Here is a 55,419-nt window from a genome sequence, read left to right on the forward strand (position 1 = left end):
GCGAAGTATTGCCGGTGATTCGGTCAACCTGCTGCTCTACCGCGAACTGGGGCGTTGCGATGACGCGGCGGAAGAAACCCTCTGGCGCTTGAACCCTGAACTGGCTGAATACGGCCCGGTACTGCCGGCAGGCGTATGGGTGGTCGTGCCTGAGATGCAAGCTCGGCCGGCTGCTGTACGGCCCGTTCTGGCCTGGGATTAAGGAGGCTGCATGGCACAGGGATTTACCCCGATCGTAGAGTTCTACGGCGCCAACGCGGCGCTGCTCAATCAACGCCTGATGCACTGGAGCCACACCGACGCCGCGGGTATCCAGACTGACCGCCTGGAACTGACCCTTAATATAGAAGGGTTGGAGGGCTTGCCCAGCCTCAGTGGCAAGATTGGCCTGCGCGTCGGTTACCAGGAAACCGGCTTGGTGGAAAAAGGCGAGTTTGTTGTCACCCAACGCACCCCAGTGTTGTTTCCGATGCGCCTGATGATCGTGGCGACCGCCGCGCCCTTCAGCGAGGCGGATAAAAGCGGCTATCGCCAGCGCCGCTCCGCCAGCCATGGGCCGACTACCTTGGGGGCATTGTTTCGCCAAGTGGTCAGCCGCCATGGTTTTTCACCGCGAGTGGCACCGACACTGGACGGCATTGCGATTGCGCACATCGACCAGTCCAACGAAAGCGACATGGCCTTCATCACCCGCCTGGCCAAGCGTTACAACGCGGTCACCAAGCCGTTTAACGAGCTTTACGTGCTGGCCGAAGCGGGGCAGGCCAAGTCCCTTACCGGCCAGTTGCTGCCCGAAGTGAAGCTGTCTGTGACACACGACAACCGCCCGGGAGACCAGGCCTTTATCACCGCCAAGCTCGACGAAAAATCGCGCTCCAAGTACATGGGCAGCTGCGTCAGCTGGTGGGATTCCGGGGCTGGCAAGCAGCGCATGGTCCAGGTCGGGATTGCCCCGTTCAAGACCTTGCGCCAGCGCTGCCAGAACGAAGCCGAAGCCCGCGCCGTGGCCGAAGGCGAACTGCGCCGGGTGGGCCGTGAAGGTTTGAAGCTGCAGATCGATTGCCCCGGTAACCCTTTGCTCGCTGCCGAAGGCTTGCTGGTGCTGGATGAAACCTGGCCTTCGTATATGCAGGGGCGCTGGTCGATTACTCAAGTGACCCACGTTGGCGACCCGGCGACGGGATATCGCAGCTCGATCATGGCCAGTGGACTGGCGTCTTGATCGTCACTACTGCGCGCCGTTGAAGCTCCCCATTACCGACCTGAAGCGATACAGGAACCAAGATGCCTATGAACGACGAAGAATTGGCCGCGATCAACCGCTTGATCGCCGCCCTGCAAACCCAGACCGATGGCCAGGTGGCGCTCAACGCGGCCATTCGACTGTTGGCCCAGAGCAACCAGGCGTTGGTCGACCTGATCAAGAGCCGAGAGCCGGACCCGAATGCGCCGCCTTATCTGGATGGCAAACCGGCCCCCTGATCCCGTCTCGACCTGCCTTGCACGCAGCAACACAGCCGTTGCACCCCACAGCCCGCCTTCGCGGGTTTTTTATTGTTCATGGAGAACATTCGATGTCGATTCTTACCCAAGGTACCCAGATTTTTGCCCTCGTCCCGCCGGTCTCCGGCACCGGGCCCTACACCGTGCTGGAAGTCGAGCACGCCACTTCGTTCGAACCGGGCGGTGCCCCGGCCGAGCAGATTGAAGACACCAGCCTCAATGCCGAAGAGCGCAGCTACAAGAAAGGTTTGCGTACCCCTGGCACGGCGAGCCTGGGCCTGAACGCCGACCCGACCAACGCCAGCCATATCCGCCTGCACCAGCTCTCCGAGGCCAAGGGCGATACCGGCGTGAAGTGGGCGGTGGGCTGGTCCGACGGCAAGGACGTGCTGCCAACCGTCAACGCCAAGGGCGATGGCTTTGAGCTGCCGGCAACCCGCACCTGGTTCACATTCGACGGCTACGTCTCGGACTTCCCGTTCAACTTCGCACTGAACGCAGTCGTGACCACCACCGTCACCATCCAACGCACCGGCGCCAGCGCCTGGATCAAGAAAGTCTGAGAGACGCCATGAACCTCAAACAACTGAAAGCCAAGGGCGGCATCGTCGATGCCCAGCCGGTGAAGAAAGACATCAGCTGGACGCACCTGGACAGCAAAACCGGCAAGCAAGTGACTGACACATTCACGGTGCACATCCGTCGCCAGTCGTTCGGTGTGATCGAACGTCTGTTCAGCCAGGGCGAGTCGGCACAGAGCCGCAACGCCAGCTACCTCGCGGCCTCAGTGTCGTTGGGGGCCGAGGGTGATGAAGCCCTGAGTTACGACGATGCGTTCGGTCTTGAGCCGTCATTGGGGTTTGTGATCCTCAATGCAGTCAATGAGGTCAATGGCACCCAGGGTGGTGGCGCAAAGAGCTGACGGCCGCCGATGAGTTCTGGCACGAACTGGTGCTGAACGGAGTGGGCGGCCGCACGATCGCCGAAGCCAAGGAACGCATGACCTACCACGAAGCCCTGGCCTGGGGACGCTATATCGACCGATATGGCTCCCTGCACGCCGGTAGGCGGCTGGAGGCGGGCAGCGCGTTGGTGGCGCTGCAGACCCACCGGCTGGGCGGCGGCACGGCCGAGATGATTGACTTCATGCCCCACGAGCTGCGCCGGGGTGTGTCGCTTGAACGTGCGATGAACGAGTGGCGTTAAGGACGACGCCACTTTCCTTGAAACCCGTTTCGACGGGTTTTATCCATGACCCGGAGAAACCTATGGCAACTGCTTCCCAGGGTAATCTGACGCTCAACCTCGGCAGCCTGGAGCAGGCCCTGGCGAAGGCGTCGCGGATTACCGAAAACAGCATGCGCGAGATGCAGCAGAAGATCGAGGACGCCAGTAAAAAGGTCAGCGCCTCTGCTGCAGCTGCGCTACAGGTCACGTCCGGTCAGTTCAAGGGCTTTCAAAGGGCCTATGACCCGGCCACGGATGCGGCGGAAAAATTTATCCAGAAAAATGCGCAACTGGTGCAAGTGCTCAAGCAGAGCCAGGGTGCGCAGAATGATTTTGTTGGCGCGCTGGATGCGCAGTCCAGTTACACCGAGCGGGCGGGGCTGAAGTTTCCAGTGGGTGGGCCGTACGCAGAGGCTGTACCGACGCCTTCGGGTGACGACGCGGCGATGGCATTTCTGGACGACGCAAAGACCCGGCAGGTAAAGAGCAACTTCGCCGAAATGACGCAGTTGCTTGATGACTGGCGCCAGGGGGCGAGCAGCGCATTCGAAGAGTATTCGACCAAGGCAGGCACGGCGGCCGAGCAGTCGAAGGCAGTGTTTAGCAGTGCTTTCGAAAAGATGGACCAGGCTGTTCTGACGTTCGCGACCACGGGGAAATTCAACTTCTCAGATTTTGCTACCTCGGTTCTCAAGGACATGGCCACGATGGCGGCGAAGACCGCGGCATCCAGTGCGCTGAGTTCGTTGTTCGGGCTGGCCAGTTCAGCGCTCAGTGCCTGGTGGAGTGGGGGCGCACCCACCACGACTCAGGTCGGGCCTTATACAAACACGTTCAATCCGCAAATGAGTACCAATGGGCTGACGCCCTATGGATCTTCTATGGGGTTTGCCAAAGGTGGCGCTTTCACTAACTCCGTCGCCTCAGGCCCAACCCTGGCCCCCATGGCCCTCTTCGGCGAAGCCGGCCCCGAAGCCATCATGCCTCTGAGCCGTGGCTCCGACGGCTCCCTCGGTGTGCGCGCACTGGGCGGCGGTCAGTCAGGCAGCACCAGCAGCAACCAGGTGGTGATCCAGCAAACAATCAACGTTGCCGACGGCCAGGGCTCAGGCACCGACACCAACGCCCAGAACGTTGCCCGCGCCTACGCCGGCTCTGCCCGTCAGGGCGCCGCCGAGCAGATCGCCCGCGACCTCAAGCCGGGCGGGCAAATCTGGTCGGCCATCAACGGCCGCTGATCATCAACGGCTTACGCCTGGAGAAAACATGAGCACAGAAACTTTCACATGGGTGCCCAAGGTGGAGCCCGTCGGCAGCGTCGAGTTTCGTCTTAAGACGGCCAAATTCGGCGATGGCTACCAGCAAACGGCAGCGGACGGGATCAACAACAAGACCCAGTCCTGGCCACTGACGTTCGTGGGTGACGAAGCGCGCATCAAAGCGATCGTTGCTTTCCTTGATCGCCATGCCGGCGCCAAGGCGTTCAACTGGACCGCACCACTGGCAGCGCCTGCGTTGTATCGCTGCAAGGGTTACCAGCCAACGCCCATGGGCGCCGGGCTCTACTCCCTGACGGCAACGTTCGAGCAAGCCTTCCACCCCTAGCGCCGCCTCCACCCCGCCGTAGTGCGGGGTTTTCTTTGCCCGGAGAATCATATGTCCATCACTGCAGATATCCAGACCCTGGAGCCCGGGGCCTGGGTGGAGCTTTTCGAGCTCGATGCCACCCACCTGGGTGCCGAGTTGTACCGATTTCACGGTTACCCCCAGGAGTCATCGATCTTCTGGCAGGGCCACGAATATTCACCCTGGCCGATCCAGGCCGAGGGCTTCGAAATGTCGGGGCAGGGCACCCAACCGACGCCGACACTGGCCGTAGGCAACGTCGGCGGTTTCATCACGGCGCTGGTGCTGTATTTCGAAGACCTGGTAGGCGCGCGCCTGATCCGCCATCGGACTTTGGCCAAGTACCTCGACGGCCAGCCCGAAGCTGACCCGGAAGAGGAACTGCCGCCAGACATCTGGTACGTCGAGCGCAAGGTTGCCGAAAGCAGTGAGACGGTGAAGTTCGAACTGGCCAGCGCGCTGGACTTCAACGGCGTGCAACTGCCACGTCGACAGATCGTCGCCAACGTATGTTGGTGGCTCAGCTGCGGCGGTTATCGCGGCCCCTATTGCGGCTACAACGGCGGCCCGGTGGCGGATGCCAATGACGTGATTGTCACTGACGCAGCCAAGGATAAATGTGGTGGGCGGCTGACCAGCTGCAAGCTGCGTTTCGGCGAAAACAACCCACTGCCCTACGGCTCATTCCCGGCAGCCGGACTGTTGCGGAGCTGAGCATGAATAAGACCAATCTGGCGGCGATTGCCCGGCACGCCGTGGCCGCGTATCCCCATGAGTGCTGCGGCCTGCTGATTCGTGAAGGGCGCAAGCGTGTGTATGTGCCGTGTCGAAATACGGCGAGCACGCCCAGCGAACATTTTCGTCTGGCGCCCGAGGACTACGCTGGCGCCGAAGAGCGGGGCGAGATTCTCGCGGTGGTGCACAGCCATCCGGATTGTCCGGCGACACCCAGTGAAGCAGACCGCGTGGCGTGCGAAGCCTCCGGGTTGCCCTGGCACATTGTTGAAGTACGCACCGACGACGACGGACAGGTGCGTACCGGTGAATGGGCCAGTTGCACGCCAAACGGCTACCAGGCGCCCCTGATCGGTCGTGCCTTCGCCCACGGCGTGCATGACTGCCTGAGCATCATCCTCGACTACTACCGGCGCGAGCTGGGCATCGAGCTTGGCGACTATCAGCGTGAAGACGGTTGGTGGGACAAGGGCGGCAACCTCTACCTGGACAACCTGCCGGCCGCCGGTTTCGTGCAGGTCAGCCAACTGCAACAGGGCGATATCGTGCTGATGCAGATCCGGTCGCCAGTGCCCAACCATGCCGCGATCTACCTGGCCGACGGCGTGCTGCAAAGCGAACCCGAGCATTACCCGGCCCCAGGTTCCATCCTGCACCACCTGTATGGTCGCGACAGCAAGCGCGATACCTACGGCGGCTATTGGGGCGAGGTGACGGTCAGCTATTGGCGACATGGCCTGCGGGCCAAACACTAACCACATCGGCGGATCATTCGCCTGGAGGATGCCATGCATCATGAAAAAGTCAGGACGGTGCGCCTCTACGGCAGCCTGGGCGCGAGCTTCGGGCGTGTGCATCGGCTGGCGGTGAGCAATGCTTCGGAAGCGATCCATGCGCTGTGCATTCTGGTGCCGGGGTTCGAGCGTTTCTTGATGGAGTCCAAGGACCGGGGCGTGACGTATTCGATTTTCCTGGGCCGCGACAACATTGGCCAGGATCGCCTCAAGGCACCTCCAGGCGCTGCGGATATCCGTATCGCACCGGTGCTGATGGGCAGCAAGCGCGCAGGGTCGATGCAAACCATTATTGGCGTGGCGCTGATTGTGGCTGCGTCGTACTTCTCTGGCGGTCTGGCCTCGGGCAGTTCCTCTGCCTTGATCGGTGCTTCATCCACCACCGGTTGGACCTTCGCCGCGAGCATGGGGATTTCCATGGCCATGGGTGGCGTCGCGCAGTTGATGTCACCCATGGCCAAAGGCCTGGGCACCATGGACCGTCCGGAAAACCGTGCGAGTTACAGCTTCAATGGGCCGGTCAATACCAGCATTCAAGGCAGCCCGGTGGGTCTGCTTTATGGTCAGTTGACGGTAGGCAGCGCGGTAATCAGCGCAGGCATTTATGCACAGGACCAACTATGAGGAAGATTGCGGTGACTCCCGATTCCCCAACGTGCGTGCCAGCGATACAACAAGCCGCCACTGAAAAGGTGCGCACGGTTCGCCTGTACGGCGTGCTGGGTGCGCGCTTTGGCAGAGTGCATCGATTGGCGGTCAGTAGCGTTTCAGAAGCCATCCGGGCCCTGAGCATTCTCCTGCCTGGCTTTGAACGTTTCCTGATGGAATCCAAAGACAACGGGCTGACCTATTCGGTGTTCATGGGCAAGCAAAACATTGCCCAGGAGCGCCTCAGTGCCCCTGTCGGCGATGATGACATCCGCCTGGCGCCGGTGCTGATCGGCAGCAAGCGCGCAGGTGCCCTGCAGACCATTGTCGGTGCGGTGCTGATCGTCGTTGGCGCGATTATCACGGGCGGCACCTTTGGTGCCGGCGCACCGTTTGGTTCGAGTCTGATCATGATGGGCGCCTCCATGGTAATGGGCGGGGTAATGCAAATGTTGTCACCCGTACCCAAGGGCCTGGCGGCGCAAGATGGCCCCAACAACCGCGCCAGCTACAGCTTCAACGGCCCGGTCAACACCAGTGCCCAGGGCAACCCGGTCGGCCTGCTTTACGGCCAACTGATCGTCGGCAGCTCCGTGATCAGCGCCGGGATCTACACCCAGGATCAACTCTAACGTTCCTGCTCTTCAACCAGCCCGCCGCGTGCGGGCTTTATTTCGCCTGAAGGAAAGCCATGACTGACCTCACTCTCGCTGGCAGCAAAGGCGGCGCGTCCAAGCCCCGTCCCTCCGTGGAGGCGCCAGACAGCCTGCAAAGTACGGCCTATGCCCGTATCCTCGATCTCGTCAGCGAAGGCGAGATTGTCGGTTTGAAAAACGATAAGCGCTCGGTGTTTCTCGACGAGACCCCGCTGGCCAACGCCGATGGCAGCCTCAACTTCAGTGGCGTGACCCTCGACACCCGCAATGGCAGCCAGGACCAGTCACACATCCCTGGCTTCCCGGCAGTGGAAAACGAAAGCCCGGTGTCCATCGAGCTGCGCAGCGATCAGCCCTGGACCAAGTCTTACTCCAACCTGCAATTGTCGGCAGTGCGGATACGCCTGGCGGTCACGCGGCTGTCGCAGACCAACACCAGCAACGGCGACACCAACGGTTATACCGTGCAGTACGCCATCGATCTGTCTACCGACGGCGGTGCGTTTACAGAGGTGCTGGCCGCCGCGTTCAGCGGTAAAACCACCACCAAGTACGAACGTTCCCACCGCGTTGACTTGCCCCCTGCCAAAGTGGGCTGGGCCCTGCGCGTGCGGCGGATCACACCGAACTCCACCAGTGGCGCGATTGCCGATACCACCACCGTGGAGTCGTCCACTGAGGTGATTGATGCCAAGCTGCGCTACCCGGGCTCGGCGTTGATCGGCCTGCAATTCGATGCCGCGCAATTCCAGTCGATCCCCTCGCGCTCTTTCGAACTGCGTGGGCGAATTATCAAGGTGCCGAGTAACTACGACCCGCAAACCCGTGTGTACAGCGGCGTGTGGGACGGCACGTTCAAATCCGCCTGGACCGACAATCCGGCATGGATTTACTACGATCTGCTGTTGCACCAACGCTATGGCCTGGGCCACCTGCTCAACGCCGGCCAAGTGGACAAGTGGGAGCTGTACCGCATCGGCCAGTACTGCGACCAGCCGGTGTCCGACGGCAAGGGCGGCACCGAACCGCGCTTCACCTGCAACCTGTACCTGTCGGTGCGCGCCGACGCCTTGAAGGTGTTGCAAGACCTGGCGACCACCTTCCGTGGCATGTCCTACTGGGGCGCGGGCTCGGTGATGGCAGTGGCGGACATGCCGGAAGACCCGGTCTACACCTACTCCAACGCCAACGTGATCGGCGGTCAGTTTATCTACGGCGGCTCGGCGAAAAAGACCCGCTACACCGTCGCCCTGGTCAGCTGGAATGACCCGACGGATTTTTATCGCCAGAAGGTGCAATACGTCGACGACGCCGAAGGCATCGCACGCTACGGCATCCAGCAAACCGAAATCAGTGCCACCGGTTGCACCTCCCAGGCGCAAGCCCAACGCATCGGCAAATGGGCGTTGCTGACCAACCGTCTGGAAACCGAAAGCGTAACCTTCGCAGTTGGCCTCGACGGCACCCTGGCCCGCCCCGGCCAGATCATCCGCGTGGCCGACAACGACCGCGCCGGCCGCCGCATTGGCGGGCGCCTGCGTGCTGCCACACTCGACAGCCTGACCCTGGATGCCGAAGTCACCGCCACTGCCGGCGACACCATCACCCTGGTAATGCCCAACGGCAAGGCGGTGTCCCGAGCGGTCAAGTCCGTCAGCGCAGCAGGTGCGGATGAGCAGTTGGTAGTGCTGCAAACCAGGCTCGACGAACTCCCGCCGGCCCAATCGATCTGGGCTATCGATTCGGCGACCCTGGCTTTGCAACAGTTCCGCGTACTGTCGATATCCGAAGACTTTTCGGATGACGAAATCAAATACAGCCTCAGCGCGGTCAAGCACGTACCGAGCAAATTTGCCGCCATCGACAACGGCGCAAAAATCGACAGCTCGCCGATCACCGTGATCCCGCCGAGCGTGCAAGCAGCACCTACCGGCGTGACGGTCAGCAATGACCATTTCGTCGAGCAAGGCAGTGCGGTCAATGTCATGACCATCGAGTGGCAGCGGGCGGCCAATGCCATCGCCTATGAGGCTTACTGGCGCAAGAACGACGGTGAGTGGGTCTACGCTGGCCGCACGGGCGGCAGTTCTATCGAGGTGTCCGGCATTTATGCCGGGCGTTATGTGGCCAAGGTGCGGGCGATCAACGCGCTGGATATCGGCTCCCTGTATAGCGAGTCCGTGGAGACCGTCCTTAACGGCAAGACCACACTGCCGCCGACCGTGGCAGCGCTGACGACGGAGTCGTTGGTGTTTGCGATCAAGGTCAAATGGCAGATTCCGCAGGGGGTGAGCACAGCGGATTTGCAGCGCACGGAGATCTGGTACGGGAAAACCGCTGATTTGGCGATGGCAACCAAGCTGGGGGATTACGCCTATCCGCAGACCGATTTGACCATGATGGGGCTGGCGGCGGGGACGTCGTTGTTTTTCTGGGCACGGTTGGTGGATCGCACGGGCAATATCGGGCCGTGGTTTCCAAGCGGGTCGGGCGTCAACGGGCAAGCGAGTTCGGATGCGTCGCCGATTCTGGATCTGATCGCAGGGCAAATCAGCGAGACGGAACTGGGCAAGCACTTGCTCGACCGTATCGAGTTGATTGATGGATCTGGCTCGGGTTCGGTCAACGACCGATTAGACAATACCCGTAAAGAACTGCAAGCACTGGTTGATCAAGTCACGGATGCGTTGCTGTACGACGCGGCCAGGGCATATGCCAGTGGCGAGTTTGTACGCCAGGAGAGTCATCTTTACCAGGCTATCCAGGCAGTACCGGCTAACAGCCCACCGCCTAACGCGGCTTATTGGCTGGACATTGGCTCCCTGGTGCAAACCAGCAATGCACTGGCGTTGCAGATCCAGCAGAACAAAACGGCGATTGAGACGGTGGACGGCAAGGTCACCAGTACTGCCCAGAAAACCGACGGGGTGTATGCCCAGGTCAACCCGAAGATGGCAGGTGACGAGCAAACCTCATTCGCGGGCGATGACGTTTCCATGGCTGGCACTTGGTCGGTGATGTCGGCGATTGCCGAGGGTGATATTGCCCAAGCGATGAAGACGGATGCGTTGGAGGTGAGGGTCAATCAGAACCGAGCCAGTATTACCACCGTAGACAGCGCTTCTGCTTCCCGGGATGAAGCCCTTGCCCAGCGGGTTACGCGGCTGGATGCAAGGGTCAGTCAGAACCAGGCCAGTATCACCAACGTAGACAGCGCTTCTGCCTCCCGAGATGAAGCCCTTGGCCAGCGGGTTACGCAGCTGGATGCAAAGGTCAATAACAACTCGGCATCGATCGATACGCGACTGACGACCTTGGCCACTGCGGATAAAACGCTGGCCCAAAGCATTGAAACGGTACAGACCAAAGTTAACCAACAGTCAGTGAGTATCCAGACCAATGCCTCGGCGATTGCGGATACCAATGGGAAGTTGGCGGCGAATTGGTCAGTGCGGATGCAAGTTGCTGCGGGTGGTGGTTATAAGTTCGCCGGTATTGGGTTGGGCATCGAGAATGGTCCAGGTGGGTTGCAAAGTCAGTTTCTGATTTCGGCGGATCAGTTTGCGATTTATAACGAAAATACCCCGGGTAAGCCGACAACGCCCTTCGCAGTCAGGGGGACTGAGACGTTTATCGATAGTGCATTCATTCAGAACGGCACGATCACTAACGCCAAAATTGGTCAGGTTATTCAGTCCAATGATTATCAGCCGGGTGTCCGTGGTTGGAAGCTTGACAAGGCGGGGGGGTTGGAACTTAACGGGGTAGGGGGCGGTGGCCGGATGACCATCAGCAATCAATTGGTTCAAGTGTTTGATGCTAACCAGGTATTGCGTGTTCGATTCGGGATCTGGGGTTAATCACCAACCCATCAACAGGAGAGAGGCTATGGCAGCAGGATTTCAAGCGTTCAATGCACAGGGCGGAGTGCTGGTCGATGTAAATACTCGGCTTGCCCGGGTCATTGGCAGAATAAGCAGCGGCACGGGAGCAGGTTCGTTGGTGGTCGATGCATTTGCCCAAGGTCGTCCTTGGTATATGGTCACACTTGAGGCCGGCATCAATGTTACTGATGGGCCCCAATGCCGTATTTCGCAGAACACCTTGATGTGGAGTGCCTCTGTCAATCCAGGGCTTATTACGTACGGTATTTCATGATGGCTATTGGCTTTCAAGTTTTAAACGATGACCGTAGTGTCCTCCTTGATCAAAACTTTAAAACCTACGGTTTTGTGAGTAAGACAACTCAGGTGAGTACTGCCACCAGCAGTAACCCGGCGTGGGGGCAGTACTTGGATGTCTGGATACCGGATGCCGAGGAAATTGTGGCTGTACGCGCCCAGAATGAAGCTCACTCAGTGTGCCTGGCGAATGTATCGCGCAGTGGCGGCGGTTACATCCAGCGTTACGTCACGGATGGTTCAACGATCGTCAACTTGGATGTATATCGTTTCCGGCCGGGCGTGTCTGCGGGAGGTGCCTTTGGCATGCAGATATTCAATGACCATGGCGAGTTGGTGTATGACGCGACGACGCCTCAGTTAATTGTAAGAGACGTATTGGTCGGAACGGATAATTTTGAGGCGGTGGTCGGCGATCATAATTATGAAGCAGGCAAGAAATATGCAGTTGTGTTTGGAGGCCGATGTGGGCGAAGTTGGCGCACCACGCAATTTACAGGTGGCGGTGGGAACTTTAGGATTAATGAGTATGCGAGCACCAACTTCTTCACTCACGGCCCAGGTAAAATAAATTTCAAGGTCAAATATTATTATTATTTTGGTTATACCAAGCAGCATCAGGTGAAAGAGTTTAATTATCGAGCTGAAGCCTACAGCTACCTCGTAGTAGACGTAAGCGGGATATGACTACGAGAGATAACAAGATAAGGATATTGCTGAGCTTGAAATGGATTTTCAATTTGGAGGTGAAGGATGTCACGACAAGAAATTGATCTCGGTACGCGCCCCAGCGGCGTAGGGGGTGATACTCCGCGTAGCGCTAACTTTAAAATCAACGCAATGACTCAAGAGCTATATAGCCGGATGGATGCACTTGGCTCGGCGGCTTCCGGCATATTGACGACAAGCGCCGATGACCATACTCCAGGCCGAGTCGTTCGCGTGGGCGACTTCGGCGTGGGTGCCTACAATCCCCTCCCGGAAGCAGACCTTGATGGTGTGCGCAAAGCGGGCACCTATTATTCAATATCCGGCTTGCATACCCCCACAGGCCAAAACGGTTGGTTGACCGTCAATGAGGCCGGCGCCGGCTATACCATGCAAGAGTACTTCGTCGTCAACGACGCTTCGAGGTGGGTTCGTGTGGAGGTTGTGGGTGTTTGGCAACCCTGGCAAAAAGTCCTCACCGACGGCCCGGGCCTGGCTTCCACCCAGCAACGGCTGGGTCTCAAGTCGCGTGCCTTCCAGGCCGATGGTGAGCGCCTGCTTGGGCAAAACACCACGGAGGCGGGGAGGGCCAGTGGTTCTCTGGTTTCCTCGCTGACCATCCACACCACCATGCCCTACACCGAGAGCGAGTCACCGTTGATTCGGTGTGTGGGCTGCATAAACGGCTACACGTCGCCATTTACGCTCGACCTGTCCTGGTACTACTACCAAGGCTCGTTCAATTCCGGCGTTGCGCTGTTGAATGCGGCATCCCCGGCCATCGGCAGCGTGCAAAGCGGTGCATCGTTGAAAGTCAGCGTATACCGCCGTCCAGAGACCGGCCTGATGTCCATTTACATCGGTTTTCCCGGAGTGGTCTACCTGCCCCGGTTTGCGATGTACTCAATTCAGACCGGCACCCTTGAAGTGCCTGCAGCCTTTGCATCGAACTGGATCACGGAGGCGGACATCGCACCGCCTACCGCCGGCATGAACATGGGCGCGCTGAATGTCATCACCACTCTGAACACGGCCAACTGCGCAAAGCAGGCCGATGGCTCGATAAAGGCGATTTGAAAATGAGAGCAGTCATTGAACTACGCGGGGCTGAGGGGACTTGTACGGTTGTTCCGTTCAGCAATCAGAAAGTCACCTCGAAGCGAAAGGCTCAAGGTGTCTATGAAGTGCGCGGTACGTTGGGCCTTATCCCGCTGGCGCCTGAAGGAAGTGGGTGGGGCTACAGCATGGGAGTGGGTGAGAAAGAGGTTTCGGCAGTTGTCACGTACTCCCGAAAAATCATGACCGTTAAATTGCAAAAAGATGGGCAACCCTACGAGTTGGTGGGGGCCGTCTCTTTGCATTGTGAAATCGCTGATTCGGCTCCGGTGGTCGTGCCAGTTTTTTGAATAGTTGACTGGCGTTTCCGGTGCCCGCCTTTGTGCGGGCTTTTTATTGAAATGACTATGGAGAGTCCACATGGCACGACAGGAAATCAATATTGGTGCGGCACCCACTGGCGTCGGCGGTGACACACCGCGCAGCGCCAGTATCAAGATCAACGCAATGACCCAGGAGCTGTTCGCCCGCCAGGCTCAGTTGGGCACTGCAGCCACTCAAAACGTGGTGAGCGGCAGCGACGACTTCACCCCAGGGCGGGTGTCAATGATGGGTCATGCGGGCTGGGGTGCCGAGCCCATTTCGAAACAGCCCACCGACGATGCCAACGAACTGCCGCGTGTCAGTGGGTTGTTTCAGTTTGGTAATGGGGGCGCCAACCTCCCCAATCCTTATGTGCAGATCCTGCAGATTGCCAACTCGGGTGGCTATATCTGGCAAACCGCGAAAGCCATGCTGGATGAGTCGGTTTTCACCCGTGGTCGACGGGCTGATGGCCAGTGGACGCCGTGGCGCGCCGAAATCAATACCTCGGTTTTCGCTCTGGGGACTGCGCCAGGCGCGACGCCGGGAGAATTGATGGGACTATCGGCGGCGCAAACCGCTTCGCCCAACAAAGCCAATACCGGCCTGTACAGCTACTACCTACACCCCGACGGTGTGCCGGGCTTTGGTGCGATCAGTGTGCTGTCCCAGGCGTGGGGCCATGACCCGCAATGGCGTGCGCAGTTGTCGATGGCGGTATCGGGGGACGGTATTCACTTCCGCCAGTTCAGTGTCAACCCAGGCGCGGCTGCGCCCAACTGGCGCAGCATTCTTCATAACGGCAACGCGATTTCCGGGGTACTCAACGCTGGCCCTTCGGGTGCCCTGCCGATTAATTCGGGGCTCATCGAGCGCGGTGGTTCGCTTGATAATTGGTACTTCCGCTTTGCCGGCGGTTTGCAAATCTGTCAGCAGCGCTTCACCGGCTACACCGCTGGTGTCACGCGCAACGTTGCATGGCTGGCGGCTTTCGCGGATACGCCTGTGGCGGTGTTCCCCAACATTTACCCGTCGATTGACTGGGACATGTCGGCCAGGTGCTACGGCAATAGTGGTTCCTACTTTTTTATGTCTGACCGGACGCTGAACAATATCGTGACAGTGACGGCAATCGGGAGATGGCACGCATGATTATTCACCATGTTCCTTTTCGGCCTCTTGGCACCGCGACTCCCACGACAGCCTTTGTCGAAGGTGAAATATTGATCCTGAATGACCAGAGGATTGACCTTTCGCTGATCCCTGACGGGATGACCCTGCCGATGTCCGCCATCGGGCATGAATTGTTCGCAGGGCCCGTCAGCCGTCGTAATGGCGAGATCGAATTGACCTTGAAGCTGGCCGTCAACGCGGATGCGCCAGCTTACATGTGGCAGAACGGCAGGCTCCAGGTATCGGCGGGGCCGGTTCCCTTTCCGGTCGAGCCGATTGATCTGCCCACTCACTTAGCCAAACCCGCGGAGGGCTTGAGCGATGTTTGATTTGTCGAAGCTTGAACAAAACCAGACGCCCCAAGACCTCCAGGCACAGGCGGACTCGCGTGAGGCCCTCGCTTATCTGGCGTCTACCGACTGGTACAGTTTGCGGTTCCTTGAAGAGAACACGCCCGTACCCGCAGAGATTCTGGCGGCCAGGGCGGTGGCTCGTGGCAAGGTCATCCCATGACGCTCACGCAACTTCAGCAAGTCTTCCCACGCGCCCGCTCTCTAGCGGGCGTTTTCATATCCTCACTCAACTTGGCAATGCTGAATCGGCAAATCAGCACTCCCCAACGCGCCGCAGCCTTCCTCGCTCAAATCGGTCACGAGTCCGGTGAACTGCACTACGTGCGCGAGCTGGGCAGTGATCAATACCTGAGCAAATACGACACCGGCGTCTTGGCGGCGCGCCTGGGTAACACTCCCGAAGCGGACGAAGATGGACAAAAGTATCGTGGCAGAGGGTTGATCCAGATAACCGGCCGCCGTAATTACCTTGCGTGCAGCCAAGCGCTGTTCGGTGACGATCGCCTGCTGCGACAACCGCAGTTGCTTGAGCAGCCGCAATGGGCCTGCGAATCCGCCGCCTGGTTCTGGCAAAGCAACGGCCTCAACGAGCTCGCCGACAAAGACCAGTTCACCACCATCACCCGGCGTATCAACGGCGGCCTCAACGGTCTGGACGACCGTTTGCAGTTGTGGGCCCGGGCGAAGGCGGTGCTATGCGTTTCCTAGGTGTGTTTCGCTTGATTGGTGTGTGTCTGCTCATGGCGTTGGTCTGGCAGGTACAGGCGTGGCGATACAGGGCGCAGTTGGAGCTGCAATCGGTGGTCCACGCGCAAGCGCTCAGCCAACAAAGCCAGGCAATCCTTCGCCAGCAACAGGCCGAACAGACCAAACGCCTGGCCCTTGAACAACAGCTCTCGACTAGCGACCACCAACACATTCAGGAATTGAACGATGCCCAACGCAACCAAGCGGCTCTGCGCGATCGCCTGGCCACTGCTGATGTGCGGCTGTCAGTCCTTCTCGACAGCGCCGCCACTGGCTGCACAGTGCCTGCCACCTCCGCCGCCGGCAGCATGGTTCATGCAGCCCCGCGAGCCCGACTTGACCCGGCGCATGCTCAGCGAATTATCCGCATCACCGACGACGGCGACAGCGCCCTGATCGCCTTGCGCGCTTGCCAGGCCTATGTGCAGGCCGTCGCGCGTTAGCCTCTTGATGCACTCTGTATCTTGCATGGCCGATAGGCTCCTGTAGGGTAGGCGAACCCCCGCCCACTCCTGGAGACGACCGTGAAGGAAATCACTCAACTGGCTGCTGAACTGGGTCGCCGTTTGCAGGTGCTCAGTGCCCACGTCACCACTGCCGAGTCCTGTACCGGCGGCGGCATTGCCGAGGCCATCACGCGGATCCCGGGCAGTTCTGCCTGGTTCGAGGCGGGCTATGTCACCTATTCCAACCGGCAGAAGACCCGGCAGTTGAACGTGCCGGAAAAACTCTTTTCCAAAGTAGGCGCCGTCAGCCAGGAAGTAGTGGAGGCGATGGCCCGCGGCGCGCAGGAAAAAAGCCTGGCGCGGTTTGCCGTGGCGGTCAGCGGTGTCGCCGGTCCGGATGGCGGCTCGCCAGACAAGCCGGTGGGCACCGTTTGGCTGGCCTTTGCAGTGGGCGACGAGGTGACGGCCGAGCTTGCGCACTTCCCCGGCAACCGCGACGAGGTGCGCCGACAAACGGTAAAAGCCGCACTGGAGGGCTTGTTGCGACGAGCTGCAGCAGAAATCGAGAATCAGGGGTAGGCGATCACCGATCTTTGTGGAACAATACTGTCTACTTATACAGGTGTTGGCCGTCAGGCCTTATTGATTACGTGAGGACTTTAATGGACGACAACAAGAAGAAAGCCTTGGCTGCGGCCCTGGGTCAGATCGAACGTCAATTCGGCAAGGGTGCCGTAATGCGTATGGGCGATCACGACCGTCAGGCGATCCCGGCTATTTCCACTGGCTCTCTGGGTCTGGACATCGCGCTCGGCATTGGCGGCCTGCCAAAAGGCCGTATCGTTGAAATCTACGGTCCTGAATCTTCCGGTAAGACCACCCTGACCCTGTCGGTGATTGCCCAGGCACAAAAGATGGGCGCCACCTGCGCGTTCGTCGACGCCGAGCACGCCCTGGATCCTGAATACGCCGGCAAGCTGGGCGTCAACGTCGATGACCTGCTGGTTTCCCAGCCGGACACCGGCGAGCAAGCCCTGGAAATCACCGACATGCTGGTGCGCTCCAACGCCATCGACGTGATCGTGGTCGACTCCGTGGCTGCCCTGGTACCCAAGGCTGAAATCGAAGGCGAAATGGGTGACATGCACGTGGGCCTGCAAGCCCGCCTGATGTCCCAGGCGCTGCGTAAAATCACCGGTAACATCAAGAACGCCAACTGCCTGGTGATCTTCATCAACCAGATCCGCATGAAGATCGGCGTGATGTTCGGCAGCCCGGAAACCACCACCGGTGGTAACGCGCTGAAGTTCTACGCTTCGGTCCGTCTGGATATCCGCCGTACTGGCGCGGTGAAGGAAGGTGACGAGGTTGTCGGTAGCGAAACTCGCGTCAAGGTTGTGAAGAACAAAGTGGCCCCGCCATTCCGTCAGGCCGAGTTCCAGATCCTCTACGGTAAGGGTATTTACCTGAACGGCGAGATGATCGACCTGGGTGTACTGCACGGTTTCGTCGAGAAGTCCGGTGCCTGGTATGCCTACAACGGCAGCAAGATCGGTCAGGGCAAGGCCAACTCGGCCAAGTTCCTGGCGGACAACCCGGATATCGCCGCCACGCTTGAGAAGCAGATTCGCGACAAGCTGCTGACCCCGGCGCCGGACGTGAAAGCTGCCGCTAACCGCGAGCCGGTTGACGAGATGGAAGAAGCCGACACTGATATCTGAAGCAAACGATGACTGTTGTACTGGATACACTCGTTGCCGTTCGGCGCACTGCAATGGACCTGCTCGCTCGCCGCGAGCATGGCCGAGTCGAGCTGACGCGTAAATTGCGTCAGCGCGGCGCAGAGCCTGAGATGATCGAAGCAGCCCTCGACCGTTTGACAGAAGAAGGGCTGTTGTCGGAAGCCCGTTACCTTGAAAGTTTTGTGTCCTATCGAGCGCGCTCCGGTTACGGCCCTGCGCGGATTCGTGAAGAGCTGAGCCAGCGTGGTCTGCAACGTGCCGATATCGACCTTGCCCTGCGTGAGTGCGGTATCAACTGGCAGTCGCAGTTGGAAGACACTTGGCGTCGCAAGTTTGCGGGGCACCTTCCGATTGACGCCAGGGAGCGTGCGAAGCAAGGGCGCTTTCTGAGCTATCGCGGGTTTTCGATGGACATGATCAGCCGCTTGTTGAGCGGCCGCGATATGGACGACTGAACGCCCCAAAACGAAAAGGCCCACTATGAAAATAGTGGGCCTTTTTTTTCGCCTGCAAAAAACTACGCCGGCAGTGATGTCACGCGTTGCTGCGTCTTGCCTTGGGCCTGTGCCCAGTTTTCCGGCAGGTTGATGTAATCCACCAATTCACGCAGTCGCCCCTGGTCGCGGCCATTGAAGTTGAACACCAGGCGGGTCAAGTGACTGAACCTTGGTTCGTCATGGTCTTCGCCTGTATAGGCGAGTTGTTGAAACTCGCCACTGAGCCGCAGGCTGGCAAACTCTTGCTGCAAATGGGCCAGAGCACGCTCACTGAGAGGATGGTTCATGCGCACCACAAACTCGCGTTTCAACCAACGGGTGGAGTGGAAGTTGGCATAGAACTGGTTGATTTCATCCACTGCTTCTTCGGCGCTGTAGACCAGGCGTATCAGCTTGAGGTCAGTGGGCAGGATATAGCGGTTGGCTTCCAACTGGCTGCGGATAAAGTCCAGGGCACCTTGCCAGAACCCACCGCCCGGCGCATCCAGCAACACCACTGGCACCAGCGGGCTCTTGCCAGTCTGGATCAGGGTCAGTACTTCCAAAGCCTCGTCCAGGGTGCCGAAACCGCCTGGGCACAACACCAGCGCGTCGGCTTCCTTGACGAAGAACAACTTGCGGGTAAAGAAGAAGTGGAATGACAGCAGGTTTTCGGTGCCATCGATGGTGGGGTTGGCGTGCTGTTCAAACGGCAGGGTGATATTGAACCCCAGGCTGTGCGCCAGGCCCGCGCCTTCGTGGGCTGCCGCCATGATGCCGCCGCCACCGCCGGTGATCACCATCAGGTCGGAGCGCGCCAATGCTGCACCCACCTCTCGGGCCAGCGCATACAGTGGGCTTTCCACTGGTGTACGTGCCGAGCCGAACACCGTCACCTTGCGCCGGTCCTTGAATTGTTCGAGTACGCGAAATGCATGGTCTAATTCACGAATGGCGCGCAGGGTGATCTTGGCATTCCAGCGATCCCGGTCGTCCTGGGCCATGCGCAGAACGGTAAGGATCATGTCGCGATAAAGGGGGATATTCGGGCTATTGGGGGCGATCAACTGGATTTGCGCGTCGACCTGCTGCGTGAGGTCGGTCCCGTTTTCTTCAAAATGACGAAGCAACTGATCATTGGATTCATAAGGCATTCAACTTCTCCTTCTTTACAGGGCCGGATAGTCGACGAGAGCGTCGTCGGGGCCACGACACTGCATGTGTCGTTGCATGCCACAGGAGGGCAGGCCGCTTATGCCCTGAAAGTGTTACTGAACAGCATTGAAATAGCTGTGGGCGGGCGTATGGGATGGCTTGATCATGGGCCGAAAAACCCTTGGCTGGCAACCGCTTATTGGTTACGCATCAGAGCGTTCAGTCGTTGGCAGAAAACGGATCGAAGGATTGCGCGCCGCTGGACAGCCGCGCGCGAGGGTTTGGCAGTGGTTACTTTTTCTTCTTTGTCGGAGCCGGGCAATCGGCTTCAACGAACTTGACCGAAGCCACGGGGCGGTTGGTCTTGTTCTCGGTGATTTCGTAGCGCATTACAGCACCCTTTGCCATCAGTTCGCGGTAGCCTGGGTTGGTGCAGACGCTGCGGCCGAGCTGGAAATACACAGCCTTGGGGTTGGCACGCATCTGTTCGGCACGATCAGGCTGAACGCTGAGGTGATCGATCAGCTGCATACCTTCAACGGTGTAGGCCACTTCCAGGGTCTTTTCATCAATTTCCCGGGGCAGGTCCTTGTTGCTTTCGGCCGCGACGCTTTGCAGCTTCCTGTTCATTTGAGCCTCCAGCAGCGAGGCCGCGTGGGCGCCCATAGGCAAGACCAACGCTATGGCGAGGGATGGGGCAACAAGGCGCAGCATGGAACGCAGCATGAAACTCTCCTGATTCGGTTACTGGTGCATAGACCAGCCACTGCGCTGTGCGTTCAGTGGCGCGCAATTATAGGTGAGCCCTTGCCACTACAGCCAGGCGTATCGCTGGTAAACTGCGGGACTTCTGTTTTTCACGAGTTTCTCCCGTGTCGATTCCCTTTTCTTCGCCGCGTGCCCGATGAGCCACGCCGTTTCCCGTTTGCGTGCTCAGCGTCTGGCGCGTGCCGTCAGGCCGTTTCTTAATCGTGGTTCCCGAGCTGAGCGTTGCCCCGGCTGTCGGGTAATTCCCGAGTACTGCTTATGTGCCTGGCGGCCCCAGGTACAAGCCAAGTCGGCCATGTGCCTGTTGATGCATGACGTTGAGCCGATGAAACCCAGCAACACGGGTTGGCTGATCGCTGATGTCATACACGACACCACTGCATTCGCTTGGTCGCGCACCGAAGTCGACCCCGATTTGCTCAGGTTGTTGGCCGATCCGCAGTGGCAGCCATATATTGTCTTCCCCGGTGAATTCGTGGCACCGGAACGGGTGGTCAGTGAAGTGCGCATGGAGGAGGGCAAGCGCCCGCTGTTCATCCTGCTGGACGGCACCTGGAGCGAAGCGCGCAAGATGTTTCGCAAAAGTCCCTACCTTGAGCATTTGCCGGTCCTGAGCCTGGCCCCTGAGCAGTTATCGCGCTACAAACTGCGGCGTTCCAAGCGTGATGACCATTTCTGCACCGCCGAGGTGGCGGCACTGTGTCTGGAGTTGGCCGAAGACGTGGCCGCCAGCGAAGTGCTGGATGCCTATCTCGATGTATTCAGCACCCATTACCTGGCTGCCAAGTTCCAAATGCCGCTGGACCCGACGGACGTTGTGCATACTCGCCTTGCACCCTACATCCCGGCGGTATAACCAGACGACGTTTGCATGATGGCACCGTAAACCTGCAACCCGCTAAAATGCCCGCGGGCGTAGTGCTTGACCCTCCAGGCTACGCTGGTCATGCTGGGCGCCGATTGGGGCGCAACCGTGAATGCTCGACGTCGTTTCATGTGCTTTTGACGTTGAGCAGGCCCTGTGGCGATAGCTGCCAGGCCGTCGCCTTGTGTATTGGTGAGCCCTGAACCATCAGGGCTGCCATAAAAAACAGGATCATTTAACCAATGGCCACATACGAAATCCTGATAGCCGATGACCATCCGCTGTTTCGCAGCGCTCTGCATCAGGCAGTCACCCTGGGGCTTGGCCCTGATGTTCGCCTGGTCGAAGTGGCCAGCATCGCCGAACTGGAAGCTCGTCTCACCGAAAAATCCGACTGGGACCTGGTGCTGCTCGACCTGAACATGCCCGGTGCCTACGGCTTTTCCGGGCTGGTGCTGCTGCGCGGGCAATACCCGCAGATCCCCGTGGTGATGGTCTCGGCCCAGGAGGAAGCCGACGTGGTGGTGCGCTCCAAGGAGTTTGGCGCCAGTGGCTTCATTCCCAAGTCCAGCGCGATGGAAGATATCCAGAAAGCCGTGCGCGCGGTATTGGACGGCGATGTGTCCTGGCCGCCCCAGGCGTTTGAACAAATCAACGTGTCCGACGAAGCCAAGGCCGCCCGTGATGGCCTGGCCAGTCTCACACCCCAGCAGTTCCGGGTGCTGACCATGGTCTGCGAAGGTTTGCTGAACAAGCAGATTGCCTACGAATTGAGCGTGTCGGAGGCGACCATCAAGGCCCATGTCACGGCGATTTTCCGTAAGCTGGGGGTGCGTACTCGGACCCAGGCGGCGTTGCTCTTGCAACAACTTGAGTCAATCTCGCAACATTAAGTTACAGCCGCTTCACGCTTTTTTGACTTTGCGTGATCTAGCTTCCCCACTTCTTTGGTTCAGTTGCCTACATCTATGTCGCCTTTCAAGGGTCAAACCGGTATCAAACGTATCTTCAATGCAGGGGGCTATTCCCTGGATGGTCTGCGCGCAGCTTTCACCGGCGAGGCGGCGTTCCGTCAGTTGGTGTTGTTGAACGTCATCCTGATCCCTTTGAGCTTTTTCCTGCAGGTCAGCCGGGTCGAGCGGGCACTGCTGATTGCGGTGTGCCTGCTGGCGTTGATTGTCGAGTTGCTCAACTCTGCGGTAGAAGCGGCCATTGACCGTATTTCCCTGGACCGCCATCCGCTGTCGAAGAACGCCAAGGACATGGGCAGCGCCGCGCAATTTGTGGCACTGACCATGATCACCCTGGTGTGGGCTGTGATTCTGATCTGACGATCAGGCGATACTCGGCAGTACGATCTCGTCGCTGCGCTGCACCCCAGCGGTGAAGGCGCGGCACAGTTCGAGAAACTCGCGCATCGCCGAGGTCTGGTATTTCTGCTTATGCCAGATGAAGTAGAACTGCCGGGCCAGGTCCAGGTCCGGGGTTTCCACCGGTACCAGGCTGCCGCGGCGGAACGCGTCGCGCAGCGCCAGCCGCGAAATGCAGCCGATCCCCAACCCCGACTCCACTGCCCTCTTGATCGCCTCGGTGTGTTCCAGTTCCAGACGGATATTCAGCGCGCTGCGATGATGGCGCATGGCCTGGTCAAACGTCAGGCGCGTGCCCGAGCCTTGTTCGCGCAGGATCCACGCTTCGTGGGTCAATTCGTCCATGGTGGCCACGCCACGCTTGGCCAAATGATGCTGCGGCGCACAGAACACCACCAGCTCATCTTCTACCCACGTCTGCACCTCGATATCCGGGTGGCTGCAGTCGCCCTCAATTAGACCCAGGTCAATTTCGTAGTGCGCTACCTGATGCACGATATGTGCAGTGTTCTGCACATGGAGTTTCACCTGGCTTTCGGGATGCTGCTGCATAAAGCTGCCAATCAGCAGCGTCGCCAGGTAATTGCCGATGGTCAGCGTGGCGCCGACCGCCAGGGAGCCGAAGCCGGACTTGCCGTTGAGCAGGTCCTCGATCTCTTTGGCCTGGTCCAGCAGTGCAACCGCCTGGGGCAATAGCTGGTGACCGAGGGCGTTGAGACTCAGGCGTTTGCCGGCGCGGTCGAACAATTGGCAGCTGGATTGACGCTCCAGCTCGGTGATCGACGTGCTGGCGGCGGATTGAGATAAGGCCAGAAGGCCAGCAGCGCGAGAGACGCTTTCCTGCTGGGCGACGGCGACGAAAACTTGCAGTTGACGGAGAGTAAATCGCATATCGATATAACCGATAACCCTTATCTTAATAATCCAGTTAACAGATATTGTCGCCGCCATTAGAATGCTGTGCAATTGCGCATCCTTACCTTTGGCGCAGACCCATTTCCAGGAGTCCCCCGTACATGAGCAACATGAACCACGAGCGTGTCCTCAGTGTTCATCACTGGAACGACACTCTGTTCAGCTTCAAGTGCACCCGCGATCCGGGCCTGCGCTTCGAGAACGGTCAGTTCGTGATGATCGGCCTGCAACAGCCCAACGGCCGCCCGCTCATGCGCGCTTACTCGATTGCCAGCCCGAACTGGGAAGAGCATCTGGAATTCTTCAGCATCAAGGTGCCGGATGGCCCGCTGACTTCCCAATTGCAGCACTTGAAGGAAGGCGACGAGATCATCATCAGCAAAAAACCGACGGGCACCCTGGTGCTTGACGATTTGAAGCCGGGCAAACACCTGTACCTGCTCAGCACCGGCACTGGCCTCGCCCCATTTATGAGCGTGATCCAGGATCCGGAGACCTATGAGCGTTTCGAAAAAGTGATCCTGTGCCACGGCGTACGTTACGTCAACGAAGTCGCCTATCGCGAATTCATCACCGAGCACCTGCCGCAGAACGAATTCTTCGGCGAGGCCCTGCGTGACAAGTTGATCTACTACCCGACCGTGACCCGCGAGCCGTTCGAAAACGAAGGCCGCCTGACCGACCTGATGCGCAGTGGCAAGCTGTTCAGCGACATCGGCCTGCCACCGATCAACCCCGAAGACGACCGCGCCATGCTGTGCGGCAGCCCAAGCATGTTGGATGAGACCAGCGAAGTGCTGAACAGCTTCGGCCTGAAGGTTTCGCCGCGGATGCGTGAGCCGGGTGATTACCTGATCGAGCGTGCGTTCGTCGAGAAGTAATACCGCGTCAGTAAGCAGATCAAAATGTGGGAGGGGGCTTGCCCCCGATGGCGGAGTGTCAGTCACTGCATCTGGTGACTGACCCACTGCTATCGGGAGCAAGCCCCCTCCCACATTCAGTCTCCGGTTTATCCGGCGGGAACCACTTCCAGCACACAAATCATCCCGGGTTCCGGGTAGTGCCAGCGCACATCCACATCCCAGAATTGCGCACCGTATTCCCGTTCCGACGTAGGAACCTGATACGCCGGCCGCGGATCCTGCGCCAAACACTGCTCAATCAGTTCCACCAACGGCTCGCCGAGGCGTTGAGCGTGGCCTTGCGCCTGTTGCAGCGCCGTCTTCAGCCACTGCACCGCAATCAGTTGCGGCGCGCTGCTGGCGATGCTGTTGGTAGCGCTGTCGACAATGTCGGCATAGGGCACATATGGCTTGATATCCAGCACCGGCGTGCCATCGAGCAAGTCGATCCCGGAAATCCACAGTCGCCCCGGTTCCACCTTGTCCAGCTTGACCACCGATTGGCCAATGCCGTTGGGTCGATGGGTTGCACGGGTGGCAAACACGCCCATGGACGTATTGCCGCCCAGGCGTGGCGGGCGCACTTTCAGGCGTGGCTTGTCTTCAAGGGCCTGATGAAACAGGAACAGCAACCACACATGGCTGACCTGTTCCAGCCCCTGCACCGCCTCGCCCTGGTCGAACGGCGCCACCAACTCCAGTACGCCACGGGCAGCCGGTGCCAGTTGCGGTTGGCGCGGGATGGCGAACTTCTCCTTGAAGCAGGAGCGTACGAAACCGACGGGCGAGACCTGGTAACTCATGGCTTAGGCACGGACCCGCAAGGTCAGGCCCTTGAGGAAGTTACGCAGCAACTGATCACCACAGGTGCGGTAGTTGGTATGGCCGAACTTGCGGAACAGCGCGCTCAGCTCTGGCTTGGACACCGGGAACTCCGCTGCCTTGAGGATGGCATGCATGTCGTCTTCCTTGAGTTCGAAGGCCACGCGCAGCTTTTTCAGGATGATGTTGTTGGTCACCGGCGTTTCGATCGGCTGCGGTGGACGGCTTTCGTCCTTGCCGCGCTTGAAGATGACCAAGCCATCGAGGAAGTGAGCCATGACTTCATCCGGGCAGAACACGAAGCCTTCTTCCTCATCTTTCTTGAGGTAGGTCAGCAGGTCTTCCTTGGTCACGTCCATGCCGCCGAGCTTGATGATCTCGACCATCTTGTTGTCGCTGATGTCGAGCATGTAGCGCACGCTGCGCAGTACGTCGTTGTGAATCATGGTGAGCAATCCTGCTATTGAACTGATGACGCCGCCCAATCAGGCGGTGTCGGGAAAAGGGGAACGGCTTAGAACTTCTCTTTGCCGGACAGGTAGCGCCATTGGCCCACTGGCACCTTGCCAATGGACACACCGCCGATGCGGATGCGGCGGATGGCGATGACTTTCAGGCCAACGGCTTCGCAGAACAGTGCGATCACGCCGGGTTGCGGGTTTTTCATCGCAAAGCGCAGGCGGTTTTCGTTCTGCCAGCTGGCTTTCACGGCGGGCAGTTCCTTACCTTTGTAGGTCAGGCCGTGGTTCAGGCGGTTGAGGCCGTGGGCAACCATGTCGCCTTCGACTTCTACTACGTATTCCTGCTCGATCTTGGCGGCATCGGCGGTCAACTTGCGCAGAATCTTCCAGTCCTGGGTGAACACCAGCAAGCCGCTGGCCTTGGCTTGCAAGTCGGCGCTGGCGGTCAGGCGCAGGAAATGCCCCTTGAGCGGGCGCTTGCTGAAGCGGTGTTCTTCAGACAAGGTTTCGGCGCTGATCGTGGCCATGGCGGTTTCAGCGTCCATACCTGCCGGCGCGTGCAACAGAATGGTCACCGGCTCTGGCGGGGTGGCTTTGGCCTCTGGGTCCAGCTCGACTTTTTCGGTTGTGACCTTGAACTGCGGCTCGTCGATCACTTCGCCGTCCACCGAGACCCAGCCGCCTTCGATAAACAGCTCAGCCTCCCGACGGGAGCAACCGACCAGTTCGATAAGGCGTTTGGAGAGGCGTATGGGGTCAGTCATGACAAGGGCCGTAACAAAAGGGGGCGGCTATTGTACCTGCCTGGCGCCGGTTAATCCCGAGCCCATTTCATTTAGCCCTGGCGCGCCTGTTGTTGCAGCTGGCGCAAACGCATATGCAGCAACGGGTAAGGCTGCCCAAGGCCATCATGCTCCGTGCGTCCGATCACCTCGAAGCCCTGCTTGAGGTAAAAGCCCAGCGCCTGGGGGTTCTGCTCGTTGACGTCCAGTTCCTCGGCGTTCAGGTGTTCGATGGCATAGCCCAGCAATTGCCGGCCCAGGCCCTGGCCACGGTGTTGCGGGTCGATAAACAGCATTTCCACCTTGCCGGCCACCACCCCGGCGAACCCGGTGATGCGCTGGCGCGAGTCCTTGGTGCAGATCAGCATCACCGCATCCAGGTAGCGGGTCAGCACCAGGTTTTTCAACAGGTCGATATAGCTGTCCGGCAGGAAGTCGTGGGTGGCGCGTACCGAGGCTTCCCAGATCTGCGCCAGGCGCGGGTAGTCGCTGGATTTAGGCGTATGGATGACCGAATGCTGTCGCATGACCGCTGCCTCTTGGCGTTATTGGCGCTGATGAGCAAAACGATAGACCTAAAAAAGCCCCGCATCTTGTCAGAGGCGGGGCTTTTTCAAAATATTACGCAAACACGCTTCAGTCGCGCTTTTCAGCCCACAAGTCGTACTCGTCGGCGTCGGTCACGGTGCACCAGACCTTGTCGCCCGGCTTCAAGCCGCTGGCATCGTCAATAAACACGTTGCCGTCGATTTCCGGTGCATCGAAAAAGCAGCGGCCAACGGCGCCTTGCTCGTCAACTTCGTCGATCAGCACTTCGATTTCCTTGCCGATGCGCAGTTGCAGGCGTGCAGAGCTGATCGCCTGTTGGTGCGCCATGAAGCGCTCCCAACGATCTTGCTTGACGTCGTCCGGCACCACGGCCAGGTCCAGCAGGTTGGCCGGAGCGCCTTCCACCGGCGAGTACTGGAAGCAGCCGACGCGGTCCAGCTGCGCTTCGGTCAGCCAGTCGAGCAGGTACTGGAAGTCTTCTTCGGTCTCGCCGGGGAAGCCGACGATGAAAGTGGAACGGATGATCAGCTCCGGGCAGATCTCGCGCCAGTTCTTGATACGCGCCAGGGTCTTGTCTTCGAACGCCGGGCGTTTCATTGCCTTGAGCACTTTGGGGCTGGCGTGCTGGAACGGGATGTCCAGGTACGGCAGGATCTTGCCGGCGGCCATCAACGGGATCAGCTCGTCCACGTGCGGGTACGGGTAAACGTAGTGCAGGCGCACCCACACGCCCAGGCTGCTGAGGGCTTCGCAGAGTTCGGTCATGCGGGTTTTCACCGGCGCGCCGTTCCAGAAACCGGTGCGGTATTTCACGTCGACGCCGTAGGCGCTGGTGTCCTGGGAGATTACCAGCAACTCCTTGACGCCGGATTTGACCAGGCGCTGGGCCTCGTCGAGCACGTCACCCACCGGGCGGCTTACCAGTTTGCCGCGCATCGACGGGATGATGCAGAAGCTGCAGCTATGGTTGCAGCCTTCGGAAATCTTCAGATACGCGTAGTGGCGTGGGGTCAGCTTGATACCTTGAGGCGGCACCAGATCGATCAGCGGATTGTGATCCTGGCGTGGCGGTACCACGTCATGCACGGCGTTGACCACCTGCTCGTACTGCTGCGGGCCGGTCACAGCCAGCACGCTTGGGTGCACGTTGCGAATATTGCCTTCTTCCACACCCATGCAGCCGGTGACGATGACCTTGCCGTTTTCCTTGATGGCTTCGCCGATCACTTCCAAAGACTCGGCCTTGGCCGAATCAATAAAGCCGCAGGTGTTGACCACCACCACATCGGCGTCCTGGTACGTGGACACGACGTCATAGCCTTCCATACGCAGTTGCGTGAGGATGCGCTCGGAGTCGACCAGAGCCTTCGGGCAACCCAGGGAAACAAAGCCAACCTTGGGGTTGGCTTTTGCGATGGTGGTGGACATGTCTAACCTCGGTATTGAATGACGCTGCCGGTCGTGCACGACAAGGCAACGGATGGACGCTTGTTGCGCCTCTGATCAAAAAGTGCGCAATTCTATCGGCGGGCAGCGCACTTGACCAGCTTTATGCAGGGAAATGCGACGAGTGCTGCGCTATGCTTCGCGCCGTTGCGCACGGGTAATGCCCTTGGGTCAATAAAACGTCTGTTTCGAGAAGTAAAACAGCGCATGCTAGGGTCAGCTTAGTCGTGCTGTTTATAAAAGACCTTGGGTCAAAGGGCAGGAGTGGTTGATGGGTCAGGCAAGTAGTCAGGCAGCAGGTGCCGAGCATTCAAACGCCAAACCGATTGGCATGCTGGTGGCGGCAGTCGGGGTGGTTTATGGCGATATCGGGACCAGCCCGCTCTACACCCTTAAAGAGGTGTTCAACGGCGGTTACGGAGTACAGGTCAACCATGACGGCGTGTTGGGGATCCTGGCGCTGATCTTCTGGTCGCTGATCTGGGTGGTGTCGATCAAGTACATGTTGTTCGTGCTACGTGCCGACAACCAGGGCGAGGGCGGCATCATGGCGCTCACGGCGTTGGCGCGGCGGGCAGCCGGGGAGCGCGCTAAATTGCGCAGTTTCCTGGTGGTGTGCGGCCTGTGTGGCGCGGCGCTCTTTTATGGCGACAGCATGATCACCCCGGCGATTTCGGTATTGTCGGCCATTGAAGGCCTGGAACTGGCGTTCGACGGCCTGGAAAAATGGGTGGTGCCCATTGCGTTGATCGTGCTGGTGGCGCTGTTTCTGATCCAGAAACACGGCACCGATCGTATCGGCAAGCTGTTCGGCCCGGTGATGGTCACCTGGTTCCTGGTGTTGGGCGGTCTCGGGGTGTACGGCATTCTGCAGCAGCCTGAAGTATTGAATGCGCTGAACCCTGCATGGGGCGTGCGCTTCTTTATGGTTCACCCCGGCATCGGCGTGGCAATTCTTGGCGCGGTGGTGCTGGCCTTGACCGGCGCCGAAGCGTTGTACGCCGACATGGGCCACTTCGGGCGCAAGCCTATCGCCCGTGCCTGGTTCATCCTGGTGCTGCCGGCGCTGGTGCTCAACTATTTCGGCCAGGGCGCGATGCTGCTGGGCGATCCGGAGGCCGCGCGCAACCCGTTTTACCTGCTGGCACCGAGCTGGGCGCTGATCCCGCTGGTGGGCTTGTCCACCCTGGCGACCGTGATCGCGTCCCAGGCAGTCATTTCCGGTGCGTTCTCGTTGACCCGCCAGGCGATCCAGTTGGGTTACATCCCGCGTATGCACATCCAGCACACTTCGAGTGCCGAGCAAGGCCAGATCTACATCGGCGCCGTGAACTGGTCGTTGATGGTGGGCGTGATCCTGCTGGTGCTGGGCTTCGAATCTTCCGGTGCCCTGGCGTCGGCCTACGGCGTAGCGGTGACCGGCACCATGCTGATGACCACCATCCTGGTGTCGGCGGTCATGCTGTTGCTGTGGAAGTGGCCACCAGTGCTGGCGGTGCCGGTGTTGCTCTGCTGCTTGCTGGTGGACGGTCTGTTTTTCGCCGCCAACGTGCCCAAGGTGATCCAGGGCGGCGCGTTCCCGGTACTGGCGGGGATCGTGTTGTTCGTGTTGATGACCACCTGGAAGCGCGGCAAGCAATTGCTGGTCGAGCGCCTCGACGAGGGTGGGCTGCCATTGCCGATTTTTATCAGCAGCATCCGCGTGCAGCCGCCTCATCGCGTGCAGGGCACGGCGGTGTTCCTGACCGCGCGCCCGGATGCGGTGCCCCACGCGCTGTTGCATAACCTGCTGCACAACCAGGTGCTGCATGAGCAGGTGGTACTGCTGACGGTGGTCTACGAAGACATTCCACGGGTGCCTGCCGCACGGCGTTTCGAGGTGGACTCCTACGGCGAAGGCTTCTTTCGCGTGATCCTGCATTTCGGGTTCACCGATGAGCCGGACGTGCCCGAAGCGCTGAAGCTGTGTCATCTGGATGATCTGGATTTCAGCCCGATGCGCACCACCTATTTCCTCAGCCGCGAGACCGTGATCGCCTCGCGCATCAAGGGCATGGCGCGCTGGCGCGAAACCTTGTTCGCCTTCATGTTGAAGAACGCCAACGGTAACCTGCGCTTCTTCAAGCTGCCGGTAAACCGTGTGATCGAGCTGGGCACCCAGGTCGAAATGTAAGGCGCTGCATAACGGGAGCCGGCAATCGGCTCCCGCTTTCCTTTCTGAACCCTGTGCAATCGATGGTTGTCGACTAGGCTCTAAACACTGTTGAACAGTGCCCATAGAACCCAGAAGAGGTGCGCCATGAGTCAGCTGCTCGAACCCTATACCCTGCGCCAATTGACCCTGCTCAACCGCATCGCGGTCTCGCCGATGTGCCAATACTCCAGCGACGACGGCCTGGCCAATGATTGGCACCTGGTGCATCTCGGCAGCCGAGCCGTGGGGGGCGCGGGGCTGATTTTCACCGAAGCCACCGCCGTGACGGCTGATGGGCGTATCACCGCCCAGGACCTGGGCCTGTGGAACGACGCCCAGATCGAGCCGCTGCGGCGTATCACGCGCTTTATCGCGGCCCAGGGCGCGGTGGCGGGTATTCAACTGGCCCATGCCGGGCGCAAGGCCAGCACCCATCGTCCCTGGATCGGCAAACATGGCAGTGTCAAGCCGGAGGAGGGCGGGTGGGTGCCGGTGGGCCCTTCGCCGATTGCCTTCGACCCCAATCACACCCAGCCCAAGCAATTGGACGAAGGGCAGATCCAGCAAGTAATCGCCGACTTTGTCGCTGCCGCCAAGCGTGCCTTGACCGCAGGTTTTGAAGTGGTGGAAATCCATGCTGCCCATGGCTACCTGCTGCACCAGTTTCTCTCGCCCATCAGCAACCAGCGTCAGGACCACTACGGTGGCTCGTTCGAAAACCGCATTCGCCTGGTGCTGGAGGTGACCAAGGCCGTACGTGCGGCCTGGCCTCAGGAGTTGCCACTGTTTGTGCGGGTATCGGCTACCGATTGGGTCGAAGACGGATGGAACCCGGATGAAACCGTGGAGTTGGCGCGCCGCCTCAAAGAACTGGGCGTCGACCTGATCGACGTGTCCTCTGGGGGCACCGCCGCCAATGCCGAGATCCCCACCGGCCCGGGCTACCAGACGCGCTTCGCCGAGCGCGTGCGCAAGGAATCAGGCATCGCCACTGGCACGGTTGGCATGATTACCGAACCGGCCCAGGCCGAGCATATCCTGCGCACCTGCCAGGCCGACATCATCTTCCTGGCCCGTGAACTGCTGCGCGACCCGTACTGGCCGCTGCATGCCGACGATGACCTGGGCGGGCGCAAGGCTATCTGGCCGGCGCAGTACCAGCGGGCAACCCATCGGGACCAGCCGATCCATGAATCGGATCTGCGCGATTGATCCCGCGCACAGTTAGGTCGAACCCACCCTGATACGGTGGGTTTTTTCTTGCGGTTGCCAGAACTTGCGTCCTGTATCGACCACGGCGTAAGCAAGCGCTGTAGGGTTTTATTACCGAGGCCATTTTTTTAAGTGAATACTCTAAAAAAATCCCACGTGCCACGAGATAGTTTCTAAGCTTAGGGTAAGCCTGGTTCCTAGCCCAGGGAGGTAGGCCGCTTGACCACGAAAGCGTTGTGCTTCGGGGGAGTTTGGAAATGGGCACCAGGAGTATTTGACTGATATCAGGAGTAGTGGTCCATGGCCAAATCCTATGGCGTAGCGGGTGCGATGGCGTCTTTTCTGAGCCGCCGGATGTCATTGCGGGGTCGAAGGTTGAGTTCGGATGAAATGGAGTTGCTGGCCCAGTACCGGGCGCTGACCGAGAGTGATCAGGTGGCGATGCGGTATCTGATTGGCGCGATGAAAAGCGTATCGCGGTTCTAAGCCACCTGCGATCATTCCCACGCTGCGACGTGGGAATGATCAGGCGGTTAATTTCAGGTGTACTTGCGCTGCTCCGGTGCGGGCGGGAAGTACTGATAGAGCCAGGTTTCGCTCAGGGTGCGGTCTTGGGTGCGAATAAACAGGCGCAGCTCCACCGGCTCCACACTGTCGCTGGTGGGGTACCAGTCGAACAGGATGCGATAGCCCTTGATGTTATCCAGCACCAGCACGCTGAAATCCTTCACCTCACCATGGGAGCAGGTCACCACCGGCTCGATGCCGGTGCCCGCTGGCAGGCGATCCAGCCCGCCGCCTTTGAAGTCTACGGCGAAACGCCGCGCCCACACCTTCGGGTAATGCTCGCCGGGTGCCCAGCCTTCGGTAAAACCACCCATGCCTGACCGGGTCGCGTCGACCTGCGCCAACGGCGTGCTCACCGGTGGCAGTGCGCTCCAGTACAACTTGTAGCCATAGTTGAGCGAATCACCCGCGGCCACGGGCTTTTTCGGGGTCCAGAAGGCGACGATATTGTCCAGGGTTTCGCCGGTGGTGGGGATCTCCAGCAGGTCGATCGAGCCTTCACCCCACGCGGTGGTAGGTTCAACCCACAGGCTTGGGCGTTTGCTGTACCAGTCGACGGTGTCCTGGTAGCTGGCGAACTCATGGTCGGTCTGCACCAGGCCGAAGCCTTTGGGGTCGGTGTCGGCGAACGCGTTGAATTGCAGCTTGGCCGGGTTGTTCAACGGGCGGCAGATCCACTCGCCATTGCCGCGCCACATGGCCAGGCGGTCCGAGTCGTGGATTTGCGGGTGGATGGTGTCGCACATGCGCCGTTCATGGGTGCCGCAACTGAACATGCTGGTCATGGGTGCGATGCCCAATTGTTCGATGGCGGTGCGTGCATTGATGTGCGCGTCGATTGCCATCACCACCTGATTGGCCTGGCAGTCGATATCGAAGCGGTAGGCGCCGGTGGCGCTTGGCGAGTCGAGCAGGGCATAGACCACAAAACGGGTGGCATTCTTGTCCGGAGTTTCGAACCAGAACTGCGTGAAATCGGGGAATTCCTCGCGTTTTTTCGCGTAGGTATCAATCGCCAGGCCACGGGCCGACAGGCCATATTGGCCGGTGGAATCCACCGCACGAAAGTAGCTGGCGCCGAGAAACGACAGCACGTCATGGCGGTCCAGCTCCGGCGCCTTGAACAGCTTGAAGCCGGAAAAACCCAGGTCGCCGGTCAGTTGCTGGGTGTCCACCGTGGTTTTTTCATAGTTGAACAGCGAAGGGCGGAAATGCACTTCGCGAGCCTCGCGGGTCTTGGGGTCGACACTGTGCATGCGCACCGGCGTCTTGAAACCCATGCCGACATGGAAGAACTGCACGTCCAGTTGGCCGTTCAACTCTTTCCACAACGAATGGTTACCGTCGTAGCCAATGGCGTTGAAATTCTGCGGGGTCATGGTGGCCAGGGTTGGCGGCAGCACCTGCTTAGTGTCTTGATAGCCACGGGTGGCCAGTTGCTTGGCTTGCGCCTTGAGCGTTTCGAAATCGAACGCCACGGCCTTGCCGTCGGCGGCACGGTTCCCGGCCCAAGCCTGCGCGGCCAGCAGGCCGCTGGCCGACAAACCGGTGTAAGCCGCAATGGCCATGGATGCTTTGAGCAAATTCCTGCGGTGCATAGAGACAACCTGTCGTGAGCAAATCCCGCGCCGTTCCTGGCACGTAGCGGATCAGAAATAACGGTTCGGACATGCCTTCGGCCAAACGCAACGGACAATAAACAGACGCCGGATAGCTTAAGCGGTTCGATGAACAAGGCAAATTGATTGATGGCGGGATGATGGCCTTGCATATGCAACAAGACGTTTCCTGGTTGGCATACCCGCGTTACATCTGGAAGCACTCTAGATCGCGGCTTTTTGGCACTTCGTCTTACGCTGGGGGCCTATTGATCCTATGAACCCAAGTGTCTGGAGGCTACGAATGAATACCCGCGGATTGCTCGATCAGTTGCTCAAGTCTGGCCAGGATATGTTGCAAAACAAGGCTGGCGGCCAACGCAAATCCAACGACAAAAGCGCCCTTGGCGGTTTACTCGGCGGTAGCGGGCTGGGCAGCATGCTCGGCGGTGCCGGCGGCGGCGCCCTGGCGGCCGGAGCCATGGGCTTGCTGCTGGGCAACAAAAAAGCGCGCAAATTCGGCGGCAAGGCCCTGACCTACGGCGGCCTGGCCGCATTGGGTGTGATTGCCTATAAAGCCTACGGCAACTGGCAAGCCCAGCAAGCCAGCGCCCCCCAAGGCGAACCACAAACCATCGACCGCCTGCCTCCGGCCCAGGTTGAACAACACAGCCAGGGCATTCTCAAGGCACTGGTGGCCGCCGCAAAGGCAGACGGCCATGTGGATGAGCGCGAGCGCGCGTTGATCGAAGGCGAATTCACCAAGCTGGACAACGACCAGGAACTGCAACACTGGCTGCACGCCGAACTCAACAAGCCCCTGGACCCCACCGACGTCGCCCGCGCCGCCAGCACCCCGGAAATGGCCGCCGAAATGTACATCGCCAGCGTCATGCTGGTGGATGAGGAAAATTTCATGGAAAAAGCCTACCTGGATGAACTGGCCCGCCAACTGAAACTTGAACCCGGCTTAAAGCTGGAGCTGGAAAAGCAAGTGCGGCTCAACGCAGCTCTGCCCCGCTAACCACGATGCGAAGCGAGCCGCTCTTGATCTTGCTCTTGATCTGCTTTTGATCTCAGGCGCCCCGTTAAACCACGCTGGCCGGAATTCGACAGGGATTTGGGGGGTAAACCGGCAGGGATGCCGGTTTAGCCGCCCCGCGCCATGGATGGCGCGTGGCGGCGGCCCCCCAAATCACTGGCGGATTACGGGCACACCGAGCCTAAGCGAGGTGCCGAGTGGTGGGGCAAGAGCCTTTTGGTTACTTTGGGGCTCTTTTCCAAAGTGACCCGCTGTAAAAGCGGAACCAATAGCGGCCGTCACCTGAATGACGGATATGTACTCGGTCTGATCCAACATCCCAACCAACCCTGAGGCCGCCATCGGGAGCAAGTCGAACCGTCGCACCGCCCCTCCCACATTTGCTCCGGGCCCCTTCAGTTAGATCCCTGTAGCCAAAGATGCTACCCATCCCGCTTACGCATTCTGTGGATCCCCCCTCAAAAGCGTTGATAAACCCGAGCATCCGCTCAGCTATACTCCCCTCCATTTGAATGCCCCTGCGAGGAATTACTGTGAAGAACTGGACCCTGCGCCAAAGGATTTTGGCGAGCTTTGCGGTAATTATCGCCATCATGCTGCTGATGGTGGTGCTCTCCTATTCGCGCCTGCTCAAGATCGAAGCCAGCGAAAATTCCGTGCGCGACGACGCCGTGCCCGGCGTGTTTTTCAGTTCGATGATCCGCAGCGCCTGGGTCGACAGCTACCTGCAAACCCAGGAACTGGTCGGGATCCACGAAAACCAGGGCATTTCCGAGGAAGACAAGCAGGACTACAAGTCATTCGAAGCGCGGCTTGAGCAGCACATGGCCAGTTACGCGGGCACGATCAATATCACCCAGGATCGCACCGAATTCGATGCCTTCGAAAAACTGCACCAGAACTACAACGCCATTCTCGCCCAGGTCCTGGCGGCTCATCAGAGCAACAACCCGGCCGAGGCGCTGAGGCTGTTCAACGAACAACTGACCCCCGCCTGGACCGCAGGCCGCATGAAGCTCAACGACATCATCAATGAGAACAAACAGGTCGCCGACAATGCCACCGCTGCCATCGATGATGCCGTAGCAGCGGCAAAGGTCAGCATGGGCGTCTCGCTGCTGCTGGCGATTCTCGCCGCGGCGCTGTGCGGCCTGTTGCTGATGCGCGCGATCATGGCGCCGATGCAGCGTATCGTGCAGATCCTCGAGGTCATGCGCACCGGCGACCTGAGCAAGCGCCTGAACCTGGAGCGCAAGGACGAATTCAACGCGGTCGAAACCGGCTTCAACGACATGATGACCGAGCTGACTGCCCTGGTGTCCCAGGCGCAGCGTTCGTCGGTGCAGGTCACCACCTCGGTCACCGAGATCGCCGCAACCTCCAAGCAGCAACAGGCCACCGCCACGGAAACCGCAGCCACCACCACGGAAATCGGCGCCACCTCCCGCGAGATTGCGGCCACGTCCAAGGATCTGGTGCGTACCATGACCGAAGTGTCCACCGCCGCCGACCAGGCCTCGGTGGCCGCCGGTTCCGGCCAGCAGGGCCTGGCACGCATGGAAGAGACCATGCACTCGGTGATGGGCGCCGCCGACCTGGTCAACGCCAAGCTGGCGATCCTCAATGAAAAGGCCGGCAACATCAACCAGGTGGTGGTGACCATCGTCAAGGTGGCTGACCAGACCAACCTGTTGTCTCTCAATGCCGCCATCGAAGCGGAGAAAGCCGGTGAATACGGTCGCGGCTTTGCCGTGGTGGCCACCGAAGTGCGCCGCCTGGCCGACCAGACTGCCGTGGCAACCTACGACATCGAGCAAATGGTGCGTGAGATCCAGTCAGCGGTGTCGGCGGGTGTGATGGGCATGGACAAGTTCTCCGAGGAAGTCCGCCGGGGTATGTTCGAAGTGCAGCAAGTGGGCGAGCAACTGTCGCAGATCATCCACCAGGTACAGGCCCTGGCGCCGCGGGTGTTGATGGTCAACGAAGGCATGCAGGCCCAGGCCACCGGCGCCGAACAGATCAACCACGCGCTGGTGCAATTGGGCGATGCCAGCAGCCAGACCGTCGAATCCCTGCGTCAGGCCAGCTTTGCCATTGATGAGCTGAGCCAGGTCGCGGTGGGTCTGCGCAGCGGCGTGTCGCGTTTCAAAGTCTGATGAGCGATCTCGCGGCTAAACGCGTCGCCGTCCCGGCAGCGAAAACGGCGTTGTTCCTGGTGTTTCGCATCGGCAACGAACGCTTTGCCCTCAAGGCCACCGAAGTGGCGGAGGTGCTGCCGCGCCTGCCGCTCAAACCGATCGCCCATGCGCCACGCTGGGTGGCGGGTATCTTTGCGCATCGCGGCGCGCTGGTGCCGGTGATCGATGTCAGTGCCCTGACGTTCGGCACCCCGGCTCAGGCTCGTACGAGCACGCGGCTGGTGCTGGTCAACTACCAGCCGCAACCCTGGAGTGAAGCGCGTGGGCTGGGGCTGATCCTGGAGCAGGCCACCGATACCCTGCGTTGCGACCCCGCCGAGTTCCAGCCTTATGGCGTGGACAACCAGCAGGCGCCCTACCTGGGGCCGGTACGCGAGGATGCACAGGGCTTGATGCAGTGGATTGGCATTGCCGAGCTGCTGAGCGCTGAAGTACGCGCCTTGCTGTTTTGCGCCGAGTTAAGCCTATGAGCAGTGACCCGCGTTTTTCGGCGTTCTTGAAAGAACGCATCGGCCTGGACGTTGCCTCGGTAGGCGAGGCGATCATCGAGCGTGCGGTGCGTCAGCGCTGCCAAGCCTCCCAGGCGCAGTCGACGGAGGCCTACTGGCAGCTCCTGCAACATTCCCACGACGAGCAGCAGGCACTGATCGAAGCGGTGATCGTTCCCGAGACCTGGTTTTTCCGCTACCCCGAGTCCTTTGCGACCTTGGCTCGCCTGGCCCAGCTGCGCCTGGCCGAGATCAAGCAGATGCGCGCGCTGCGCATCCTCAGCCTGCCGTGTTCGACTGGCGAAGAGCCCTATTCGATTGCCATGGCCTTGTTGGACGCGGGCCTGGCGCCCCATCAGTTCAAGGTTCAGGGGATGGACGTCAGCCCGCTGTCGGTGGAACGTGCCCGGCGCGGTGTGTACGGCAAGAACTCGTTTCGCGGGGCCGATCTCGAATTTCGCGACCGCCACTTCACTGAAGAAACCGGCGGTTACCGCATCGCCGACCGGGTGCGCGAGCAAGTGCGTCTGCAAGTGGGCAACTTGCTCGACCCGACACTGCTGGCCAACGAGCCGACCTACGATTTTGTGTTCTGCCGCAACCTGTTGATCTACTTCGACCAGCCGACCCAGAAGCAAGTATTTGATGTGCTCAAGGAACTGACTCACGTGGACGGCGTGCTGTTTATCGGCCCGGCCGAGGGCAGCCTGCTGGGGCGCCATGGCATGCGTTCGATTGGCGTGCCGCAATCCTTTGCCTTCAGTCGACACGTAGAGCAGACCCCGCCGCCGGTATTCGTGCCGATGCCCGCGCCAGCACCGCAGCGCAGTGCAGCACCGATACCACTCAAGCCGCGTCCGTTCAGCACGGTCAGCACTCAGGTGCCGCCGGTCAAGGTGCCCCACACCGACGCAGGGGATTTGCTCGGCCAGATCGCGACCCTGGCCAATGAAGGCAAAAGTGCGGAGGCCCGGGCCGCCTGTGAGCGTTATTTAAGCAGCCACCCGCCGGTTGCCCAGGTGTTCTATTGGTTGGGGTTGCTCAGCGATGTGGCCGGCAGCGCCTTGGAAGCCCAGGGGTATTACCGAAAAGCCTTGTACCTGGAACCGCAGCATTCGCAGGCCTTGATGCATCTGGCTGCGTTGCTCGAATCCCAGGGCGACAGTGCGGGAGCGCGCCGGCTACAAGCCCGCGCCGCCCGTAGCGAGCGAGCACACAGTGAGTCCGAACGATGAACAGCCCTGACGCGCTCGACACCGCAGGCCTGGACCTGACGCTGACCGATACCCAAGCCATCGATGACTGCTGGAACCGTATCGGCATTCATGGCGACAGGTCCTGCCCACTGCTGGACGAGCATATTCACTGCCGCAACTGCTCGGTGTATTCCGCCGCCGCCACGCGCCTGCTCGACCGCTATGCCCTGCAGCAGGATGATCAGCGCTCGCAGGCCGCTGCCGAAGCGGGTAGCGAGGTGGTCACCCGTTCGCTGTTGATGTTCCGCCTCGGTGAAGAATGGCTCGGTATCGCCACCCGCTGCCTGGTGGAAGTGGCGCCATTGCAACCGATCCACTCCTTGCCGCACCAGCGTTCCCGTGCGCTGCTGGGGGTGGCCAACGTGCGGGGTGCGCTGGTGGCGTGCCTATCGCTGGTGGAACTGCTGGGCCTGGACAGCACCAGCAGCGGGCCCAGTGGCGGGCGGATCATGCCGCGCATGTTGATCATTGCCGCCCAGGACGGTCCGATCGTCGTGCCGGTGGATGAAGTGGATGGCATTCATGCCATCGATGAGCGCACCTTGAACGCGGCCTCGGCCTCCGGTACCCAGGCCAGCGCACGCTATACCCAAGGTGTGTTGCAGTTCAAAGGCCGCAGCCTGCGCTGGCTGGACGAAGCGCAATTGTTGTCCGCCGTGACCCGGAGCCTCGCATGACCCCCGACCAGATGCGTGATGCCTCGCTGTTGGAGCTGTTCAGCCTGGAGGCCGATGCGCAAACCCAGGTATTGAGCGCCGGCCTGCTGGCCCTGGAGCGCAACCCGACCCAGGCGGATCAACTTGAAGCCTGTATGCGCGCCGCACATTCGCTCAAGGGCGCGGCGCGGATTGTTGGGGTGGATGCCGGGGTCGGCGTGGCCCACGTCATGGAGGATTGCCTGGTCAGCGCCCAGGAAGGTCGTCTGTACCTGCAACCGGAACATATCGATGCGTTGTTGCAAGGCACTGACCTGCTGATGCGTATCGCCACGCCAGGCAACAGCGTGGGGCCGTTGGATATCCAGGCGTACGTGGCGTTGATGGAGCGTCTGCTTGACCCGGCGCAGCCACCCGCTACGCCGGCGCCAAAAGCCGAGCCCGAGCCTGCTCCGGCGCCTATCGTTGAAGCATTGCCGCAAGAGCCAGAGGTTGCACCGCCCGTCAGCAGTGAGCCACCGCGTCAGAACAAGCGCATCACCGAGGGTGGCGAGCGTGTACTGCGGGTTACCGCCGAGCGCTTGAACAGCCTGTTGGACCTGTCGAGCAAGTCCTTGGTGGAAACCCAGCGGCTCAAGCCTCACCTGGCCAGTATGCAACGCCTCAAGCGCATTCAAAGCAACAGCCTGCGCGCCCTCGATACCCTGGACGGTCACCTCAAGCACCTGGATTTGAATCTTGAGACTCAGGAAGCCCTGGCCGATACCCGCCGCTTGTTGAGCGAAGCTCAGGCACTGCTGGCGGATAAAAACGCGGAACTTGACGAGTACGCCTGGCAGGCCGGCCAGCGCGCCCAGGTGCTTTACGACACCGCGCTGGCCTGCCGCATGCGACCGTTTGCCGACGTGCTGGCGGGGCAGGTGCGCATGGTGCGTGACCTCGGTCGCAGCCTGGGCAAGCAAGTGCGCCTGGAAATCGAAGGCGAAAAGACCCAGGTCGATCGAGACGTCCTGGAAAAACTTGAAGCACCGCTCACTCATTTACTGCGCAATGCGGTCGACCACGGCATCGAAACGCCCGAGCAGCGGCTGCTGGCGGGCAAACCGGCGGAAGGCCTGATCCGCCTGCGTGCGTCCCATCAAGCCGGGTTGCTGGTACTGGAATTGAGCGACGACGGCAACGGTGTCGATCTGGAGCGCCTGCGCGGCACCATTGTCGAACGTAATCTGTCGCCGGTGGAAACTGCCCTGCGCCTGAGCGAAGAGGAACTGCTGACGTTCCTGTTCCTGCCGGGGTTCAGCTTGCGCGACAAGGTCACCGAGGTGTCCGGTCGTGGCGTTGGCCTGGATGCAGTGCAGCATATGGTTCGCCAACTGCGTGGCGCGGTGGTACTGGAGCAGACGGCGGGGCAGGGCAGTCGCTTCCATCTGGAAGTGCCGTTGACCTTGTCGGTGGTGCGCAGCCTGGTGGTGGACGTGGGCGAAGAAGCCTATGCCTTCCCCCTGGCCCACATTGAACGCATGTGTGACCTGGCTCCCGACGACATTGTGCAACTGGAAGGCCGCCAGCATTTCTGGCACGAGGGCCGGCATGTGGGCCTGGTTGCCGCCAGCCAGTTGCTGCAGCGCCCACCGGGGCAGAGTCCTTCGCAGACCCTGAAAGTCGTGGTGATCCGCGAGCGCGATGCCGTGTACGGGATTGCCGTGGAGCGCTTTATCGGTGAACGCACCCTGGTGGTGTTGCCGCTCGATGATCGCCTGGGCAAGGTCCAGGATATTTCTGCAGGGGCGTTGCTCGATGACGGCTCGGTGGTACTGATCGTCGATGTCGAAGACATGCTGCGTTCGGTGGATAAATTGCTCAACACCGGCCGCCTGGAACGTATCGCCCGGCGCAGCCAGCAGGCCACCGAAGCACCGCGCAAGCGCGTGCTGGTGGTAGACGACTCGCTGACCGTACGCGAGCTGCAACGCAAATTATTACTCAATCGTGGTTATGAAGTCGCTGTTGCGGTCGATGGCATGGATGGCTGGAACGCATTGCGCTCCGAGGACTTCGACCTGCTTATCACTGATATTGATATGCCTCGCATGGACGGTATTGAATTGGTCACACTTTTGCGCCGTGACAGTCGCCTGCAATCGTTGCCGGTGATGGTGGTTTCCTACAAGGATCGTGAAGAAGACCGACGTCGTGGACTCGACGCGGGCGCCGACTATTATTTAGCCAAAGCCAGTTTCCATGACGACGCCTTGCTCGACGCCGTGGTTGAACTGATTGGAGGCGCCCGGGCATGAGGATTGCGATCGTCAATGACATGCCCCTGGCGATAGAGGCTTTGCGTCGCGCCTTGAGCTTTGAGCCCGCCCACGAGGTGGTGTGGGTGGCCAGCAATGGCCTGGAAGCGGTGCGGCGCTGTGCCGAGCTGACCCCGGACCTGATCCTGATGGACCTGATCATGCCGGTGATGGATGGGGTGGAGGCTACCCGGCAGATCATGGCCGACACGCCTTGCCCTATCGTGATCGTCACTGTCGACCGCCAGGCCAACGTCAGCCGCGTATTCGAAGCCATGGGCCACGGAGCGTTGGATGTGGTGGATACCCCGGCGCTGGGCGTAGGCAACCCCAAGGATGCGGCGGCACCGCTATTGCGCAAGATCCTCAATATCGGTTGGTTGATTGGCCAGCGCGGCACGCGTGTGCGTGCCGAAACCCCACCGCAACGGGGCACCGGCAAGCGTCAACGGCTGGTGGCCATTGGTTCTTCAGCGGGTGGGCCGGCGGCGCTGGAGGTTCTGCTCAAGGGCTTGCCGCGGGATTTTCCCGCCGCCATCGTGCTGGTGCAGCATGTGGACCAGGTCTTCGCCGCCGGCATGGCCGAGTGGCTGAGCAGCGCCTCCGGCCTGCCCGTGCGCCTGGCCTGTGAGGGCGAGCCGCCCCAGGCCGGCGTGGTCTTGCTGGCCGGCACCAACCATCATATTCGCTTGTTGAAAAATGGCACGCTAGCCTATACCGCAGAGCCGGTGAACGAGATTTACCGGCCCTCCATCGACGTGTTTTTCGAAAGCGTCGCCAGTTACTGGACCGGTGACGCCGTCGGCGTACTACTGACCGGCATGGGGCGCGACGGGGCCCAGGGCCTCAAGCTGATGCGCGAACAAGGATATTTGACCATCGCCCAGGATCAGCAGAGCTCGGCGGTGTACGGCATGCCCAAAGCGGCGGCGGCGATTGATGCTGCTGTTGAAATTCGCCCACTGGATAGAATTGCGCCCCGATTGCTGGAGGTCTTTGCAAAATGATCGAAAATCTCCCGCCGTGCTGGCTTGCAGGTAGTAATTCAGGTGACTGCACATGAATGATTTACAGCTCGACGACTTCAAGACCGATGAGAACGCCGCCATGGTGCTGCTGGTCGACGATCAGGCCATGATCGGCGAAGCCGTGCGGCGCGGCCTGGCCCATGAAGAAAACATCGACTTCCACTTTTGCGCCGACCCGCACCAGGCGATTGCCCAGGCGATCCGCATCAAGCCGACGGTGATCCTGCAGGACCTGGTGATGCCCGGCCTCGACGGCCTGACCTTGGTGCGTGAATACCGCAATCACCCGGCGACCGCAAATATCCCGATCATCGTGCTGTCCACCAAGGAAGACCCGCTGATCAAGAGTGCGGCCTTTGCGGCCGGCGCCAACGATTACCTGGTCAAGCTGCCCGACAACATCGAGCTGGTAGCGCGTATCCGCTACCACTCGCGCTCCTACATGACGCTGTTGCAGCGTGACGCGGCCTACCGTGCGCTGCGGGTCAGCCAGCAACAGTTGCTGGATACCAACCTGGTGCTGCAACGCCTGATGAACTCCGACGGCCTGACCGGGCTGTCCAACCGCCGCCACTTCGACGAATACCTGGAACTGGAGTGGCGCCGTGCCATGCGCGACCAGACCCAACTGTCGCTGCTGATGATCGACGTGGACTTCTTCAAGACCTACAACGACAGCTTCGGCCACGTCGAAGGCGATGAAGCCTTGCGCAAAGTCGCCGCCGCTATCCGCGACGCCAGCAGCCGCCCTTCGGACCTGCCGGCGCGTTACGGCGGCGAAGAGTTTGCGCTGGTCCTGCCCAACACCTCGCCGGGCGGTGCGCGCCTGGTGGCAGAAAAACTGCGCATGGCGGTGGCGGCCCTGAAAATCCCGCACATTGCCCCGGCAGAAGGGGCGAGCCTGACCATCAGCATTGGCTTGTCGACGTTGACGCCGGTGCAGGGCACGGACTGCCGGCAACTGATCATGGCGGCGGACAAGGGGCTGTATACGGCCAAGCATAATGGGCGTAATCAGGTTGGTATCGAGTGAGTTGAGGCTGTACCCCATTAAAATGTGGGAGGGGCTTCCCTCCCACATTGTGAGCGCGGTATTCGTCCAGATTAAGTGCACATGAACGTGGTTGAACGAAGAAACCCGCCATCTATGTAGCGTCGATGGAAGGGGGATTGCAGAGAGATTATTCTATTTTAAATCCAGGCCTGCCATTAGCCGCACGCCACTCTTTAACTTCTTTTACAATGCCCTCCGGGCTGTCTTCTCTGTCAGCTCTTGGATAGTAGACGAGATCTGATCCGTCAGGATGCTCCGTAAGTCGCTTGAATGCTAATAGCATTTCGTCATCTTCTTCCTCAGTGCGAGCACTCGCATCACAAAGAGAAGTTACAAAACTTAAAAATTCGCTTTCTGTGTACTCGGAAATTGAGGTTTTCATCTTAATTACCCAGTTGAATGGCCGTATTTATTATGGCTCAACCTTAAATCCATGCTTGTTATTGGTGGCTCGCCAGTTTTCAACTCTTTCAGTTATAGCTTCAATTGTACTTTCTGTATCCGATGCGGTGTAATAAATAAGGTCTGTTCCTTCTGGGTGTTCAGTAATTAATTCGAAGTGTTGTAAAAGTTTATCTAGTCGCTCATCGGTTGGAGCGGTATTTTCCTTGAGTATTTCTTTCATGAATAATAAAAATTCATCTTTTGTATACTCGGAAAAACTTTGTTTGAGTTTCATCATTCGGCTCCTTTCTTATGAGGCTCCATGTGGCGTTTAGGGGTTAGTATGCGTAAATTTCAGCATTATGATTCTGACCGCCCATCGGCAGCCGTCTTCGAACTCATTCGAACCGGCAGGTCGATTGTGCTGTTGACTGCCGAGGTTATTGTCGACTCGTTGAGTGAAATAAGAAGTCTGCCATCGTTGTAGAACCGATGGCAGGGGATAGGGCGGCGTTATTCTATTCTGAAACCAGGCTTGCCATTATTCGCACGCCACTCTTTGACTTCTTTTACAATTCCTTCTGGGCTGTCTTCTCTGTCATCTCTTGGGTAGTAGATTAGATCCGCTCCGTCCGGGTGCTCCGTCAGGCGTTCAAACTCGAAAACCATTTCAATGTCTTCTTCTTCGGTGCGAACGCTGCTGTCACAAAGAGAGATTACAAAGTTCAGAAATTCGGTCTCTGTGTATTCGGTGATTAATGTTTTCATCTTTTTAGATGCCTTTTCTATGAATTTCTTTATGGCGTTTTGGAGTGACTATATAGATGTTGTCAATGTCAAAAATCTCGCCGCCTTGAGAAATGAAAATTTTGTGGTGAATTTCGAATTTAACAGATTCCCCCACCCACTCTGATTTGCTTGAAAAGGGAGCTTTCCCATCCAGCATTATCGACAAATTTTGACGTTTGAACTGACTTGCCAGTTCCGAGTCGTTGGCAACCGTTTTCCAGAAGGCTTCGCGAAATGCTCTGAAGTTTTTAAACTCCTGACCTTTAAGCTTGTCGGCAATTTGCGAAGGTATAGGGGAGCCTTCCCCTTGTGAGGCCGCTCCTAGCCAGGAACCGGTTATAGATTGCCCGTTGCCTGTCACAACTCCTGGGTCTTCCCGTCGATCCCTGAAAAACACATAGATGGGAGGTAAGCCAGAGTTGACCGGGAAGACAGTGATGAAGTCGTCAAATCCCGCCTCAGCAGCGGCTGGAAAACTGTCAATCCTTCCTTCAACGGGAGTTACGGTAGCTCCCGTATAGACAGGCGGTTCAGATTGATCAACGGGCAGCGTTGTTGAGCTATCCCCAGGGGCAACGATAGGTGTCCAGATCAACGTTCTTGGTGGAGTGTCACTTGTCGTGACGGTGTATACCTTCTGCCCAGGATCATAGGTCGCAGCAACCACCTTGACCTTGGAAGGCACGCTTGTACCGTCGGCAGTGACCACGAATACTTCTGACCGCCCATCGGTAGCCGTCTTCGAACTCATTCGAACCGGCAGGTCTATTGTGCCGTTGACTGCCGAGGTTATCGTCGACTCGTTGAGGTCTGGTACCAAGGTTGAGATCGGTGTACCAAGCGCATAACGCTCTGGAAGTTCTCCATTTGCGAGTTTGGGGGAATAGACCAACGCTGAAACACCGACCATTAAGCCACTCGCGGTACTTGCGACCAACTCCGTCAATGCGGCCACTGCTGACCGAATAGCAGCTTGCAGCGTGATGGTAATCCCTTCTGCTGTTGCGATTGTCCCGACTGAGGTCATGACTATCGCTTGAGTCGCAGCAGCAGTGCCCGACAGTCGATAGGTATTGGCTACTCGTACCGCTTCAATACGCGCCTGGGCCGTGGCTACCTGCTGCGCACGTCCCGCGAGGTCGCTGATTGCATTGGAGGCGTTGGCAAGGAACCGCGCGGACTCTGAATTCAGCACAAAATCATGGTGGCTGAGCCATCTCACTCCAAGCGCGGTGTTCTGCTGCAGATAAATAAGTTGTTTCAGCCCCTCAAGCTCGGGTTTGCTCAGTGGCGGTGTAACCCGTGGGTTGGCTGCGGGATAGTAAATCATCAACCCGTTCCGGTTTATGGCTAACGGTGGGTCAATAGGTTTGATCGCAGCCATCGTTTCTTCGATCATTTTGTCCAGCGTGTTTTTGTAAAGCATGAGGGTCTGGTCGGGTGTCAATCCAACGACAGAACCTGCAAGAGAGGTGAGTTCCACCTGCAAATATTCCGGCAGCAACTGCACCTGAATTTCCAACTCATCGGCAATGGCCTTCAGATACTCATTGTGTAAATTTGCCCAGCCAGGATCATGTTCGGCTAAATTGGCCTCCAACGTTTGCCGGGCCTTTGCCAACCCTGAAAGTTTTTTAGCCAGAATGTCTATGGAGAGCGAGAGAGCCTTGAGTTCTTGCGCGGCTCTCCAAACGTTGTCGTAAAGTGTGTAAGTATCGCCCAAATTTTTTATCGGGTCAGAGGATGCAAGCGTTTCACGTAGTTTTGTATAGGTTAAGTTTTCCATCAGATAAAAAGGGCTTTGATCATAGAGCCCATAGATGAGTGGCGCAGTATTGGCGTATTTGGTTTTTTTCGCGTCGATGATTTCAAGTGCGATTTTTTGATCGAGAATGGCTGAGGCTGTCTCTGTGAGTGGCTGTGAAGCTTTCGCGGCTTGCTGTTTCTCTGCCAGTTCGCGTTCAGTTTCAGTCGTTAGCGTTGCGAACCGTGCGCTGTACTCTGCGTCAATCAAGGATTGGTTGTACTGTTGCTCTCCAATGAAATCAGCGGTGGTGCTGGGGAAGTCAAACTGCTTGAAGCGGCTACGGTCTCCTTCACCTCGACGAGGCCCTTCTTGAAGGCCCCAGCCATCTCCACTTCCTGCGTAGCCTCCGCCTTCGCCACCCCAATAAGTGTTTCGTCTCCCGGCGGTAATTATCGTGGGCTTGAGTTCTAAAGGTTGTCCTGGTTGCCACCCTTGCTGTGCCATAGGGTCTCTCCGTTTTTTGTGAGAGTGATCGAGTTTGAAAGTTTGTACGTCCTGAAGACAAAGCTCAGTCGCTTTGATCGAACTTATTTGAGCGGGAAGGAATAAAAAACTGATGGCGTTTTGATTTGATTTTATGTCTGTAGGAGTATTTGTAAGACGGGTCTGAAACTGATGTATTTATATTCTTGTATATTTGTGACTTGAGTCTTGGGGCGATTTGGCTAGAAACCTAATTGTTTGTTTTTGTTCGGGTGGGTTGGATTGTGCTCTTTTAGGCGGGCTCTGATTTTGATGTTCAGATCATTTGTATAAACAGATGAACGGTCATTTTTGAGCGAGTAGTAGGTGTGGTTTTTCTAACGCGGGGTATCGCCCTCCCGCAGGAAACGCTTTGGTGGTCGCGCATCTGTTAGCGAAGCTAGCATGAGGAGAGGAAGCGCCGCCTTGGCAGAATCGGCCAAGCGGGCTGCCGTTCCCAGCCGTTTGCCGTTATACTCGCCGGCTTTCAAAAGTTCGCCAACGAGTGCTGCCCGCCATGGAAATCAACCCGATCCTTAACACCATCAAGGACCTGTCCGAGCGCTCCGAAACTATTCGGGGGTATCTTTGACTACGATCAAAAGCATGAGCGTCTGACCGAGGTCAACCGCGAGCTTGAAGATCCGAGTGTCTGGAACAAACCTGAATACGCCCAGGAACTGGGGCGCGAGCGCGCTGCGCTGGCGCAGATCGTCGACACCCTCGACGAGCTGAACACCGGTCTGGCCGATTGTCGTGACCTGCTGGACATGGCTGTCGAAGAAAACGACGAAGGCGCAGTGGGCGATGTCGTCGCCGAGCTGGCCCGTCTCGAGGAAAACCTCGCCAAGCTTGAATTCCGCCGCATGTTCAGCCATGAAATGGACCCGAACAACGCCTACCTGGACATCCAGGCCGGTTCCGGCGGCACCGAGGCCCAGGACTGGGCCAACATCCTGCTGCGCATGTACCTGCGCTGGGCCGACAAGCGCGGTTTCGACGCGACCATCATGGAACTGTCCGCCGGTGAAGTCGCCGGTATCAAGGGCGCGACCGTGCATATCAAGGGTGAATACGCCTTTGGCTGGCTGCGTACCGAAATCGGTGTGCACCGCCTGGTGCGCAAGAGCCCCTTCGACTCCGGCAACCGTCGTCACACTTCGTTCTCCGCCGTTTTCGTCTCGCCAGAGATCGACGACAAGGTGGAAATCGAGATCAACCCGGCCGACCTGCGCATCGACACCTACCGTTCCTCCGGTGCCGGTGGTCAGCACGTAAACACCACTGACTCGGCCGTACGTATTACCCACGTACCGACCAACACCGTGGTCAGTTGCCAGAACGAACGTTCCCAGCACGCCAACAAGGATACCGCCATGAAAATGCTGCGGGCCAAGTTGTACGAGCAGGAAATGCAGAAGCGCAACGCCGCTTCCCAGGCGCTGGAAGACACCAAGTCGGATATCGGCTGGGGTCACCAGATCCGTTCGTATGTACTCGATGCGTCGCGGATCAAGGATCTGCGCACCAACATCGAACGCAGCGACTGCGACAAGGTACTCGACGGTGATATCGACGAATACCTGGAAGCCAGCCTGAAATCCGGCCTGTAACACCCCTGTAGGAGCGAGCTTGCTCGCGATCCCCAGCCGAAGGCTGGGGAAAACGTACCTGTGATGGAATTTCAAAAGACATGAGCGACCAACAACTCGACCCGCAAGCCCTGCAACAGGAAGAAAACTCCCTGATCGCCCTGCGCAAGGAAAAGCTTGCTGCCGAGCGCGCCAAGGGTAACGCCTTCCCCAACGACTTCCGCCGCGACAACTACTGCGATGCCTTGCAGAAACAGTACGCGGACAAGACCAAGGAAGAGCTGGCAGAAGCGGCGATCCCGGTCAAGGTGGCAGGTCGCATCATGCTCAACCGTGGCTCGTTCATGGTGATTCAGGACATGACCGGGCGTATCCAGGTCTACGTCAACCGTAAAACCCTCTCGGAAGAAACCCTGGCCTCGGTGAAAACCTGGGACATGGGTGACATCATCGCCGCAGAAGGCACCCTGGCCCGTTCCGGCAAGGGCGACCTGTACGTCGAAATGACCAGCGTGCGCCTGCTGACCAAGTCCTTGCGCCCGCTGCCGGACAAGCACCACGGCCTGACCGACACCGAGCAGCGCTATCGCCAGCGTTACGTTGACCTGATCGTCAACGAAGACGTGCGCCAGACCTTCCGTGTGCGTTCGCAAGTCATTGCCCACATCCGCAGCTTCCTGATGCAGCGTGACTTCCTGGAAGTGGAAACGCCGATGCTGCAAACCATCCCCGGTGGTGCCGCAGCCAAGCCATTTGAAACCCACCACAACGCGCTGGACATGGAAATGTTCCTGCGTATCGCGCCGGAGCTGTACCTCAAGCGCCTGGTGGTCGGCGGGTTTGAGAAGGTGTTCGAGATCAACCGCAACTTCCGTAACGAAGGCGTCTCGACCCGTCACAACCCTGAATTCACCATGTTGGAGTTCTACCAGGCCTACGCCGACTACGAAGACAACATGGACCTGACCGAAGAACTGTTCCGTGAACTGGCGCAGCTTGTTCTGGGGACTACCGACGTGCCGTACGGCGACAAGGTGTTCCACTTCGGCGAGCCGTTCGTGCGTCTTTCGGTGTTCGACTCGATCCTCAAGTACAACCCTGAGCTGACCGCTGACGATCTGAACGACATCGACAAGGCTCGCGCCATCGCCAAGAAAGCCGGTGCCAAGGTGTTGGGCTTTGAAGGCCTGGGCAAATTGCAGGTGATGATTTTCGAAGAGCTGGTCGAGCACAAGCTGGAGCAGCCACACTTCATTACCCAGTACCCGTTCGAAGTGTCGCCGCTGGCGCGTCGCAACGACGACAACCCGAACGTCACTGACCGTTTCGAACTGTTCATCGGCGGCCGCGAAATCGCCAACGCCTACTCCGAGCTTAACGACGCGGAAGATCAGGCCGAGCGCTTCATGGCTCAGGTGGCCGACAAGGACGCCGGCGATGACGAAGCCATGCACTACGACGCCGACTTCGTACGTGCCCTGGAGTACGGCATGCCGCCGACGGCTGGTGAAGGCATCGGCATCGACCGGCTGGTGATGTTGTTGACCAACTCGCCATCGATCCGCGATGTGATCCTGTTCCCGCACATGCGGCCACAAGCGTAACCGTTGCGAAATCCGAAGCCGCCTTTTACAAGGCGGCTTTTTTATGTGGCGTATTCCAGCGTCACTTTTAAAGGAAGAAGTGTGGTGAACCGCGTAATGGCTCAAGAAGGTGCCGCCGGCATTGCTGCTGCCGTGGCTGAAAGCGTTCAGTACCAGGGCCGCAAGGCCAGCCGCCGGGGCAGCGAACAACGCCGCCAGGACATTCTCGATGCGGCCATGCGCATCGTGGTGCGCGAAGGGGTGCGTGCCGTACGCCATCGAGCCGTAGCGGCGGAGGCGGGTGTGCCGTTGTCGGCCACCACCTACTATTTCAAGGATATCGATGACCTGCTCACCGACACCTTCGCCCAATACGTCGAACGCAGCGCGGCCTTCATGGGCAAACTGTGGATGCGTAACGAGGGCTTGTTGCGCGAGATGGTTGCCTATGGCGATGGCAGCCCGCAGTCGCGCGCGCAACTGGCCGATGACATTGCCCGGCTGACCGCCGATTACGTGCTGCGCCAACTGACCAACCGCCGCGAATACCTGATGGCCGAGCAGGCGTTTCGACAGGAGGCCCTGCTGAACCCGCGACTGGCTGAACTGGTGCGCTCCCATCAACAGATTCTGTTGCAGGGCACCGGGCAGTTTTTTCAAGTGTTGGGCTCCCGTGAGCCGCAGCAGGATGCCAAGGTGTTGACGGCTATCATCAGTCGGATGGAATATCAGGGCCTGTTGGGCGGCGCAGAGCCTCTGACCGGTGAAGAGATGCTTGAAATCCTCAAGCGTTACATGCATCTGGTATTGGCCTCGGTCTGACAGCATTCGAGCAAAGCCTGACAACGCTCAACGTTTAAAGAGGAAGACACCGGGTGGACGATTACCAGCAGACGATACGCAGCTTGTCCGATCGCATTGTGCTGGCGCAGACACCGATCCGGGTTCTCGACGCAGTGAAGTGGGACGAGAACATCCGCCAGGGATTCCTCAAGGCCAAGGGCAAGGCCATGCCTGCCGTGGACCGCGATTACTACCTGAACCGGCCCCTGTCTTTCGATTCCAGTGCGGTGAAGCTGGAGTTCCAGAACATCGAGCGCGACATCACCCGCCGCCTGGGGCAGTTCAGCCCGGTGGGGCAGATCATGCGGCGCATGTGCCGCGAATACCGCATGGTGGTGCGTATGCTTGAAGCGCGCGGCACCGAGGACTTTGGCCTGATATCCCAGGAACTGTACGGCGCTGCCTCCGATGCGTTCCACGCTGGCGACCCGACCCTGGCAGACCTGGGGCTGATGCTGTCGGACTACCTGAACAATATCGATGGCCGGGGCGATCTGAAGGACGAAGCCAAGACCCTCACCGCCAAGGATGCGGTGAGCCTGCTGCAAACGCGTCTGAACAAGGTGTTTGGCGAGGCAGAAGAGACTATCCGCGTGTTCGAGTCCGACGGTATCGTCGCGGATGCGGCGGCGGGCGCCGACTATATCAAGATCCGCGCCGACGCGATGTTCAACGACCGCGACGTGCGCGCCCTGGAAGTGCATGAAGGGCTGGTGCATGTGGGCACCACGCTCAATGGCCAGAACCAGCCAATCTGCACGTTCCTGTCCAAGGGCCCGCCGTCGTCCACCGTGACCCAGGAGGGCCTGGCGATCCTGATGGAAATCATCACGTTTGCCTCCTATCCCAGCCGCCTGCGTAAATTGACCAACCGTACCCGCGCCATCCATATGGTGGAGGAGGGCGCCGACTTCCTGCAGGTGTTCGAGTTCTTCCGTGAGCAAGGCTTTGAAATGGCCGAAAGCTATGGCAACGCCAGCCGGGTGTTCCGTGGTTCAGTGCCGACCGGTCTGCCGTTTACCAAGGATTTGTCCTACCTCAAGGGCTTTATCATGGTCTACAACTACATCCAGCTCGCCGTGCGCAAAGGCAAGCTGGAACAAGTGCCGCTGCTGTTCTGTGGCAAGACCACCCTGGAAGACATGCGTACCCTGCGCCAACTGGTCGACGAGGGGTTGGTGGTGCCGCCCAAGTACCTGCCGGAGCAGTTTCGCGATATGAACGCGCTGGCGGCGTGGATGTGTTTTTCCAACTTCCTCAACCACTTGAGCCTGGATCGGATCGAGGCGGATTACTCCAATATCCTTTAGGTATTTCATTGAAGCAACCGGGTCAGCGTGTGGGAGGGGCTTGCCCCCTCCCACCATTGGATCTTCACAAGACTTCAGGTTTCAACTCACCTACGAGGTTTCAACGGATGAGAATCCTCGGCATCTTATGCCTGCTACTCACATTGAACGGCTGCAGCTCCTTGCTGTTCTATCCCGAGCCCGGCCTGCCCTTCACGCCGGAAAAAGCCCGCCTGCAATACCGCGACGTCACTATCACCACTGCTGACGGCCTCAAGCTCCACGCCTGGTGGTTGCCGGCTAAACCCGGCGTACCTCTGAAGGGAACGGTGCTGCACCTGCACGGCAACGGCGGTAATCTCGCCTGGCACCTGGGCGGCAGTTGGTGGTTGCCGGAGCAAGGCTATCAAGTGCTGTTGCTCGATTATCGCGGCTATGGGCTTTCGCAAGGCAAACCGTCCTTGCCGGCGATCTATCAGGATATCGACGCAGCATTTAGCTGGCTCGACAAAGCTCCTGAAACCCAGGGGCAACCGTTGATTGTGCTCGGCCAAAGCCTGGGCGGCGCGCTGGCGGTGCATTACCTGGCGGCCCATCCGGCGCGTCAACCCCAGATCAAGGCGCTGATACTGGATGGCGTACCCGCCAGTTATCGTGACGTAGGACAATTCGCCCTGAGCACGTCCTGGTTAACCTGGCCGTTGCAGGTGCCCCTGTCGTGGCTGGTGCCCGACGCCGACAGTGCAATCAATGCCATGCCCCAACTGACCGGTGTGCCAAAACTGTTGTTCCACAGCCTGGATGATCCCATCGTGCCGGTAGCCAATGGCATCCGCCTGTATCAAGTGGCCCCTGCGCCAAGGGTGTTGCAACTGACCCGTGGCGGCCATGTACAGACGTTTGCCGACAAGACCTGGCAAACCGTCATGCTGCGTTACCTGGACGACCCGCAGCACTTCAACGGCCTGCGCCGGCTGGGCGAGATTGCGAATTATCCAATTCCTAAAGTTGATTCATCAGAGAGCCCACAATGAGTGAAGAACGCAACATGATCCCGCTGATCCTCACCGGCATCGGCACTATCATCGGTACCGTTGGGTGCTTGTGGTATTACGGCTACCTGCACTTCGCCAAGCCGGAAGATGCGTTGCTGCTCAGCGACTTCACCATGCTCAAAACCGTGCCCGGTGAGGATTACAAGATCTCCCTCACGCCGGCCGCACAAGTGGCGCAGTGTGTCGACGGTGTATTGGTGATGTTTGATACCGAACAGAAGGGCTTGAGCGGCGTGCTGGTGAACAACAAAAAGCAGGCCGTGCGTTGTATGGGGGAGCAAACCCCGCAATTGCAGCAGTGAGCCTGGGTCTCACCGCCTGTGATGAGCACGTTTCTACTACCTGGCGGCGAATCCGGATAAGCCGATTGATTTCGCTGAAAGTTGCGCTTGGCGAAATTACCGGGAACCGTTTTGTGTAAAAAAGCCACAGAGGGCGATGTAACTTACACAGAAGGGGGCGGGGAAGTAGTGATCGATATTAATGTGATACGCAACATGCTGGCCATGGCCAGGGCGCATCAGGCGTTGGAGCGGCATGATGCGCAAGAGCAAGCGCGTAACAAATTGACTGGCAACCCGTCAGACGGCCCCGCAAGCGCGAAGATGATAACGCCGCCGGATGAAGACACCGATCGTCCGATCACATTTTCTTAGCCAAAAAAAACCCACCGCGAGGTGGGTTTTTTATCCGGCAACAATCAATCAGTTAGCAACGGAAGACCGTGGCTTGACTGGCTGGTTGTCGTTGGAGATGGTCACTTCAACGCGACGGTTCATGGCACGGCCCGAAACGCTGCCGTTGTCGGCAACTGGATATTCCTTGCCGTAGCCCTGGGTCACGATGCGCGAGATATCCACGCCTTGTTGAGCCAGTGCACGTTGCACGGAAGCTGCACGACGCTCCGACAGGCTCTGGTTGTACGAGTCGGAACCCGTGCTGTCGGTGTAGCCTTCAACGATCACTTTACGATCCGGGTTATCGCGCAGGAACTGCGCCAGCTTGGTGATGTTCACCAGGCCGCTGGATTTCAGGTCGGACTTGTTGGTGGCGAACAGTACGTCACCGAAAGTCACCAGGGTGCCGCGATCGGTTTGCTTGGCGTTCAAGCTGTTTTGCAGTTGCTTGATTTGCGCGTCACGGGCGTCCAGCAGGGCGCGGGCACGTTCGTCGCCGGCATTTTTCAGCTTGGCTTCGGATTCGCGCAGGACGATGGTGTCCTTGGCAACTTCAACACGCTGGTTGGTCAGGTAAGCGAGTTGGTCGACTTTCTTCTCGTCTTCGTTATCGCGGTATGCCTTGTCAGCCTTGTCCAGCCATTCGCTGGCGTCTTTGGTTTCCAAGGCTGCCAGTTTGGTGGCTTGCGGGTTGGTTTGCAGGGCCGAGAAGTTAGTCCGTGCATTTTCCAGGTTCGCGTTCGGCGGGGTGGAGCAGGCCGCCAAGGCAACACTCATCGCCAGCAGGGCAGGGATCATCAATTGTTTACGCATAGTCGTGTCGTCCTTTCAATTCGATATCAGGTGCGATGCAATCAAGGGGCAGTGGCTTACTTCTGC

62 protein-coding genes (2 of these 62 only partly in view) are annotated in these 55,419 nt (G+C 59.1%); 47 read left to right on the forward strand and 15 right to left on the reverse strand.

The features are described from left to right. The 25 genes from IH404_RS07220 to recX form a co-directional block, all read left to right on the forward strand. On the forward strand, positions 1-202 hold the 3' portion of the coding sequence (locus IH404_RS07220; RefSeq protein ID WP_005785409.1) for a tail protein X. 11 nt of this gene lie to the left of the window's left edge; only the last 202 of its 213 coding nucleotides appear in the window; its start codon lies beyond the left edge, outside the window; the stop codon is at positions 200-202. Between the two features lie 9 nt (positions 203-211). Continuing rightward, on the forward strand, positions 212-1,222 hold the full coding sequence (locus IH404_RS07225; RefSeq protein WP_194440203.1) for a contractile injection system protein, VgrG/Pvc8 family: 1,011 nt from the start codon (positions 212-214) through the stop codon (positions 1,220-1,222). Between the two features lie 62 nt (positions 1,223-1,284). Continuing rightward, positions 1,285-1,482, forward strand: a complete 198-nt coding sequence (locus IH404_RS07230) for a hypothetical protein (RefSeq protein WP_228391189.1) — start codon at positions 1,285-1,287, stop codon at positions 1,480-1,482. A 92-nt stretch (positions 1,483-1,574) separates the two neighbouring features. Next, on the forward strand, positions 1,575-2,066 hold the full coding sequence (locus IH404_RS07235) for a phage tail tube protein (protein ID WP_005785416.1): 492 nt from the start codon (positions 1,575-1,577) through the stop codon (positions 2,064-2,066). Positions 2,067-2,074: 8 nt separating this feature from the next. Then, positions 2,075-2,425 carry a phage tail assembly chaperone family protein, TAC gene (locus IH404_RS07240; protein ID WP_005785418.1) on the forward strand — a complete coding sequence of 117 codons (351 nt, stop codon included), beginning with the start codon at positions 2,075-2,077 and terminating at the stop codon, positions 2,423-2,425. A gap of 29 nt (positions 2,426-2,454) precedes the next feature. Continuing rightward, positions 2,455-2,709, forward strand: a complete 255-nt coding sequence (locus IH404_RS07245; RefSeq protein ID WP_032803291.1) for a hypothetical protein — start codon at positions 2,455-2,457, stop codon at positions 2,707-2,709. A 62-nt stretch (positions 2,710-2,771) separates the two neighbouring features. Continuing rightward, complete coding sequence (locus IH404_RS07250; RefSeq protein ID WP_194440204.1) at positions 2,772-3,968, forward strand: phage tail tape measure protein; 1,197 nt, start codon at positions 2,772-2,774, stop codon at positions 3,966-3,968. Positions 3,969-3,996: 28 nt separating this feature from the next. After that, the gene (locus IH404_RS07255; protein ID WP_005785426.1) at positions 3,997-4,335 is read left to right on the forward strand and encodes a phage tail protein; all 339 of its coding nucleotides are present in this window, start codon (positions 3,997-3,999) and stop codon (positions 4,333-4,335) included. A 51-nt stretch (positions 4,336-4,386) separates the two neighbouring features. Further along, positions 4,387-5,070, forward strand: coding sequence for a phage minor tail protein L (locus IH404_RS07260; RefSeq protein ID WP_005785428.1), 684 nt, complete (start codon positions 4,387-4,389; stop codon positions 5,068-5,070). 2 nt (positions 5,071-5,072) lie between these two features. Continuing rightward, complete coding sequence (locus tag IH404_RS07265; RefSeq protein ID WP_005785430.1) at positions 5,073-5,846, forward strand: Mov34/MPN/PAD-1 family protein; 774 nt, start codon at positions 5,073-5,075, stop codon at positions 5,844-5,846. A 33-nt stretch (positions 5,847-5,879) separates the two neighbouring features. Further along, a complete protein-coding gene (locus IH404_RS07270) occupies positions 5,880-6,509 on the forward strand; it encodes a tail assembly protein (protein ID WP_005785432.1) in 630 nt (209 codons plus the stop codon). Next, positions 6,506-7,165, forward strand: a complete 660-nt coding sequence (locus IH404_RS07275; protein ID WP_242462648.1) for a tail assembly protein — start codon at positions 6,506-6,508, stop codon at positions 7,163-7,165. Before IH404_RS07270 ends, IH404_RS07275 begins: the two co-directional genes overlap by 4 nt. A 59-nt stretch (positions 7,166-7,224) precedes the next feature. Beyond that, on the forward strand, positions 7,225-11,049 hold the full coding sequence (locus tag IH404_RS07280) for a phage tail protein (RefSeq protein WP_194440205.1): 3,825 nt from the start codon (positions 7,225-7,227) through the stop codon (positions 11,047-11,049). 28 nt (positions 11,050-11,077) lie between these two features. Continuing rightward, positions 11,078-11,347 carry a hypothetical protein gene (locus IH404_RS07285; protein ID WP_146097855.1) on the forward strand — a complete coding sequence of 90 codons (270 nt, stop codon included), beginning with the start codon at positions 11,078-11,080 and terminating at the stop codon, positions 11,345-11,347. Next, a complete protein-coding gene (locus IH404_RS07290) occupies positions 11,347-12,057 on the forward strand; it encodes a hypothetical protein (protein WP_146097856.1) in 711 nt (236 codons plus the stop codon). Before IH404_RS07285 ends, IH404_RS07290 begins: the two co-directional genes overlap by 1 nt. A gap of 66 nt (positions 12,058-12,123) precedes the next feature. Next, positions 12,124-13,155 carry a pyocin knob domain-containing protein gene (locus IH404_RS07295; protein ID WP_157264119.1) on the forward strand — a complete coding sequence of 344 codons (1,032 nt, stop codon included), beginning with the start codon at positions 12,124-12,126 and terminating at the stop codon, positions 13,153-13,155. A gap of 2 nt (positions 13,156-13,157) precedes the next feature. Further along, positions 13,158-13,484: a hypothetical protein gene (locus IH404_RS07300; RefSeq protein ID WP_032803292.1), complete on the forward strand. Its 327-nt coding sequence runs from the start codon at positions 13,158-13,160 to the stop codon at positions 13,482-13,484. A gap of 70 nt (positions 13,485-13,554) precedes the next feature. After that, a complete protein-coding gene (locus IH404_RS07305; RefSeq protein ID WP_005785442.1) occupies positions 13,555-14,649 on the forward strand; it encodes a hypothetical protein in 1,095 nt (364 codons plus the stop codon). Then, on the forward strand, positions 14,646-14,999 hold the full coding sequence (locus IH404_RS07310) for a hypothetical protein (protein ID WP_194440206.1): 354 nt from the start codon (positions 14,646-14,648) through the stop codon (positions 14,997-14,999). The genes IH404_RS07305 and IH404_RS07310 overlap by 4 nt, the downstream gene beginning before the upstream one ends. Continuing rightward, positions 14,992-15,183, forward strand: coding sequence for a hypothetical protein (locus IH404_RS07315; RefSeq protein WP_005785446.1), 192 nt, complete (start codon positions 14,992-14,994; stop codon positions 15,181-15,183). Before IH404_RS07310 ends, IH404_RS07315 begins: the two co-directional genes overlap by 8 nt. Beyond that, complete coding sequence (locus IH404_RS07320; protein ID WP_194440207.1) at positions 15,180-15,731, forward strand: glycoside hydrolase family 19 protein; 552 nt, start codon at positions 15,180-15,182, stop codon at positions 15,729-15,731. The genes IH404_RS07315 and IH404_RS07320 overlap by 4 nt, the downstream gene beginning before the upstream one ends. Next, positions 15,719-16,213, forward strand: coding sequence for a lysis system i-spanin subunit Rz (locus IH404_RS07325; RefSeq protein ID WP_005785450.1), 495 nt, complete (start codon positions 15,719-15,721; stop codon positions 16,211-16,213). Before IH404_RS07320 ends, IH404_RS07325 begins: the two co-directional genes overlap by 13 nt. Before the next feature lie 81 nt (positions 16,214-16,294). Further along, a complete protein-coding gene (locus tag IH404_RS07330; protein ID WP_194440208.1) occupies positions 16,295-16,795 on the forward strand; it encodes a CinA family protein in 501 nt (166 codons plus the stop codon). A gap of 83 nt (positions 16,796-16,878) precedes the next feature. Continuing rightward, positions 16,879-17,937: a recombinase RecA gene (recA, locus tag IH404_RS07335; protein ID WP_005785454.1), complete on the forward strand. Its 1,059-nt coding sequence runs from the start codon at positions 16,879-16,881 to the stop codon at positions 17,935-17,937. Between the two features lie 8 nt (positions 17,938-17,945). Continuing rightward, complete coding sequence (recX, locus tag IH404_RS07340) at positions 17,946-18,413, forward strand: recombination regulator RecX (protein ID WP_194440209.1); 468 nt, start codon at positions 17,946-17,948, stop codon at positions 18,411-18,413. Positions 18,414-18,475: 62 nt separating this feature from the next. On the opposite strand, the gene IH404_RS07345 is transcribed toward recX, so the two are convergent. Then, entirely contained in the window at positions 18,476-19,588 is a 1,113-nt protein-coding gene (locus IH404_RS07345; protein WP_005785458.1) for a TIGR00730 family Rossman fold protein, read from the reverse strand. A 292-nt stretch (positions 19,589-19,880) separates the two neighbouring features. After that, on the reverse strand, positions 19,881-20,315 hold the full coding sequence (locus IH404_RS07350; RefSeq protein ID WP_005785460.1) for a PA3611 family quorum-sensing-regulated virulence factor: 435 nt from the start codon (positions 20,313-20,315) through the stop codon (positions 19,881-19,883). 178 nt (positions 20,316-20,493) lie between these two features. Here IH404_RS07350 and IH404_RS07355 point away from each other — a divergent pair, with 178 nt between their 5' ends. The 3 genes from IH404_RS07355 (at position 20,494) to IH404_RS07365 (ending at position 22,553) form a co-directional block, all read left to right on the forward strand. Next, positions 20,494-21,213, forward strand: a complete 720-nt coding sequence (locus tag IH404_RS07355; protein ID WP_122736060.1) for a tRNA-uridine aminocarboxypropyltransferase — start codon at positions 20,494-20,496, stop codon at positions 21,211-21,213. A gap of 251 nt (positions 21,214-21,464) precedes the next feature. Next, positions 21,465-22,115, forward strand: a complete 651-nt coding sequence (gene erdR, locus IH404_RS07360) for a response regulator transcription factor ErdR (protein WP_032877498.1) — start codon at positions 21,465-21,467, stop codon at positions 22,113-22,115. A gap of 75 nt (positions 22,116-22,190) precedes the next feature. Further along, entirely contained in the window at positions 22,191-22,553 is a 363-nt protein-coding gene (locus tag IH404_RS07365) for a diacylglycerol kinase (RefSeq protein ID WP_003189051.1), read from the forward strand. A 3-nt stretch (positions 22,554-22,556) separates the two neighbouring features. Here the strand turns inward: IH404_RS07365 and IH404_RS07370 are convergent, their stop codons facing one another. Beyond that, positions 22,557-23,483 carry a LysR family transcriptional regulator gene (locus IH404_RS07370; protein WP_003189054.1) on the reverse strand — a complete coding sequence of 309 codons (927 nt, stop codon included), beginning with the start codon at positions 23,481-23,483 and terminating at the stop codon, positions 22,557-22,559. Positions 23,484-23,608: 125 nt separating this feature from the next. Between IH404_RS07370 and fpr the strand changes: the two genes are divergently transcribed. Continuing rightward, positions 23,609-24,388: a ferredoxin-NADP reductase gene (gene fpr, locus IH404_RS07375; protein WP_003189055.1), complete on the forward strand. Its 780-nt coding sequence runs from the start codon at positions 23,609-23,611 to the stop codon at positions 24,386-24,388. A 128-nt stretch (positions 24,389-24,516) separates the two neighbouring features. Here fpr and tsaA read toward each other — a convergent pair whose 3' ends face one another. The 5 genes from tsaA to rimO all read right to left on the reverse strand — a co-directional run bounded on the left by tsaA (position 24,517) and on the right by rimO (position 28,439). Further along, entirely contained in the window at positions 24,517-25,212 is a 696-nt protein-coding gene (gene tsaA / locus IH404_RS07380; protein ID WP_005785467.1) for a tRNA (N6-threonylcarbamoyladenosine(37)-N6)-methyltransferase TrmO, read from the reverse strand. Between the two features lie 3 nt (positions 25,213-25,215). Continuing rightward, on the reverse strand, positions 25,216-25,677 hold the full coding sequence (locus tag IH404_RS07385; RefSeq protein WP_005785469.1) for a DUF1456 family protein: 462 nt from the start codon (positions 25,675-25,677) through the stop codon (positions 25,216-25,218). Positions 25,678-25,745: 68 nt separating this feature from the next. Continuing rightward, the gene (locus IH404_RS07390) at positions 25,746-26,456 is read right to left on the reverse strand and encodes an rRNA pseudouridine synthase (RefSeq protein WP_005785471.1); all 711 of its coding nucleotides are present in this window, start codon (positions 26,454-26,456) and stop codon (positions 25,746-25,748) included. Between the two features lie 71 nt (positions 26,457-26,527). Next, positions 26,528-27,001, reverse strand: coding sequence for a GNAT family N-acetyltransferase (locus tag IH404_RS07395; protein WP_005785473.1), 474 nt, complete (start codon positions 26,999-27,001; stop codon positions 26,528-26,530). Between the two features lie 109 nt (positions 27,002-27,110). Further along, complete coding sequence (gene rimO, locus IH404_RS07400; RefSeq protein WP_169899532.1) at positions 27,111-28,439, reverse strand: 30S ribosomal protein S12 methylthiotransferase RimO; 1,329 nt, start codon at positions 28,437-28,439, stop codon at positions 27,111-27,113. A gap of 301 nt (positions 28,440-28,740) precedes the next feature. On the opposite strand from rimO, the gene IH404_RS07405 reads away from it, so the two are divergent. From IH404_RS07405 to IH404_RS07415, 3 genes are all read left to right on the forward strand, one after another. Further along, a complete protein-coding gene (locus tag IH404_RS07405) occupies positions 28,741-30,642 on the forward strand; it encodes a potassium transporter Kup (RefSeq protein ID WP_005785476.1) in 1,902 nt (633 codons plus the stop codon). A gap of 126 nt (positions 30,643-30,768) precedes the next feature. Then, complete coding sequence (locus IH404_RS07410) at positions 30,769-31,875, forward strand: NADH:flavin oxidoreductase/NADH oxidase (protein WP_194440210.1); 1,107 nt, start codon at positions 30,769-30,771, stop codon at positions 31,873-31,875. A 300-nt stretch (positions 31,876-32,175) separates the two neighbouring features. Further along, positions 32,176-32,361 (forward strand): hypothetical protein, encoded by a 186-nt coding sequence (locus tag IH404_RS07415; RefSeq protein ID WP_005785481.1) that lies wholly within the window; start codon positions 32,176-32,178, stop codon positions 32,359-32,361. 53 nt (positions 32,362-32,414) lie between these two features. On the opposite strand, the gene IH404_RS07420 is transcribed toward IH404_RS07415, so the two are convergent. Next, positions 32,415-34,040 carry a glucan biosynthesis protein D gene (locus IH404_RS07420; RefSeq protein ID WP_194440211.1) on the reverse strand — a complete coding sequence of 542 codons (1,626 nt, stop codon included), beginning with the start codon at positions 34,038-34,040 and terminating at the stop codon, positions 32,415-32,417. Positions 34,041-34,344: 304 nt separating this feature from the next. Here IH404_RS07420 and IH404_RS07425 point away from each other — a divergent pair, with 304 nt between their 5' ends. The 8 genes from IH404_RS07425 (at position 34,345) to IH404_RS07460 (ending at position 44,038) form a co-directional block, all read left to right on the forward strand. Beyond that, positions 34,345-35,064 (forward strand): tellurite resistance TerB family protein, encoded by a 720-nt coding sequence (locus tag IH404_RS07425; RefSeq protein WP_005785485.1) that lies wholly within the window; start codon positions 34,345-34,347, stop codon positions 35,062-35,064. 551 nt (positions 35,065-35,615) lie between these two features. Then, positions 35,616-37,238, forward strand: coding sequence for a methyl-accepting chemotaxis protein (locus IH404_RS07430; RefSeq protein WP_005785487.1), 1,623 nt, complete (start codon positions 35,616-35,618; stop codon positions 37,236-37,238). Beyond that, complete coding sequence (locus IH404_RS07435) at positions 37,238-37,750, forward strand: chemotaxis protein CheW (protein WP_122736050.1); 513 nt, start codon at positions 37,238-37,240, stop codon at positions 37,748-37,750. Before IH404_RS07430 ends, IH404_RS07435 begins: the two co-directional genes overlap by 1 nt. Beyond that, positions 37,747-39,003: a protein-glutamate O-methyltransferase CheR gene (locus tag IH404_RS07440; RefSeq protein ID WP_122736049.1), complete on the forward strand. Its 1,257-nt coding sequence runs from the start codon at positions 37,747-37,749 to the stop codon at positions 39,001-39,003. Before IH404_RS07435 ends, IH404_RS07440 begins: the two co-directional genes overlap by 4 nt. Continuing rightward, the gene (locus IH404_RS07445) at positions 39,000-39,701 is read left to right on the forward strand and encodes a chemotaxis protein CheW (RefSeq protein ID WP_005785492.1); all 702 of its coding nucleotides are present in this window, start codon (positions 39,000-39,002) and stop codon (positions 39,699-39,701) included. Before IH404_RS07440 ends, IH404_RS07445 begins: the two co-directional genes overlap by 4 nt. Beyond that, entirely contained in the window at positions 39,698-41,977 is a 2,280-nt protein-coding gene (locus IH404_RS07450; RefSeq protein WP_194440212.1) for a hybrid sensor histidine kinase/response regulator, read from the forward strand. Before IH404_RS07445 ends, IH404_RS07450 begins: the two co-directional genes overlap by 4 nt. Next, positions 41,974-42,984: a chemotaxis response regulator protein-glutamate methylesterase gene (locus IH404_RS07455; RefSeq protein WP_005785497.1), complete on the forward strand. Its 1,011-nt coding sequence runs from the start codon at positions 41,974-41,976 to the stop codon at positions 42,982-42,984. Before IH404_RS07450 ends, IH404_RS07455 begins: the two co-directional genes overlap by 4 nt. Positions 42,985-43,036: 52 nt before the next feature. Then, complete coding sequence (locus IH404_RS07460) at positions 43,037-44,038, forward strand: PleD family two-component system response regulator (protein WP_032877485.1); 1,002 nt, start codon at positions 43,037-43,039, stop codon at positions 44,036-44,038. Positions 44,039-44,186: 148 nt separating this feature from the next. Here the strand turns inward: IH404_RS07460 and IH404_RS07465 are convergent, their stop codons facing one another. From IH404_RS07465 to IH404_RS07480, 4 genes are all read right to left on the reverse strand, one after another. Further along, entirely contained in the window at positions 44,187-44,441 is a 255-nt protein-coding gene (locus IH404_RS07465) for a bacteriocin immunity protein (RefSeq protein WP_087945225.1), read from the reverse strand. Between the two features lie 30 nt (positions 44,442-44,471). Further along, complete coding sequence (locus tag IH404_RS07470) at positions 44,472-44,738, reverse strand: bacteriocin immunity protein (RefSeq protein ID WP_032803299.1); 267 nt, start codon at positions 44,736-44,738, stop codon at positions 44,472-44,474. 218 nt (positions 44,739-44,956) lie between these two features. Then, positions 44,957-45,211, reverse strand: a complete 255-nt coding sequence (locus IH404_RS07475) for a bacteriocin immunity protein (RefSeq protein ID WP_032803300.1) — start codon at positions 45,209-45,211, stop codon at positions 44,957-44,959. Positions 45,212-45,215: 4 nt separating this feature from the next. Continuing rightward, the gene (locus IH404_RS07480) at positions 45,216-47,483 is read right to left on the reverse strand and encodes an S-type pyocin domain-containing protein (protein ID WP_194440213.1); all 2,268 of its coding nucleotides are present in this window, start codon (positions 47,481-47,483) and stop codon (positions 45,216-45,218) included. A gap of 535 nt (positions 47,484-48,018) precedes the next feature. Here IH404_RS07480 and prfB point away from each other — a divergent pair. The 7 genes from prfB to IH404_RS07515 all read left to right on the forward strand — a co-directional run bounded on the left by prfB (position 48,019) and on the right by IH404_RS07515 (position 54,519). Continuing rightward, a protein-coding gene (gene prfB / locus IH404_RS07485; RefSeq protein ID WP_098465888.1) for a peptide chain release factor 2 occupies positions 48,019-49,114 on the forward strand; the annotation gives its coding sequence in 2 pieces (ribosomal slippage) (positions 48,019-48,090 and positions 48,092-49,114; 1,095 coding nt in all). An 80-nt stretch (positions 49,115-49,194) separates the two neighbouring features. Further along, positions 49,195-50,697, forward strand: a complete 1,503-nt coding sequence (gene lysS / locus IH404_RS07490) for a lysine--tRNA ligase (protein WP_005785507.1) — start codon at positions 49,195-49,197, stop codon at positions 50,695-50,697. 84 nt (positions 50,698-50,781) lie between these two features. Continuing rightward, positions 50,782-51,498, forward strand: coding sequence for a TetR family transcriptional regulator (locus tag IH404_RS07495; RefSeq protein WP_005785508.1), 717 nt, complete (start codon positions 50,782-50,784; stop codon positions 51,496-51,498). A 53-nt stretch (positions 51,499-51,551) separates the two neighbouring features. Further along, positions 51,552-52,829 carry a flavohemoglobin expression-modulating QEGLA motif protein gene (locus tag IH404_RS07500; RefSeq protein WP_005785511.1) on the forward strand — a complete coding sequence of 426 codons (1,278 nt, stop codon included), beginning with the start codon at positions 51,552-51,554 and terminating at the stop codon, positions 52,827-52,829. 107 nt (positions 52,830-52,936) lie between these two features. Next, positions 52,937-53,842, forward strand: a complete 906-nt coding sequence (locus IH404_RS07505; RefSeq protein ID WP_005785512.1) for an alpha/beta hydrolase — start codon at positions 52,937-52,939, stop codon at positions 53,840-53,842. Further along, positions 53,839-54,165, forward strand: coding sequence for a hypothetical protein (locus IH404_RS07510; protein ID WP_005785514.1), 327 nt, complete (start codon positions 53,839-53,841; stop codon positions 54,163-54,165). The genes IH404_RS07505 and IH404_RS07510 overlap by 4 nt, the downstream gene beginning before the upstream one ends. Before the next feature lie 87 nt (positions 54,166-54,252). After that, positions 54,253-54,519: a hypothetical protein gene (locus tag IH404_RS07515; RefSeq protein WP_194440214.1), complete on the forward strand. Its 267-nt coding sequence runs from the start codon at positions 54,253-54,255 to the stop codon at positions 54,517-54,519. A 48-nt stretch (positions 54,520-54,567) separates the two neighbouring features. Here IH404_RS07515 and IH404_RS07520 read toward each other — a convergent pair whose 3' ends face one another. Next, a complete protein-coding gene (locus IH404_RS07520; RefSeq protein WP_005785517.1) occupies positions 54,568-55,353 on the reverse strand; it encodes an OmpA family protein in 786 nt (261 codons plus the stop codon). Between the two features lie 56 nt (positions 55,354-55,409). Further along, positions 55,410-55,419 carry the end of a DUF4398 domain-containing protein gene (locus tag IH404_RS07525; protein WP_005785519.1) on the reverse strand. Its footprint extends 416 nt past the window's final position, so 10 of the gene's 426 nt are visible here — the last part of the coding sequence; the start codon falls outside the window, past its right edge; it ends in the stop codon at positions 55,410-55,412.

Origin of the sequence: Pseudomonas sp. OST1909 (genome assembly GCF_015277575.1) — a bacterium.
GTDB lineage: Bacteria > Pseudomonadota > Gammaproteobacteria > Pseudomonadales > Pseudomonadaceae > Aquipseudomonas > Aquipseudomonas synxantha_A.

Bases quoted from the DNA above. Each gene is read 5' to 3' on its own strand.
- IH404_RS07225 (WP_194440203.1), top strand. From the start codon at position 212: ATGGCACAGGGATTTACCCCGATCGTAGAGTTCTACGGCGCCAACGCG.
- IH404_RS07230 (WP_228391189.1), top strand. From the start codon at position 1,285: ATGCCTATGAACGACGAAGAATTGGCCGCGATCAACCGCTTGATCGCC.
- IH404_RS07235 (WP_005785416.1), top strand. From the start codon at position 1,575: ATGTCGATTCTTACCCAAGGTACCCAGATTTTTGCCCTCGTCCCGCCG.
- IH404_RS07240 (WP_005785418.1), top strand. From the start codon at position 2,075: ATGAACCTCAAACAACTGAAAGCCAAGGGCGGCATCGTCGATGCCCAG.
- IH404_RS07250 (WP_194440204.1), top strand. From the start codon at position 2,772: ATGGCAACTGCTTCCCAGGGTAATCTGACGCTCAACCTCGGCAGCCTG.
- IH404_RS07255 (WP_005785426.1), top strand. From the start codon at position 3,997: ATGAGCACAGAAACTTTCACATGGGTGCCCAAGGTGGAGCCCGTCGGC.
- IH404_RS07260 (WP_005785428.1), top strand. From the start codon at position 4,387: ATGTCCATCACTGCAGATATCCAGACCCTGGAGCCCGGGGCCTGGGTG.
- IH404_RS07265 (WP_005785430.1), top strand. From the start codon at position 5,073: ATGAATAAGACCAATCTGGCGGCGATTGCCCGGCACGCCGTGGCCGCG.
- IH404_RS07270 (WP_005785432.1), top strand. From the start codon at position 5,880: ATGCATCATGAAAAAGTCAGGACGGTGCGCCTCTACGGCAGCCTGGGC.
- IH404_RS07275 (WP_242462648.1), top strand. From the start codon at position 6,506: ATGAGGAAGATTGCGGTGACTCCCGATTCCCCAACGTGCGTGCCAGCG.
- IH404_RS07280 (WP_194440205.1), top strand. From the start codon at position 7,225: ATGACTGACCTCACTCTCGCTGGCAGCAAAGGCGGCGCGTCCAAGCCC.
- IH404_RS07285 (WP_146097855.1), top strand. From the start codon at position 11,078: ATGGCAGCAGGATTTCAAGCGTTCAATGCACAGGGCGGAGTGCTGGTC.
- IH404_RS07290 (WP_146097856.1), top strand. From the start codon at position 11,347: ATGGCTATTGGCTTTCAAGTTTTAAACGATGACCGTAGTGTCCTCCTT.
- IH404_RS07295 (WP_157264119.1), top strand. From the start codon at position 12,124: ATGTCACGACAAGAAATTGATCTCGGTACGCGCCCCAGCGGCGTAGGG.
- IH404_RS07300 (WP_032803292.1), top strand. From the start codon at position 13,158: ATGAGAGCAGTCATTGAACTACGCGGGGCTGAGGGGACTTGTACGGTT.
- IH404_RS07305 (WP_005785442.1), top strand. From the start codon at position 13,555: ATGGCACGACAGGAAATCAATATTGGTGCGGCACCCACTGGCGTCGGC.
- IH404_RS07310 (WP_194440206.1), top strand. From the start codon at position 14,646: ATGATTATTCACCATGTTCCTTTTCGGCCTCTTGGCACCGCGACTCCC.
- IH404_RS07315 (WP_005785446.1), top strand. From the start codon at position 14,992: ATGTTTGATTTGTCGAAGCTTGAACAAAACCAGACGCCCCAAGACCTC.
- IH404_RS07320 (WP_194440207.1), top strand. From the start codon at position 15,180: ATGACGCTCACGCAACTTCAGCAAGTCTTCCCACGCGCCCGCTCTCTA.
- IH404_RS07325 (WP_005785450.1), top strand. From the start codon at position 15,719: ATGCGTTTCCTAGGTGTGTTTCGCTTGATTGGTGTGTGTCTGCTCATG.
- recA (WP_005785454.1), top strand. From the start codon at position 16,879: ATGGACGACAACAAGAAGAAAGCCTTGGCTGCGGCCCTGGGTCAGATC.
- recX (WP_194440209.1), top strand. From the start codon at position 17,946: ATGACTGTTGTACTGGATACACTCGTTGCCGTTCGGCGCACTGCAATG.
- IH404_RS07345 (WP_005785458.1), bottom strand. From the start codon at position 19,588: ATGCCTTATGAATCCAATGATCAGTTGCTTCGTCATTTTGAAGAAAAC.
- IH404_RS07350 (WP_005785460.1), bottom strand. From the start codon at position 20,315: ATGCTGCGTTCCATGCTGCGCCTTGTTGCCCCATCCCTCGCCATAGCG.
- IH404_RS07355 (WP_122736060.1), top strand. From the start codon at position 20,494: ATGAGCCACGCCGTTTCCCGTTTGCGTGCTCAGCGTCTGGCGCGTGCC.
- erdR (WP_032877498.1), top strand. From the start codon at position 21,465: ATGGCCACATACGAAATCCTGATAGCCGATGACCATCCGCTGTTTCGC.
- IH404_RS07365 (WP_003189051.1), top strand. From the start codon at position 22,191: ATGTCGCCTTTCAAGGGTCAAACCGGTATCAAACGTATCTTCAATGCA.
- IH404_RS07370 (WP_003189054.1), bottom strand. From the start codon at position 23,483: ATGCGATTTACTCTCCGTCAACTGCAAGTTTTCGTCGCCGTCGCCCAG.
- fpr (WP_003189055.1), top strand. From the start codon at position 23,609: ATGAGCAACATGAACCACGAGCGTGTCCTCAGTGTTCATCACTGGAAC.
- tsaA (WP_005785467.1), bottom strand. From the start codon at position 25,212: ATGAGTTACCAGGTCTCGCCCGTCGGTTTCGTACGCTCCTGCTTCAAG.
- IH404_RS07385 (WP_005785469.1), bottom strand. From the start codon at position 25,677: ATGATTCACAACGACGTACTGCGCAGCGTGCGCTACATGCTCGACATC.
- IH404_RS07390 (WP_005785471.1), bottom strand. From the start codon at position 26,456: ATGACTGACCCCATACGCCTCTCCAAACGCCTTATCGAACTGGTCGGT.
- IH404_RS07395 (WP_005785473.1), bottom strand. From the start codon at position 27,001: ATGCGACAGCATTCGGTCATCCATACGCCTAAATCCAGCGACTACCCG.
- IH404_RS07405 (WP_005785476.1), top strand. From the start codon at position 28,741: ATGGGTCAGGCAAGTAGTCAGGCAGCAGGTGCCGAGCATTCAAACGCC.
- IH404_RS07410 (WP_194440210.1), top strand. From the start codon at position 30,769: ATGAGTCAGCTGCTCGAACCCTATACCCTGCGCCAATTGACCCTGCTC.
- IH404_RS07415 (WP_005785481.1), top strand. From the start codon at position 32,176: ATGGCCAAATCCTATGGCGTAGCGGGTGCGATGGCGTCTTTTCTGAGC.
- IH404_RS07420 (WP_194440211.1), bottom strand. From the start codon at position 34,040: ATGCACCGCAGGAATTTGCTCAAAGCATCCATGGCCATTGCGGCTTAC.
- IH404_RS07425 (WP_005785485.1), top strand. From the start codon at position 34,345: ATGAATACCCGCGGATTGCTCGATCAGTTGCTCAAGTCTGGCCAGGAT.
- IH404_RS07435 (WP_122736050.1), top strand. From the start codon at position 37,238: ATGAGCGATCTCGCGGCTAAACGCGTCGCCGTCCCGGCAGCGAAAACG.
- IH404_RS07440 (WP_122736049.1), top strand. From the start codon at position 37,747: ATGAGCAGTGACCCGCGTTTTTCGGCGTTCTTGAAAGAACGCATCGGC.
- IH404_RS07445 (WP_005785492.1), top strand. From the start codon at position 39,000: ATGAACAGCCCTGACGCGCTCGACACCGCAGGCCTGGACCTGACGCTG.
- IH404_RS07450 (WP_194440212.1), top strand. From the start codon at position 39,698: ATGACCCCCGACCAGATGCGTGATGCCTCGCTGTTGGAGCTGTTCAGC.
- IH404_RS07455 (WP_005785497.1), top strand. From the start codon at position 41,974: ATGAGGATTGCGATCGTCAATGACATGCCCCTGGCGATAGAGGCTTTG.
- IH404_RS07460 (WP_032877485.1), top strand. From the start codon at position 43,037: ATGAATGATTTACAGCTCGACGACTTCAAGACCGATGAGAACGCCGCC.
- IH404_RS07465 (WP_087945225.1), bottom strand. From the start codon at position 44,441: ATGAAAACCTCAATTTCCGAGTACACAGAAAGCGAATTTTTAAGTTTT.
- IH404_RS07470 (WP_032803299.1), bottom strand. From the start codon at position 44,738: ATGAAACTCAAACAAAGTTTTTCCGAGTATACAAAAGATGAATTTTTA.
- IH404_RS07475 (WP_032803300.1), bottom strand. From the start codon at position 45,211: ATGAAAACATTAATCACCGAATACACAGAGACCGAATTTCTGAACTTT.
- IH404_RS07480 (WP_194440213.1), bottom strand. From the start codon at position 47,483: ATGGCACAGCAAGGGTGGCAACCAGGACAACCTTTAGAACTCAAGCCC.
- lysS (WP_005785507.1), top strand. From the start codon at position 49,195: ATGAGCGACCAACAACTCGACCCGCAAGCCCTGCAACAGGAAGAAAAC.
- IH404_RS07505 (WP_005785512.1), top strand. From the start codon at position 52,937: ATGAGAATCCTCGGCATCTTATGCCTGCTACTCACATTGAACGGCTGC.
- IH404_RS07510 (WP_005785514.1), top strand. From the start codon at position 53,839: ATGAGTGAAGAACGCAACATGATCCCGCTGATCCTCACCGGCATCGGC.
- IH404_RS07520 (WP_005785517.1), bottom strand. From the start codon at position 55,353: ATGCGTAAACAATTGATGATCCCTGCCCTGCTGGCGATGAGTGTTGCC.